Genomic DNA, 57,671 nt, shown 5'->3' on the forward strand with positions numbered 1-57,671 from the left:
AAGAATACTTAGCAAATAAATCATCTTTAAATGAAATGTTTTCTCTTAAGAAGAAGATTCCGTTTTGGATATCATAATCATTTGCTGCTAGCTCTTTGTTTTCGAAATAACCATAGTCTGCATAAACAGGCCCAACTGGTTCAAATTTAAAGACCACTTTCCCTTTTTCATAATCGATTCGATAATTTGTAGCAGGAATTGTATTAGCTGATGTTGCCTTGCCTTTAGTAGTTTTTAGAACTGGCACTGGTTGGATTAACCAATTTTCTTTTGAACCATACATGATTACTTCTTTCGTAACCGGATCGATACGTTTATCTTCCAATAAGTCGTTAGACATTTTTGTATTTTTGTAGATTCGCTTATAAAGGCGGAAGTTACGATGTTCATAAGTAGCGTACACTTTACCAGTTATATTTCTACCTGGGAAGAAAACAGTACCCTCGTCATGATTAATCTCCAATGGATACTCTTCGAAAATCTCCACGATGTTTCCATTGTTTGCAGCATCTATAAAGATGTGAACCTTATCGTTACGAATCCAGTTTTTTTGTTTAGCTCGGAACAATGTTCCTGCAGAATTCGCTAAGCCCTCAACTAAAAGCTGTTCTTTTTCTACAGAGCCTTGGCTTACATACAGATTATTGTGAGGTACTTTTACTGTAGAAGGAGTAATGTACTCCATCTCGTTCTCTACTGTCATAATTCCGATAGAAGGATTAAAAATTTGAGAAGCGTATTCGTTGACTTGATACTTCTCTTTTTTCATAACTCGTTCTTTGTATTGATTCATTACAGCAAGATTATTACTAGCATGCATCTCTGACCACTCTTTATATCCAAGGTCATCCTTAATGAATTGTCCGTTATGAATTCTTAAATACCAGTTCTCTTTAGCATCCTTTGTTTGAGGAAGTTCACTATAGATACGACGGTCATCAATTAACTTCAATCCAAAGTTTCGCTTAGAAGCTCTTATTGTTTCAAATCCAGTTTCAGCATGAAGAACAAAACTTGGTTTGTCTGTTGCCCAAAAAATATCTTTATGGCCAATAACAAGATCTCCACTGTAGAACCATTCCATGCCTGTTTTACGGTCAAACAGTTTTAGGTTAACTAAATTGTTTTCCTCTAAGTTTTCTGAACCAAGTGAAATCTTGTAGAAAATTTTGTTCTTGTCATACCACTCTTTTCCACTTGGCACTGGAGGAAGTAGCGTATGTAAGTAGCCTAGATTCTTTAATCCTTCTGTTTTACGAATTGATTTAGAATAAGCAACTGGTGGTCCATACATTCGCTCATAACGACCAAACTCTAGTCCTGTTCCTGGGTCTACTCCGAAGGAAATCCATTGATGAATAAATGGCATAATCGTATATGTGAATGGAATTTCCGGTGTAGCTCTAGTGATGTCTGCATTTTCAAAGCCTTCTGCTTCAATATCAATCGTTGTAGCATTCGGTTTAATACTGAATGCATAGAGAGTTTTCTCTCCTTCATTCTGTGCAACACCTCTAACTGCTCCGATTGTATCTAATGTAACATCATCAAAGCTTGCTTTACCAAAACCATTTCCATCTACAAAGCCTAAACGAATCTTAATTTTTTGGGGTTTATCGATGTGGAAATTCGTTTCTAACTTAACCCAATCTTTTTTCCCTGTAATAGAAATAGAAGAAGAAATTTTTTCACCCTGTAAGTTATAAATACCGATTTTCACACCATCTGTTGTAATCCCTCGTACTTGATCAATTTTTGCCCATGCATTCACCTTGTAATCATCAATAGATAAATAGATATCTTCACTTTCCCAAAAGACATGAGCTCCTGTTGTTCCGTTTGATGAGTCTAAGGATACCTGACGAACACCGAATAAGCTTTTTGTGGAATCATGTGTGAATGTAACTGTTTGACCAGCTAACTTCTTTGTATTCCATGAAGGGATTGCATTTACTGTATCAGTTGTCCAAGAAGTAATAGGCTGTCCACCTGAATCTACTTGACCACTTTCAAATCCACTGTTGTTAATTGGAATTGATTTATCACCATCTACAGCATGTTCATACACTCCTGTAGCATTATAGAACCAAGGTTTGCAGTAGATTTTCACGTATTCTTTACAGTTCTTATAAAGGATTTTTTTTGCGACAATTTGATTTGCATTGTAATCACTTCTGTCATTAATATAAACATCCGTATTGTTCACTTTGTATTCCTGAGCAAATAAATTATCTCGGTGATATACGAAGTCATTTCTCCAAGGAGTAAACACCCATTGTTCTTCTGAATGATAAAGGATCGAGTTTAAAACAAGGTTTACACTTTCTTTTTGGTTGTGGTAAAATGCTCTGAATATTCCACAGTTAGAAACAAGAACAGTACCTTTATCAAACAGTGTTTTCTTAATAATTGAAGGGCCACCATTTAAGTGTTTTACAATTGTATCCCACTGGTTACTTTCCTCATCTTGTCCAAATAGGATAGCCGGAGAAATGTCCGCATAGCCTAAATCTCCAACGTTTTGAATTGGTAGCAAGCGACTAATGTATGGAGAGTCTTTTTTAATTTCCTTAACTCCAAATTCATTACTACTTGACGAAAACCCGATATCAGAAATAAATGTATTCCCTTTGCTCGTTTTGAAATCAAGAATATTAATTCCACTACCAGCATTATCTATCCAAATCGTACCTCCATTTTTTAAGTAATGCTCAAACTTGTCTTTAAACATAGATAAGTCGGCTTTACCGTAACCAGTTATAACGAGTAAATCATAATCCTCATAATGGTGATCTGGCATATCAAGGTTAACTGCCCAATATCGAACATCTTTTTTCAAAAGATCTACTTCTGTTGGATGCGGATTTTGTAATTCTATATATTTTGGAAGCGACAGGTGCTCATTGATTGTTTTACCAATAGAAGATAAATTTTCAACATTAACTACCGATTGAACAAAACTAAATCCAATGTTCATCTTACCTGGGTTTGTTTCACTTAATTTGGTTTTCAATTTTGCTTCGACGCGATGTTTAAATAGTTGAGGTGTTCGAGTTTGATAGTTTGCAATCATAACATCAGATGTTGCATAGAAAGAAAAATCATTCCCCTTCTCCTCAATTGCATAGACTTTCAAATGTTTGTATTTATCCGGATTTGATTCTATTTCAGAAACAGTATCTTTAAATTTGTCCATTGTTACTTGTTCGAAGAATGGATATGCGTTTAGGACTTCCTCCTTTAATTCGCTCTCTTTACTGTCATTTTTGTAATTAGGATAGATTACTTTGTATGTAACATCTTTGTTGTTACGGAAATTTGTAAATACAACAATACGGTATACAAAGTTGTCTTCACGAATTAATTGAACCTTAAACACATCACCGTCCTGTAAAGGTCCACTGTTTGCTTCTATGCGTATACTATTACCTATATAAATTAAGTCATTTCTTTTGTCTATCACAACTTCTTCTAAGGGGATAGCCTCTTGTTCGGTCTCAGAAGAGAAGCCGCCTAGATAAGGAATAACTTGAGCAGTTCTTGCATCGAAACGTCCTTTCAACTCCATTTGATAGAATACCGGTTTTGGAGTATCTTGACGATTTTTACGAATAGTAAATTCATCCGTTACATAGACTGCATCAGTAGGAAAAATAGCTTGCCCGGATTCAGTTTCTAATAAGAAATTGTGATTTGGATAAACCATGTAATCTCTTTCTATGAAATTAGATAATCCGTTTTCTTGAATTTGAGAAGAAACATCCTCTAATAAGATGTTCTCCTCGGGTGATACAGATTTTGATTGTACATATGCAAGGTTTGCACTATTCTTAGGAACCTTATTACCAATACGAATAGCGTACCCTCGGTTTCTTTGACCACTGCGAACGAGATCTTTATGAGGTTGCATCTGCATGGTTTGTATCCTCCCATTCTTTTAACTTGTTTAAGATAACAATCAATTCATTATCTTTCTGATTCGTTTCTAGGACTAAAATCTCGTCCATTGTAACGCGACCGTCTTGGTTAAAATCTAAAATAGCGAAAAGCTCCTCATCTTCATATTTCTCTACTCCCTCATACATAAGGAGGTAGTTAATGATTTTTGTTTTTGTAGTTAATAAGTTCTTTTCATCTTGAGTTAATTGAACTTTATCTGGCTTTGAAACAGGACTCAACAGCATCTTGTAGCAAACACCGATATTGTTATCTTTGTCTATAATCCAAATATAATCCTCTATAATCTCACCTGTACGCTTCGCTTGGATATATGGAGCATGGTATTGATATAGATACTGTCCCGAACGTTTTTGTGCCTCAACTGCATCCCTTGAGATATGTCTAGAAATAAATCCTTTAGAAGCAATAATTTCTAAATTAGAGTGAGATAAAAAGTTTCCTTCATAATCAAGCGGTTCAATAATAAGTGTTGAGAAACTTGCTCCATCTGCATGTAATCGATCTGGTGTAGCTGTGATTCTAAAGCTATCTGTCTTATTTATTGTGTTCGTAATATATAAGAACCCTTCATGATTTTGATTTTGAATTGGATTCATATCAATCATTGTTGCTAGTTTCCTCGGTTCACCATAACGGTTTCCTTCTTGATACACAATTCTTTTCCCACCATCGTGTTTAGCGAAATCAATTCGATAACCATCAACAGCTTTGATATTGTAATCAACTGTGTAGGTATCGTTTACTTGATACGTTGCATAGAGGGTTTTGTTTTTTAATACTGCCTTTCTATTTGTGTGGAAAGAGAAATAAAACCTCTTACCATCTATTCTGTAAGGCTCACCTATTTTTTCTCCATCCTCTGTATGGATAGCAATATCTCTAAATTTCTCATCAAGGTTATTGTAAGCAACCTCAACGTAATCACTTTTGCCGTCATACTTGAATGGTTCTTGATTCCACGTTTGATATGCTCCTGTTTCATGATTAAAGAATGAAACTTTTTGCAACGTGTCTCCATTTTCTTTTTGAACCAGGATCGGTGAATGGTCAATTGGCGCTACAGGGATTTCAGACCAAGTAACATTCTGGCCACTAATTCCTCCATCAAATAAAGATTGCATAACTGCAAAAGGTAGCTGCGTTTTAATATTAGAAGCATCTGGTAATTTGTTATTGAACAGTGCCCACTCTTCTAAGATAACTTCTTCCTGAATAGGTGTTTCTTCATTTGCAAAAATCAATTCTTGAGGAGTTGTAAGTAAAAGCCCTGTATTTAAAGCTTTCGCATTTTCACCATTAATAGTTAACTCAATACCTTCATCATTCCAACTACAAAGGAATTCATATGACGTACTTCTTTCGAGTGTTTTAGGGATAGTAATTGAACTTGCACCAACAGTATAGGATAAATTAGTTCCACGCACTGCAAGAGATAGTTCATTTGTATCTGAGCGGAAAAGAGTTTGGTCTCTATCGATACGGTTTTTTGTAGTTAATTTTAAATAGATACTCCCTGCTTTTTTATCAAACAAGCTCTTTACTGGGAACTTTAATGATGACCCCTTACGAACTACTGAATCAGTAATACTAGAATTCGGTATATACGGTGTAGAATCAACTCGGTCTTCTAATTGATGTTTTCCTACAATAAGAATTTCGTCTGTTTGGAATACTAAGGTAATTGTTTGCGGGGTTAATAAATTAAAAGATTGCGAGATATAAGACAAATCTCCTTGTGAGATGTCAATCTGTTTTAAAATTGTCTCCCCGGATTTAATTAAGCACTCACCATTTCCTTGAGCATTGAATGAAAGTGTATGGTCTTTTGCAAGTAAAGAAATAGATTGAGAGAACGTTGCTTTCTTAGTAGTAGAGCCTAAGAGCTTTATGTACTCGTGATCTCCTATTTTAATCGTCTTAACCTCTACTCCCCCACTTTCTGCATTACTTTTCCATGCAGTAGATTGGGGTTCTTGTATTTCACAAGAATAAAAGATTTCTCCTACTTCACCACATACACGAACTTGGCCATTTACAAATAAAGCAGATTCAAATTTAAATACCGTTTTATTGTTTAGGTCAACTGTAAAATGAGATCCATTAGAAGAGATTGTTAAAATGTTAGAATTCAAAATATTATCCTTTACATCTACGACTCCATAAATCTTCTCAGAATCTTTTACAATTCCGCCTATATGTAACTTGTTTTCTTTATCTAAAGAAGTAAATAAATAGTTTCCATCACTTAAATATTTAGGGATTAATGCTACCTTTTCCGTCGGCTTGGAAAACGAGAATATTACTTTACTATCTTCATAGAGTTCATTTGAAATAGAAACATACCCTGCACTTTGGAACGTAATCGCGTTTGGAATTGTAGCGTGTTTAATAATTGTTCCCGGATTAGTGAACATTTCTGCACCACCTTTTTATTGATTTCTTTTGACAATCTAACCTTTACTTCTTATTAATGTCCATAAGAAAAGGAGAGGAATCTCTCCTCTCCCTAACTCATTTAGAATGATGTGGCATTAAAGACTTTAGACCTTTGCCAATCATCGTTCACAAATACAGAATCTCTAACTATGTTGCTACTAGCAGGTAATAACATTGTCCCCATTCCAGTTGGCCCCTTAACATACTCGATACCATCAGCTGTCGGCAATTCTTTTTCAGCTAATACTGTTTTTAATGGCTCAGAATATAGATAATGCTCTTGTTCTTTTAGATAGTAGTAACCTTTCTGAATTTCAGGATGCCAATTCTTGCTTGGATCTTTTCCATTCAAGGTACCTACCAAGAACTTCTTACCGTCAATATCTTGGACACTTGTTTCTACCCACAAGTCATTATCCTCTATAATGTAACTAATATTCTTATAAATTCCATCATATCCTTCAAAAGTTTGAGGTGTAGGAAGCTCTAGCTTAAAGTCTTCCGTTGGTGTACAGACCCCATCAAATACTTTCACTTCAGGTGAACGCCATACAATGTCTGTCCCCACCTTTTCAAAATAAGTTGTATCTAGATGAACTTTCACACTATCTACTTCACGACGTTTATAAACAACAACGTACTCTTCCCCTGGTGCAGGCTCTAATACTCCTGCCTGAGATGGAGACCAATCAATATAATTACTCTTTAATTTGAAGTCACCTGTTTTTAAAGTGTCGTTCCAAATGTGATATGTTACACTTCCGTTTTTTTTCTTACAAGAGACAATCTCGATAACCTCACTTAAAGGCAGTGGATCCATTCCATTAGCATCTGAACCTCTTACCATTTCAGCTGTAAAAAGTTCAGATGTTCTGTATGTAACTTCAAGAGGAAGATGTTTTCCATTCCAATCGATAGGAACAAAGGATTCATCAATTCTAACTCCATCCTTCTTATGAACAGAATCTTCAATAATAGAAATCTTATAAGGCATCGCATCTTCAAATTCTGCTTCAGGAGCTAATGCTGGCAGAATAATATTTGGAGGTATAATAATTGTATTACCTACTTTTAATTCCTCAATTGAATTATTAGCTGCCCTCAAATCCTGTACGTATATATCATATTTAGAAGCAATACTTTCCCATGTGTCACCATTTGCTACTACATATTCACGATCAAAATCCGAAAGAGTTGAAAGATTAAATTGTGTACGAACAAACTCCCCGCGGATATCATTGGCATTAATTATACCTGTATAAATCTTTTCTTCTGATGCCCAATCTACATACCCTCTTGGAGGAGTGTTCGGAACCTTGATACTTATTGGTTCACTTGAAAAGTCTGTAACGTTTAAGCCATGATTTTTATCATAAACTGAGTTATGACTAGATTTCTGTGTATAAACTGTACCGTTCTTAAATAATAGAGAAACATCGTCGTTCTTGGATGTGTTCGGAATTGTGATAAGCTGATCCTTTACCAATGTTGTATCTTCATTCAGCAGAATGTCCTTATTGCTTCCTTTAATTGCATTTACCGTCGTGTTATACATTTCAGCTACGTCATTTAATGTTTGTCCATTAATGACTTTGTGTACTTCGTTTGGCCATCCATTTTTAATGTAATAACGGTACTTAAGATTCGGCAATAAAAATGGTGTAAATGTAGAATCTAACTCTCTTTCGTAAGGTCTTAGATATTGAACCTTCCCTGCACCATATTGATAATGCATAAGGACTCCTGTTTTATCTCCAAATTCCAATTTCCTTTGTATAGCTTTTGCGATTACTTCATCAGATGCAGATGTAGATTTACCAGTTCTAGACCCTTTATTCTCCTCTGATTTAAGGTACAGCATAACATCCGAAGGTCTTCTTGTTTGGTCTGTAAGCTCATATTTTTGCTGAGCAGCAGTAATTTGTTGCTGATTAAATGGAATTTGATTTGAGATACTAGGATATTTGAATGGATAGTCACTAATTTTCTGAAGTGATTTTCTACCTGTACTTAAACCATCTACAGCAGATACATCTTTATTAATTATATTGACTACCTCTTTGTATAAAATATTTTGGTAAACATCTATAAGATCAACTATAGGTGTTCCCCTTGCTGAAGAACGTGTCATTTCTACAGTTAAGAAATATGGTTGAGGGGAGAACTTAATCGCTCGATCTTTTACATTCATTGGATTATCAATTACTTGAAGAAGGTTTCGAGGATCCTTCTGATTTGTTCTTGTTTTAGAGAAAATATAAGTTATCTTGGTATTACTTGCATCCTTCGGGGAGAATGCTTGTGTATCCCAACTTAATAGCGCAGTTGTCTTACTAAAATCGAACTTACTTCCTTCATTAATTGGGCCTAACGTTACACTATGGTTTGTGGCCTCACGTTTTAACCGAAGACGCTTTGTGTTTTGACGATAAGGTGCTGTTATTGGACCCCAGAATATGTTGTCTCGACTAGAAGAAGAACGAATATTCATTTCAGTACCAGCTGGTTGCTTCTGAATAAAACGTATCTTATCTACATGCTTGAATGACTTTCCAACACTTGTTGCCACCTGTGTCATATCAATTTTAACAGTGTAATCACCATTTTGGTCATATAATCCACTATCTTCTGAACGTAACTCAACCCTATCAACAATAGGGGAAGTTGCATTATCTGAAGATAATAAAATTATTTTTCCTTGAACGTAACGAACGTTTTTGTAAAGCGTTACGCTCTGTCCTATAGATAAATAATTCTGCCCTTGAATAAGTTTTTTGTTTAAAGTAATTGGCTCCCATTTCGACCATGTAGTTTTATTGGCAGAGGTACGAATCTCAATATTAAAATCACTTGTTCTTAATTTACCTCCCACAATGATTGCATCTGCTGTCGTATCAAGTGCTTTAATAATTACTTTGTAATCACCAAAACCGTAAGAGTCAAAAGCAATTTTATCTACCTTATTAGGGTTTGTTAGAGATAATGTATTGATTGACTTTGTTTGCTTCTCTACCCATTGGTATGCTTCTGCTACCAATTCTTCTTTATATAGCTTTGCTTCGATGTTCTGAGTACCCACATTTTGAAGGCGCACATGCACTTCTAAATTATCACCTGTAGCCACAAATTCTACAGGTGTATTAGCAGTTCTTGTTTTAATATCTTTTCCTGATACCGTCCATTTCGTTGAATCAATCCGTTTAAATTCCCTGCTTGTTGCTGCGTAAAACGTAGAAGGTAATTGTGCTTGGATTTTTGCATCAATATGATAGCTAAAAGGTTCTTGAGCATCAAATTCTTCTGTTAGATAATCTCCATAAAATGCTTTTAGTCGTCCATATAATGAACTAGAATAAAAGTTTCTTTGGTACTGTGCCAATCTGTGTCACCACCTTAAAAAAATAAGGGGGAGATTGCTCTCTCCCTATCGATATTTAACGTAAAATTGGAATGTATAAGCATCAAAACGCATGTAAGAATATGGGCCATACTCTGCCTCAGGGTGATAGAATGCAATTCCTTTAATCCACCCGTCACGTAATCCTTCACCAAACGACTTATTAAGAGAAATCCAGTGAGATTCACCTCGGTTGAAGTCTATTCTTTCAATTTTTTGATGATTAAACAATTGAGGTCCTTGAGATGCTGAAGGTAAATCCCATTTCCCTGCATAGTTGTGAGCCCATACATGAAGAAAACGACCATCATGTGGATATCCATGTTCAGTATTTCTTCTACGTATATAAAACTGAACATCTAGGATTTCTTTTCCCTGTAATTTTTGTCTCCAGTCATTATGATCAAGGAAGAACAAGCATTTATTATTACCCCATCTTGTTCCTTTTTTAACATAAAGACCGTCCTGTTTTTTGTTTTCAAGCTCTATCCATTCCCCATGAAACACTTCTCTATCATCGTACTCGTAACGCCATTCAGATGGATTTCTTACAACTCTACCGCTCTGCATTAAAATGACATAATTTGTACGCCATGTTCTACTTCCTACATTCTTTTGAACCTTCTCTAGAATTGGTCTTGGTTGTGTTTTACCACTAACAGTAGCCCAAGGTGATGCGCCCGCTCGGTTTACAGCTCTTACTTTTTCGACATATGTTGTATCTGGATTTAACCATTCATGAGGTGAGTCTAAGTTGTTCGTTCTTTGTATAGATGGGTTTGACCACCACGTAGGTAAATATTCATAATACTCAGCAGTAGGAACAGCATCCCAAACGAAATTCAGTTCGTGTTGTCCAGACCACGCCATACGAGGTTTTGGAGCTGCGGGAGGTTTTAACGGATCAATCTTTATATAATCTAAGATCCAAAACCAATCACTTACATGTCCATTTTTATCAAATACACGAACAGCATAATGGTAAACACCATCTACATTGCCCGTTACATTATGAACATAAGCTGTATTTGGGCCGTTGTAAATGTCGTAGTAAGACTGGGTAATCCACTGATTTGATAAATCGTATTGTTGAACACGTAGGTTATAACTTGCTACACCAAGGGGAACATTATCCACTTTGTAGGGTTTGTAGTAAGGCACTGATTGCTCTTTTCTTTTATCTACTGCAGAAACTCGTAAAACATAACGTGTTTCTTTTGAAGAAGAAAGATGTACAAAATTGATGTGATCCATTGGGATATTAATTTTTCTTCCAAATGATTCTACATCTTCTACTCGGTAAAATAATGTATGAGTACAAGCCTTATCAGTGAAACCAACCGCTAACTCAACCTTATAATACGAAACATCTTCTGAAAGTTCATTTAAAAAGTTAATCGTACATGTACCTGGTTTAAGATCTGAGGGTTGCCAGCTAACATCAACAGATAAATCCTCTTTACCATTATTATATGCACGTCCACTTTTTACATAAAGCGGTTCAAAACCTCCAAATGTTAGGTACACATTACTTGGTTCTCTTGGTGGAATTCTAATAAGACGGTCAAAGATTGTATATATCTTATGAATGTCTTGAGCCCCTAGACCATCTTCAATAAGTCTTTGAATTTCATCTCGATATGTATCTTCTTTTTTTGCAATTAACCATAGAATACTTTCGAGGTTTTCAAAATCGGTACGACTAGGAACAGTTTCACGAGTAAATAAAGCCAAAGCTTTTTCTAAGGCATCGTTTTCTTCTATAGAATCTACCACGTAATCCTCTAATACTGAGGCAGCATTTTCTCTAATCTCCTCAAAGTATTGACGAGTCCCGATGTATTCATATGCGTCTGGTCCATCTCGCCATACAAGTCCATCCTGTAAAAATACAGGTCCAAATTTAAATCTTTTTCTTCCACTAAAAGCAGTGGAGTCGTTAGCAGCTGTTACTTTTACTTCCCATTCATAAGTCTGCTCTAGGTCAAGAACACCCTGATGAAATGTTATGTCTGCTTGTTGATCTGTTCCTGTAGAGAAGGTAATAAGGGCTGTATTAGATCCCATTTTATATACCTTTACTTCTGCATTTTTCTGATAATCACCAGAGTTTTCTTTAATGAATGTCCATGAAAAAATCAATGAGGAAGGAACGTCTGGAGAAACGATGGAGTTAAAATTAGGAGATAATCCTTCTGGTCGTTTTGCCATTTACATAACATCCTTTCTTAGCGATCAAATACCGCTGGGTGAACTGGTTCAACAATCGCATAATCAAAACGAACTTTTACAGAAGATGTTGTAGCTAGTTTTCTAACACGTAGTTTTGTAGAACCGTCATGATTGAAGATCAAGTAGAATGTTTTATACTGTCCACTTGTATCAAAGTCTGTTCCGTTTAAAGTAGCTTTGTTAATAACTTGGTTTGTCTTTGAGTTAACTGCAGAAATCTCAACAACCGCATTAGAAGGAAGACTACTTGCTGATAATCTTACAATCGCAACATAACGACCGTAATGCATGCCATCTAATGGAGCATTTAACAGATCTGAAGCAGCAGTAGCACCACTTTCAATTGCTTTGTTTAATAATGTTTTTGAGTCAGCAACTGCAGTGTTACCAGTTGAAGATGCATCATTTGAATCAAACTCTCTTGTCCATCGAGTGTTTGTCTTCCCTAATACTTTCAACTCTGCATTTTGTGCAATCGTCCCACCTGTTGTTTCAGAAATCTTGTCATTAATCGCATCAGCTACTTTCGTATTTGAAGTTGATTCTACGTAGATGTCAGAACCGGTGATTCCCGTAGCAGTCTTTGTTAAATCAACGTTTGCCTTTGGAAGTTTACCCTGTACTTCTTGTGTAAGCATAATCTTCTCTGGCATACCAGGAATTCCTGAAGTGCTACCTAAGTGACGGTGTTGCTGAATTGTAGGATTTGTAGGCTTGTCCTTATCAAACTTCCATACTGGTCCACCGTATCGTTTATCGAATTCAGCATACCAATCATGAGTCTCAAGTGCGTCTATACGAGACTTAACGGTAGAAGTTCGTTTAAGGTTTAGTAGCACGTTTGGGTCTGTAATAGGTTTTCCGTTTACATCCTTTGGTGCAGCTGGCATTTGAGCTAATTCTCCTAGCATACGCTGTACTGCCATTACAGCATCTTGTAGAGAGTTTACATGCTCAGCCATATTATAATCTTTAAGGTTTGTCCATCTTTGCAGGTTGGGGTTCGATTTAGAACCACTTCGCTCGTCGAATAATTCTGGGAAACGAGTAAGAACTAAATCTGGGTAAACATTATTCCCAACTGCGTTTTGTACTGAGCCAGTTTCAGCCATATTTTATCCACTCCTTGTTAATTTGGTAGATTAAGAGATAAAGAACCTTCTCGGTTAACTCTTACTGATATACCTTGTGATCCTCTTGAGAATGATCCCTCTGTATCTATAACGGCAGAGAATGAACCTTTACCAAGAGTTACAGAACCGCTGTCTACTTCTACATCAGCTAACGTCGTTTGGGTCATTGTATTATTTAGAGTAAAGTCTTCATCTGTTGTTAATTTGTAAGACTGAGGCGTATCATTCTGATCGGTCCAATCCACTATAAGCTCTTCTAAAACAGGTGTCACTGTTCTATCAGCAGTTTTCATATCTACATGAATTTTAATTTGTGGCTCCTCATTATTATGAAGAGCATCTTCCCCGGTAACGATTTCCATACCAGGGGACGTATTGTCACTAAATGTATAACCATAACGATTGTCCCAAGTGATATGAGTTTGATATAGGAATTCACGTAAAGCTACTAATACGTAATGAAGCGGAATAATTTCAGAAGCCATTACTGTATATTTATAATCCTCTAAATCATACTCATCATTTGGTATTTTTCCTTTAGCAACTATCTTGTATTTGAATTGGATTTCTGGGTGATTCTCTTCAATTTGTTCCTCTGTTCCATGTAGTCCAACATAAGCTTTGAATTCTCGAACAGAAGACTCTTCTTTTGGAGCAGTTACTAATAAATCGTCACCGCTACCAATACCTGATTGTACTTCGTTATCTTTCCATGAAGCAGAGAAACCATCCCAGATATGAGGTAGATAATGAAACCCCATATTGTTTTCTTCAATACTACGCCAATAAGCTTCTCCCCAGTTCATATGATCCCAAGAGAAACCTAGATTGCTATTAATCTGATTTACGTATTGGATATATGTTTGAGAAGGTGTCCCATCTGTATTCATAAGTTTTGTTTGAACATACTTATCATCAGATAGCGAGCCTAATTCAACTTGAGATTTATCAATGCCAAGTTCTCTACTAATACCATTAATAATCCCTTTCTTTGTTGCTCCACCAGGATTCTTAAAGACATCTAAGATACGATTCTTAAAGTCTTCGTTTCTTTCACCTGGTAATCTAGAAATACCTAACAACATACCAAACTCGTCAAATACGTTCCAGATATGATGAAGCATATATTCATAATGAAGAGTATCTCCTACCTCAATTGCATCGAATGGTTTGAAGATATTATCCTTCATATAGTAATCCATTACTTTGATATACACATAACCTTCGATAGTATCAATCATGTAGGAGTTGTCGTCACTTTCAAAAAATATTCGCAAAGTATCAACTGGCATACAATCTCTTTTTACACCATCAATAACTAAACGAACGTGAAGATCTGGTGTTTCAACATCCACAACGTCACGAGTAGCAAGCGGAATCTTATAGCAGTAATCGGCTGTTTGTAAGTTTGCTGTACCGATGTACATGTTGTTCCAAGCTTGCTCTATGTAACGTTCAATCTCTGATAATTCAACACCAAATGCATCTAAAAATAAGGCCCCTATCGATTTCGGATCTTTGGCCATCTTCATCCATTGAGGAAGCATGGACATCATACTCGTTGTATGTTTGTTTAACAATGTGCCACCTACTTTCTATGCTACGTTAATTTTTCTTAAGAAGTATCGTTCTTCTAATGAAGGTTCTACATTCTTAATGAAGTACTCTTTTTCACCGACAACAAGTTTTTTAAATTCCATATCAAGAATTTGTTCGCTTGTTTCCATTACACGTTGAATAATTTCATTGATAATAATTGGAGAACCCATGTTTAATTGTTTCATGTATGCTCCAACATTTTGAACAACTTTATTGCGGATATGTTGTCTTTCAAGAGAAGTTGTTTTGGAGTGGAAAATTAAGTTGAGAGTAATGTCCACGGGATTGTATTCACTTGTTTTTACTTCTACATTCATGCCATAAGCAGCTACTTCAGATATAACGCTTTCTACACGAGTTAATAGATCGTTTTCAATTGGATAAACTTGAGGAGTAACATAACATGTAAACGAGCCTGTTCCTCTTGTAAATCTTTTAAACTGAGCATCAGCAACACCATCAATTCGTAGTGTTTTTAATCGTATAGCAATTAAATTTGCATTCTGTTCAACAGATACTTGATTAGAGATTCTTGCACGATAGTTATCGTCAGATTCGTCTCCATCACGAGTACAGTTTAACAGTTCACCAATAAGGTCTAAGTATCCACCTGTTGATGTTGAAATAAAGCCCATCTGAATAATTAATTCTAATTCATCATAGAAGGGACTAAATTCTTCTATCATTACTTCTGAAAACATTCGAGCAATGGAACCCGGACTTGTTTCAGTTATTCCACCTTCCGTTCGAAGTCGAGTTAAAACCGCTTCGAGCATTTCATCTTTTGATTTTCTCATTAACTGTTCACCTCATATTCTGATAACAAACCATGTTCTAAATTAAATAGAACTGGTATAACTAAATCTGCTATTTTTCTTCTAACAGTAATATAGAAGAGTATTTCGCTCGAATTAACAGGGACGGGTCTAACATTTAGATCACCAGGAAGTAGAAACTTGTCGCCAGTTAAACTTTTTTCAATTAGGGACTTTCCTAAGTCTCCTGTTTCTCTTGTGTTAGGAAGACCGATTAATTCCGATAAATCAGCCCCTATCTCCCGATGTATAAACCAGTCCGGATTGTCTGTTCTTAATCTATTGAGTATTACTTGCTTCTCGCTTAAGTAAGATACTTGCAATGGAATATCCCTTATTAATAATCCTTGTGAGCTATCTGTTGAGATATTTCCTACTGAATCGATATAGAGTAATTCATCAAAGTCATTGTAACTAGGAGAACCAAGCTCTAAATCCCCTTCAGGTGAAAAACGAAAATCGACTTTCATTCTTATCTCCTTCTTTCTAATACTTTTAGTAACTGCTTGCCTGCATCAAGTCGGTGGATAAGATAGTGACAGTTACCGCACAATACCGATAGATTAGTAGATCGATTGTTTTTCGATAGTTGTTTTCCATCCCATTCCTCGTATCCTTGTTCTTTTGCGGCTTCTACTAATTCTGTTATGTCTTGGCCCACCTTTATAGCCTTGCGAATTTGAATCTCCAACGCTTGCTGTTCTTGATAGTCGATATGATGAACTTCTACTAGAGAGTGCCCACAAATTTCACATCGATGACCATATGTTTCAAGGCCGATTAATCGATAGTCCATGACTAGCCTCCTCTCTTTATTCTTGAGGTTTCTATTCCTAGATCCTCAATCATAGATGTAACTTTTTCATCGTAATAGTGCTTTCTCTTTTGCTCTTGGAACAAGGGGACATTAATATTGCTTGGCCCATCTTGCAACATAGAAACCATTGAAGCTTTTGGAATATTTCTCTTTTCTCCTACCTTATCGCCATAATACAGATAAGGATTTAGGTTGTGATTATTCCAAATGAATCCGTATGGTTTTGTATGCATCCTCATTTCCTTTGTAGCAAAATGAATACTGTCACCATAAAAAATGATTCCATTATCTTTAGCATCCAATCGGATACCTGTGTCTTCATTCACAAACATTTCAATTGAACCATCATCGCAGAGTTTAAAGGTTGAACCTGTAACTGGATGTTTAAGTGCAATTTCGTCTTCACTGATAAATTGCCAGTTCTCCAATTCCTTTTCTAAACTCTTAGTTTTGAAGTTAACAAGTTCATTTTGCAGTACTTGTCGCCAATAAGGGTAATGAATGTCCTTATCTCCATCTCCATATGTCTTGTTTACATATGCTTCATTCATCGGAATCCTCCTTTCTAAAAAATACGGGATTGACGAATTGTTCTTCCACCGTATGGGCTTAGATAATTTTCATCACTATGATTTGCCTTGTACACTGTAGATATATAAGGTGACTCTTTTGATTTGTTTTTAAAAGAGATAGAAACCCTGTCACCATTTTTAACAGCTTGTGTAAATACGCCATCCCCATCTTTAGGTAAAGATACGTTTTTCATTGTTCGTAAAGCATGACTGTTTTCATCGGAGTATACTACTTCACATGTTAGTTTCGTATAATCCACTTGAATCACATAGCCTTCAATTGTTCCTTGTAATCTATTTAAAGACGGTACAACTACTTTACTGTAAATAGATTGGTGAATTGGACTGTTGAAATTCATTGAGTCACCCACTTTCCTGGTCCACCATAGATAGGAACTCCATCATATTTAATGTCTTTCCCTTTTGGAGCAATATCTATATGAATGAACCCTTTATTGTTTTCGAAGTCTCCACCAATCGCGATCGATCTCACACCTAATTGCCATGCACAGTCAGCAATTTCTCTTACTTCGTCTATGCTTCTGACAAGAATATCAATTGCACAACCTGCCTCATGAGGTGAAAGTTGACCAGGGTTACTAAAGCGGAAACCACTAATAACCTCAAAATAAGGTTTTTGTGTTTTCAAAAGCAAGCTTTCAAACAACCTTTTTGCGTCTGGAGAATAAAGATTCCCTTCATGACCATCATATTTTTCACTATGAATAAATCTTTCCTTATTTAAGGGAACCATTTTTTCATACTTGGTAGTTCGAGCCCAACCAACACGGTTAAGGAGAAAGTACTCTCTTGTCATGTCACCCTTCTTAAGAGAATCCCCTATGAATTGAACTGGCAGGTATGGGAAAGAGCTTCTGTATGTCTGATCAATTAGTTTTTCTTCTTCTGATAATTCTGCTCCATCCTTCTCATAAAGAGCATGCATTGGTTTTTCATTACCTTCTTCTTTCTCATCCGCTTTTGCTGAGAAGCTAGCCTTAGGTGTAATAGAATTTACTTGAATAGCTGAGGCGCTGCCTCGAATATCAACATAATCTTCGGGGTTCTTTGTAGTTCCTCTTCTGTTATTAACAAAGTCTGTACAAACCTCAAAGTGTAAATGGACACCGAAAGACTGACCTTGTTGCCCCATCATCGCAATATGTTGACCTCTTTTAACCGTATCGCCTGTTTTTACTCGTAATGTATCAGGATGCATATGTCCATAAATCGTATACAAATCATCTTTATGCTTAATAACGATCCAAGTACCAAATCCTCCTACACCGCTTCTGGCTTGCAAAACAACTCCATCACCTGCAGACAGTATCTTGCAGTTTGTATCGCCACGAGTATTAGGAGCTAAATCCACTCCATTATGGTTTGCTCCATCACGAGGTCCCATAACAGAAGTAAATCTATATGATTTTGGTTCTGCAGGAACGCCTAGTTCGCCCGAACCTGTGAAGTTACCAACTCCTCCCTCAGGTTCTTTTACTGCGTTCCCTTGGTCTTCAGGCTTTTTACTACCATCGGATACTTCTACTTCTTCTTCCTCTTCATCATTAGTTTTAGGAAGTTCAAATTTAGCAAGGTACTCTTTTCTTTTTTGATACTCTTCCTTACCCGCTTTAATTTTCTTCTTATATGATTCGAGATTATAGGTTTCTTTGTTTGTAGCCATAACTAAAATCACCCGCCCTTAATGTACCTGGTCCTTGATAAAATGGTAGATTATCATATCCCCAAGCTGATTCAGGACCAATATCAACATGAACAAACTTAGGACCAACCGCAATAGCTCGGAATCCTGTTAACCATGCAGTATCAGCTATATAAATTGCTTCTTCTGTTGAATCAGCATATATGTCCATAGAAATACCAATAGAATGAGAAGACTCTCCATCAGAAGGATCAAACCCTCTAGCTATTCTTAAGATTTTGTATCCAAGTCGATCTTTAAGAAGACGGAAAGCTTGTCTTGCTTCACTTGTGTAGAAATTCTCTTGAGGACCATTTAGATGAATAAACTCATGTGGAGGTAATGGGGAGTAATTTTTCTTCATGTCATAACTGGATGACAGTTTAAAGTCTTCCACATAGTTTGACCTTGGGTACTTTGGAGCAATAATTCTGCTCTCTTTTAATTGTGCAGTAGGGATACTTATCTTCGTTGCAAAATTTCTAGCGTGTTCTAATTCATCTTCTGTTGGTGGTAGCCTGAATGGTGTATCCATGACATCTTCTATTATCGGATCTTGAGAAAGGTCACAGCCTGCTGCATAATTCGCTTCAATATCTGAATCTGATACAGGTACTGATTGAGCAGAGAACTCACTTATTTTTGCCTTTCCTGTAACTAGATTCATGAACCAAGTTTTATCTACTCCACTACCAGGACAACTTTTTGGTTCTTGGCCATTAATTAATCCTTCACGGTGAAACTTTACACCATTTGCTTTCATAGCAAAGTACTTAGCGATAGCAACAGCGGACTCCAACTGTTTACCTTGCAATTTATCTTTACCTATATCAAAGTTACCTATCATTTCATACATCGCGGGATGATTAGAAGCTGTACCGTTATATCCTGTTGCACTACATGGAACAGATGCAATATCACGTCCAAGAATTACTTGTCCATCCACACCAATAGTGAAGTGTTGCGCGATATTATCCCAACCTCGGGTTATTGTATGGAATTTTTTCATGTCATCGTTTAGTTTGGTTAGTGTTTGACCTTTAGCCTTTGTATGGTCTGGATCATAGGTGTGGTGGACATAGATACCATTAATCATACTAGTGTCTACAGTGTTCAAAAACTTAACTACTTCATCACCACTTGCAAATATTTTTCCGTATTCCCATTTTCCGCCTGTTCCTTTACCACCAGCGGATGATGAACTTCCACCACCACTACCGCCACCAGATAAAACATCCAGAGTTAACATTGTATCTGTGTATGCGTCTCTTCCAAAACCTTTATACATTGCAACTACTTGGTTCGCATAAACATATCCACCACGATAAACCTTATTTTTCCCGTCAAAAGGCACACTGAAACCGTTATATAACCAAGCAACCCCATGACCGTTTTGTTTTAACTCAAATCCTTTACTCTTAAATTCTGCATATGGATTTTTACCCCTAGAGATAACGCCTCCAGCATAATTATGCTTATCTTTAAGAATCATGCATCCTACATAGATATTATAGACTGGATCACTGCATGCTCTTCCAAAGTCTAACTTTAGATTTCCAGTAATATCCTTTTCTGTTTGCATCAACCCAACACAGTTAGAAGAGTTTGGGGTCGAATCGTGTACTCCACCGGATTCCGTTGCCATAATTACTTTAACCAATAGAGGATTTACACCAGCTTTTGCTGCTTGTTCTTTAATATGCTGATTCCATTTATCAGTACCAGCTATCTTACCTTTAATTCCATTTTGGTATACTCCTCCGTTTAGAAGTTTGTCGGTGTAAACATCTGGTCCAGTATACTGAGCAACCGTAGGCAATTCTCCATTGAAGTTTACTGAACCGCCACCACCTGATACTGCAACTTCTCCGCCTCCATCTTTTGGCTTGTCTTTTTTCTTTTTAAGTGAGAAACCCTCTAGAAACTTCTTACGTTCCGCATATACTTCTTTCGCTGCTTTTATTTTCTTTATATACAATTCGATATTATATGTTTGTTTGTCTTTTTGTGCCATATAGCTATTCCTCCTTATTTTGATAAACTAACCATTTATTTTGATTTTCGCTATAGTTAACACAGAAAAAGAAGAGGCTATGCCTCTTCTTTCGTTATATTATTGCTGTTTCTTGGCTAACTCATTAAGTTGATGAGCTTTCTCAGTTTTTGCATATACACCTTCTTCCCCCCCTGAATCGGTAAAGAAGTTAGCTATTTCTATAAATGCGTTACCGAAGAACTCTGCATCCTCATCGTCATGGAATAATGTTGCATTGAACATCTTATCATATCGACCTGGTGCATCACCATAAATCATACCTGCATGGTTATTAATACCTGCTGTTAATTCTTTCCCTCTATAAGTTAATGGCATTGCCACAACACATTGAAGGTTTTCCTTAAAACGGCGATAGTGTTCAAACAACATTTCCGTACCAATCCATATTGCTGAATTAACAATGAATCCTAGTGGTGTGAAAGAAGCTGCTCCTCGAAGCGAATTCACTACTCCTTTACCAATCTTTGCTATATCATTAGAGCTTGATAAAATCTTTGCAAAAGCTGTTCCTGATTGCAAAATAGCCTTTTTACTTGTGTTTTGGATAAATCTTATTTTATCTTTTACTTTGCCTGTGACTTTTTGTAAGTTTTTATTTGCTTCTTCAATTTCTGTTGCTAGTTTCTGCTGGAGAGCTTTAACATCACCATCTTCTTTAGAGATGATCTCATCAAGTGTTTTTAGGATTTTATCCATATCCCCATTATTATTTGCCATCCTTACAGTATGTCTGAAACCTTTTGTTGATACCCATTTTCCTACATTAGCAGGGATATTCTTAGACTTTGTGATCCACTTGCTTAGGTTTCTTCCGGCTTTATTTGCTGCAGCACGTATTGCCAGCGTAGCAGCTATTGACTGCCCAAAACCCGCATACCACTTACCCATTTCAATAATTACTTGGTCATCGTTTACTACCAATAAATCTGGTTCGATAGAAGTAATGAATCCTGTTTCCATACTGAAATGATGTGTTACTGATTTAATTAAAGCATTTCCTTGCATGTCACTAATTTCATCATTAATATACATCATGTCATACGGTTTAGCAGTAGGATCTCCTAATACTAATAGATTTCCTTTATACATATCTTTCATACTATCTCTAAGTGTAGAGTGTCCGAAGTATGTGGCCATGACTTCCGAGGTATAAAAGTCTCCAAACTTTGCTACAATGTCTGCTTCTACTACTCTTGTTTTTTGCTTGTCAAAACGAATATCCGCATCTGCATACAGTACAGGCGTTTGTTTTCCGTCATAGTTCACAATAACATTTGTGAAAACATTATCCTCACTAGCTTTAATATTATTTTCAATAATATCATAAGCCGACATGTAAAATTTATTTTGCATATATGGTCGTCTTGCCTCACCTATAAGGTATCTTTTCCATGTTTTATTTGCGGCATCAAATTCATATCGAGAATCATAATCAAATGCACAGCGCCAATATGGTTTTCCAAAGAATAATGTGGAGCGTAATTCAAATGGATGAACAGCGGCCATATAGTCTGGAGTCGAATATGCAATTGTTTGAATAATATCCCAAACTGTATTGTTATAGAATTTAATAACTATGTTATCTTCATCACCAGGGTTAAAAATCTTAAACTTATTTTCCCATAGACGTTTCCAGCTAAAATCTTCGAAAATATTATTTCGCTCGCCGTTAGGATGTAACCATTGTGAGAATGTGGGGGTTCCATTAGAAGAATATATATTTTGAGCAACTTCTCCATACTCATCGTTGAACCATAATAGATTACCCAAGGGTTTTGAATCGGTTGAACTACTTGAGTTTACATCGAATGGTTGACCAAAGTGCATGATTCCTAGTGGATTGTCTTTAAACAACCGTTCATCTACTACGCCATTCATAAAGTCTTTGAACCAACTTCCTTTTGAGCTCATAAAGCTACAAATTAAATCTCTTGGTTCAGTTACTTGGAATAATCCATCATTATTATCATCAGGATCACCAGATACAACGTTTCCTAATTCAATTCCGTCACCTTGAGCAACGATTTCAATTACGTCACCAATCTGAAGTTCTGAAATCGTACCATTGAATACAATTGGTAAAGCACTAGCTGTAGACCCATATCCCATTCTTAAATGGATACGCGCTCCTGTTTCTATGAAGAGATTCTTATTAACTTCATTTTCTTTTTTCTCAATTAAATCTTGAGGTATTTCATTCCAAACATAATTATCCCAAAATTTTAACTCACGATCCACATAGTCCACATCCGTACGTCGAGTTGTTAAGTTAGAATAAACATTAGTCATTGAGATGACTGCTGTATCTGCAGCTATTTTACGAGAACGGTGAACATCAATACTTTTAATAGCATTGAATCCGTACATGTTATCCCAGAATTTATACTTCCCGAAATAAGCACCTTCATGGATAATAAACATCTGGAAACCTGGGAACGCACGAAGCATTCTTCCACGTTGATCATGGTACCTTAAATCATAGAACATTTCTTCATAAAGTACACGCGGATCAACATCATTATACAAACGAGTATCTGTGGCTTGTGTTGAAGCAGTAGCTGTTTCATTAACACCACGAATTGCCTCGTAAAGCTTTGTAGCCTTCTTCATGATTTCTTGAGAATATTTATAACCATTTTTGTCTGCTCTAGGTCCCGATACCTTGTCTGTAAGACCATCAACAAATTCACCAGATTTGCCACCAGTTACCCAGTTCAGTGGATTATATTTCGATCCAGCAACTCCATCTACAACCTTCTCAAACATGCTATCATTCTGTTTTAGTTCGTATAAGAACTTCAGATGTTTTTCATAAGTAGTGTACAATGATTCCTTATCCATTTTTTCAAGGTGTACTTTCATTACCTTCTTAATTTCTTTCTTATTAGAATCAACTTTTAAGTTATTTTCTTTTAATACTGATAAATCATAGTATTCAAGTTCAAGAAGTTTATCAACATAGTCATCTTTGTTTCCATTACCAATTGTAATGAACTCGTCCATACTTAAATTTGCATATGTCTTATACACATCTTTATTGTAACCACTAAATGTATTAAATGGCTTAGTCGCATAATGATTAAATCGGTTCATAACGCCGCTTGCCATAGAGTTATCTTCGATGTCTTTAGCCGTTTTAATTGTTGCATCCGGCTTTTCATATAGAGCAAACATTCCATCCCAAGGGCGACAATAAGCTTCAAAATTCATATAGTCTTTATCTAACTTAATCAACTTCTCGTAATGTTCTGCGAGTTGCTTAACTGCTGTTTGTAAATTGTATCTCCAGTTATACATCAAGCGTTTTACTTCATCAACCTTCATGTCGGCTGAAGAAACATCTACTTGAGCTAATCCTACACGTCCGGATTTACTTACAGAAGGTTTTGTTCCTTTGAAATGCTTCCACTGACTTGTTTTATCAAGGAATGCTTTCATAAGTGTCATGAATCTCTCTTTTGTGATTTTTAAATCTGTTTTGTGGAAATCATTCGACTTAATACGTTCTGATTTTTGCGGTGATTTAATAGTGTCTTTTTGGATTAGCTTAGTAACACTAGTCATATCAGAATTGTGTAGCTTATTACGATTTGCTTCAAAACTTGCAGAATAAAGAGCATCTGCAGGTTCATAAGAAACCAGTTTTTTAGATGAATCTGCATCTTTTAAATCTCCACGACACTCTTCAATGAATTCAGGGGCTGAATAGTACTTCTTGAAATACTTATCAACTAAACTATTAAGCTCTTGGTAGATAAGCGCTTCATCACCACTAGGGTCTTTAGCCAACGTACCATAATCATTTCCACCATCAGGGAAAAGTGTTTTCCATTCTTCCATAGTTGGGAAGGTTTCGTACGCAAATTTATCATCTTTTTTCTCTGTTAAAAACTTTTGAACTTCTGCGTTCTTTACTGCAGCAGTACCACTTTGATCTGCTATAACAGTTCCTGCTGATGTATTTGGTGTATCATATTTCACAGTTTCTAACGCTTTGCCCCAACTAAACTTCCAATCAAGGGGCTCTACACCTTCAGTATCTTGCATTTCCTTAAGTTTTTTCCAGTCTTCTTCGGTAGTATCAAACAGTTTTTCAGACATATTGCTTGTATAAGCAGCTACACCTGTAGCATCAAACATGTTTACCTGATGATTTCCGTTGTATGACTCTTCAATTAACTGTCTTAACGTGCTACCTGTAGAGAAATAGAAGTCTGGGTCAAGATATGTTCCTTTTGTTAGATTTTGATACTCTGTTACCCCTGCATCCATCTCTGGTAATACAGCATTAATTTCAGCGTAAGTTGGGAGTTCCATATCTGGATAAACTTCCAGTTTGTGAAGTCTAGCTTCAATCAAACGGTCATTCATAAATGCCATTTTATTAGCCTTTAGCTTTTCAGAATCCATATGTTTACTGTTACCAGGTAAATCTTTTAGTTCCTCACTTTGACGTTGTGTCTTATTAAACCCAATACCTTGAAGCATAATTTGATATCTTCCAGGATAGTTAGGAACTGTATTTACAGAAATACCTTCAAACATTACATATCGAATACCAAATAATTGTGCAAGATCGTTTTCAATACCAATATATCCGTTTGTAATACCCTGATTATATGTCTTAGCGTAGTAATCAGAAATCGCAATAAGATTATTAAAATCTCTTGCACCACCTTCATCAACTTCTAAGATTAAATCAATATATGGGTCTCCACCTCCCATAAATTGTAAAGTTGCAGATTCACTGGATTGAACATTAGACATGCTAAACTCATTTGAGAAACGAGCATTGATAGAAATGGGGATAAATCCCCCAGATATTGGGTACTCTTTCATTGGAATCACAAGTTCAGTAGCTTCAATAATTTTCATATTTTCATTGAAAGCATCCTCGTACTTGTTTATTTCTTCTTCCATCGCTTTTGTACCATTAGCAATTTTTTTCAATGTCTCTATCACACTAGACTCAGCAGGAATACAGAATTTTCCTTTTGCATAAAACTTCTTGAATTGACTTTCAAGAAGTTTTTGGTTACCTGCATCTTTAAGTTTCTTTAAGATAATAAGACCGCTTTCTTCTTTTCCCTTGTATTGTTCTTCTGAATAATCCACTGGAGGGTCTTCATCATAGTAATTGAGTATTGCGGATACATCCGACCAATCAAATCGAGTCTTAAAGTATACACGAGATTGATATGGGATAAAGATTTCCTGGTCAACAAGATTGACAAACGAACCTTTGTATTTACCATCATAAATTTCAGAAAACATTTCCGCTCCTTTAACTAGAACATTTTCTGCTTTTTCTGTTTTTAATTTGTATTTCTTTTGGAGTTCTTTGACCATGTACCAATAGTTAACATCACCAAAACCTTTTCGAAGGTCATCAATAATCATTTCTTCCTCAAACTTAGAATCTTTATAACGTTTATACTGATCCAAGATTTCGTTAACAACAGATGCATCTGCTTTTTTATTTTTGTAATCCTGATTCTTTGTCTTTAAATCACTTCGTCTTTGCTCTGGAGAATCTGCATTTTTCATATAATCAATAGCGTGCTTTCGTGTAGATAGGATAGTTTCATCAGCAAGAGTGAATTTGATATCACTTTTAATTGGACCTTCTAACCCTTTGAAGAAACGATACTTGTCTCCACGATTCGATAGAGATTGATTATAATACCATCTTAACATTGGATAATTTATAGAGTCTCCCAATGTGCTTTTATCCATTAAGTATGCTTCTGAATTAAATTCAACAAGCGTTAACTTGGCGATTAAGGACTCTGGGAAATTAGGGACTGTTGTTACTTCAATATTCATTAAAGCTACATCACGAATACCTAACACATCATTAATGTAGTAGTTATCAATTGGAAGAAACGGCGCTTTAGAAAATTGTCCAAGTAATGGTCTAAGTCCATCGACATAGAAGTGCTTAGCTTCTTCTCCTTTTGCATATTCTTTCTTCCACGGATATTTCTTACCATTAATTGATTCAATATCGTGGAAATAAAGATCCATACTTAAAGTAGTAAGTGTTTGACCACTGTTAACTAATACAGAGGATTTTGTACGAAGTGCTTTTATTTTTGAGATATTCGAAGTTTTGTTTATCTCAATAGAAGTAGGCGGTATTGTAAGGATAACATCCCCAATCCTAACCTTTGAATGTCTTTTTAAATCATCTATTGTTTTTATTCCATCTGTAAAAACAGGCAATCTATCATCGTAAGGACTAAAGAAATTTAGCGCGTTATCAATTGGGCCTGTTGTACCTTTGATGTTGCTTGTTTCAGGATTGAAGTCTTCATCATACGGTTTGTCACTACTAATATCAGGAGTACTATCTCCATTATTTGAGCCTGCTGAAGGAGTACCAACTCCTATACTATATGCTTTTAAACCTAATTCAGCAATCCAATACCACGGATTAAGAACTGTTAAAGTGTTGGCAGACTCAAACGGATAGAGACCGAGAGGAATATGCGGGAATTGCTCAGATTTGGTTACTAAAAGGGATTTGTTTACATGAACAAATGTTATATCTTTCTTTTCATCTTGCTTAACCTTATCTAGCAAAATATCAGCACTTTTCTCATTTGTTGCATAAATATCAGCTATATAAAAACCAGCTTTTTTATCCATTAAAGGTGCATCTCCACCTTTTTTACGGTCAAAATGAATAAGGACAAGTGGTTTTTGAGCTGCTTCTCCCCCCAAGATTTCCTTGTTGTATTTATACGCTTCTTCTCCAATCGTGTACATATCCTGCATTGTAACCCCATATATTTTTCCTAACTTAGTATTTCTAGGGTTTTTGTAGGACTCTGCTCCCGGTTGAAATATTTCGGGTGTTTCTACACCGTTATATCGAATTGTAATTGTTTGTTCTACTTTCAAATAATCGGATAAAAAATTAGATAATTTTACTAACTTCACATCAATTGTATCACCGTCTATAACTTTTTCTAATCTTCCAACCGCAATGTAGTCTGAAGAAGCAATTTTCTCTTCACGTCTCTCCATTACATTAAAGGATTCACTATTTTCTTCTACCTTTTGCTGAGCTAATTCTAACGGGTTAGAGCGCACTTTTTTTTCGTAGTAAAAACGAGCATTTGATAATAGCCTATGAGAATTGTAACCACAATCCAGATAAACAATTTGGTCACGCATCATTATGACTTCCATCTCTCTATTATTCTCAATTGAATAAAAACTAATGTCTACGGGGTACCGAGATACTTTCTTTTCGACTTCTGAAAGGAACACACTAAATCTTGGGCTTGCAGTTACATTCCCTTTGTCACCTACATTAATAAATGTGTAGTTTTCATTTATGTATATACCAACACGCCAAGGCGCATTTTTTCTAACTCTTGTTAGAGAGGTAATTAATATTTTTTCTTTCAATCTGGTCACCTCTTTTTCTGTATTAAAACAAATGAGAGCTAACAAAATGTTAACTCTCATTTGTCTATTAATATGCATAACCCTTATTCATCGCATTTGCAATAGCGCTCTCTAACCACTTGCTGTCAATTTTTTTCGAATTATCATTTACGTTAACACTCGTGTTCATTTTGACATTCGACATTGCCATGATTTCATTGTTTATCATCGCTGCTAGATTATTATGATTCATTCTCTTACTAGCTGATGCCTTTACAGAGATGTTAATGTACTCACCATTTTGATTAGGTGTTATACGGGCCGTAGGAGACCCTAAAGTTTCAGGTGCTACTGGTGCCATCTCTTGCAGGCCTTCTGGTGTTGGTGTACCTTTCATTAGAGCACTTGTCGCCCATAATTCATCAAATCCTATAGACCCCCTCCCAGCTAAACTTGTAGCACTTCCACTGAATACTTTCTTACCAACAGTCGCAATATCTGATAGTGATTCATACATCCCATTATGCAATGCATGATGAAGTGGCATTGCTTCATTCAAGAAAAATTCTGGCTCAACTGCTCTTCTTTTATCCATCACTTCTTCTACGTTTTGACTTGAACCTTCTGCCTCATCAAATGGTTCTTTTTTTGATTCTTTCATCTTCATAAACTCCGCAGATATTCTCATACTTGTATTATCTATACTGCCAATTGTAGAAGAAATAGCACGAGCTAGAATTGATTTTTCTTGTTCGGCTTTACCAACCCCGGGTTCATCATTCTTAGCTGTTCTCCAGTCATTATATACACTGGTACCTTTAAGTGGTTTACGATTTTTTTCGTATGCTCCAGCACCATATAGATTTCCAAGAGTGAGGTTCTCAGCGCTATTTTCTGAGAAGAATGCTTCAGAAGCATTGATTACATCAACTGCTAATTTGTTATTTTCCTTATCAGAATCACGCAATCTTATGATATCATTCACCACAGTAGTTCTTTGTTTCTCATCATTCATTCCGGAAGGAGTTAAAAACACCGCTAAGTTATCTCCACTAAAATTCCCAGAAATACGCTTAACCATACTCGTTTTTGAAGTTGAATCACTAAAATTTGCAATATGCTGAGAAATTCCTCTATTAATTTCCGTTTCTAGAACTCCACGTCGCGTCACTGTATCGCTTGAGGAAAACTTATCTGTTGTAAACAAGTCATTGTACTCTTCTGTTTTTCTAATAATAGAAGTATAGTAGCCTTTTAATGTATCAAGGAATTCTGTTTTCTCAACTAAATTAACATTACCAGGTAGTTTCATTGAGTTAATATCCAAAAGAGGAATGTATTGATTTGCTGCAAATTCTGGAAGCTTCAAGTATGCCGTTCCTTTTGTTCTAAGTAAGTGTTCTTGGATTTTCTTACCTTTAACACCAGGATCTAAATTAAATTCCATCAATCCAGCGTTAATAACAGTTTTTCTGTAATCCTCAACATTGAAAGGTTGGGTATAATCAAACTTTTGTGGAATTGCTTCAAATGAATCCTTACTTACATGAAGTACACCATCTTTCCTCTTTGCATTTACATCAGTCATTAGCCTCGTACTATTAGGGGTGTAATCAATAACTACATCTCCTGTTTTAGGTTTCCAATTATTTTCATAGTTACCAACAAACTTAAACATTTCATTAAATACTTTTTGTTGTGCTTTAATTTCTGGCTTTACTTTAGAACTATAAATCATATCATGCATAAAGTTAGAATATATAGAGGATTCTCCCGGAACATATAATACCCCAGGCTCTTTAACCGTGTTCTTACTATGATTAATTCCACCCTGACGATCCCAAGCCTCATAGGCCATTGTGATGTCAGCAAATACTTCACGGTTAAGACCTAACTTCCTCATCCACTTAGATGAAAGCTTCTCACGTCCTTTATAGTCTAGCTGTTTTCCATTTAAACCAAAATTAGAATCCACTACATACTGGCCATCTTTATTAGTTGTTTTAATACCAAGCATTTGTTCAACATCCTTATAGAATGAAGATAACGCTCTTTCTTCAGTAGCATAGTCAGTAGTGATTTTCTTATTCATTACAGAACCACTGAATTGTTGACGAATTTGAGTATCGTAACCACGGATTAAGGCCGGTAAATCAGTAGAACCGTCCTTTTCCACTTGATGAGAAATCACCTGTTCTACCCCTTCTACGCCGTATAAATCACCCATAATATCACCAAGCATTGGGGTCATAGTAGCACGGAAACCACCCTCAGTTACCACTTTAAATCCATGTCCTGTTTCACGTTGTCTACCTAATACAAGCGATTTTTTATTGATGTCATCTACGTTGAAGCCAAGGATAGATACTGTATCACCTTTCTTAAAACGTTTTTTATCAATAATTTTATTTTTGATATTGTTAAGTTCATATTTTCCAAGAGTAAGATGATTTCTCTCATTGAACATAGAATTGATATCAATCTCTAATGGTTTATTAAAAGCGATTCCTTTCTCTTTCCATAAACCATTACCAAGACCTTGTTTTTCAGCTTCTTTTTCAATAGCTACCTCAATATAGTTGTTGAACATTACTTTTTCGGCGTTCATATTGATACGAACCTCATCCATTCCATCAAAAGCCTTCATTAACTTGTAATCCATAAATGCGTAACCTTCACTATTAGAAAGCATCCTTATGTCTAAAGACTCCTTCATTTGTCTTGCTTCTACAGGAGAGATTTGTTTTTTTAATTGAGCTGTGTCAATCATACTCTTATATTTCATAATAGTGTTAGCATCTTCCAGCTTTAATGCAATTTCTTCATTCGTCATATAACCAGTTTGCATTGTAATACCACGAACCTCATTTGCATCATCAAGAGCTTTGAATAAAGCTGATGAAATAAAACTATTTTTTGTACGAAACGATTGATTTTTACCCAAGTTACGTAACACTTTTGATGCAACTTCGTGGTCTACCTTTCGGTAATTGATTAGCTTATGTGGACTCTCTATTGTTTTAGCATAGTAGTTACCTAATGCCATGTAAGTACGAGCGTTTACATTTGTAGTCCCAACAAGCTCTTTTGAAGCTGACCGGTTATTAATCCCAACCAAACTTCCTTTTAGTCCAGAAGCGCCTTTTGCAAAATCAAGAAGTTCTCCGGCAATAGCGTAATCTTTTGCCCTCTGTCCCATCGCTTCAAAGAATGTAATTCCTTTTTCAATTGCATTTTGAGCAATAATGTCGGCAGAAGCACTAATTCCTAATCGTTTAGAATTTGCACGATACCATGACTCTGCATATCCTGTGATATCCCATTTGCTTGAAAGGAATTCGTCACTCATAACCGATTTGCTATCAAACATTTCCCTATTATCAAAGTGTAATTTACGACTTGCATCAGTAGGCACTGAATTTATTTGTCTTCCAATACGGTAACGTAGCCCTTGTCTTATTTGAACAAATGCATTATTGCCACCTATACTTTCAGCTCTCTCAGACAGCTCTTTGGCTTTCTTAGAATAATCAAGAATCATATTAAGAGCATCTGTTACCGATGTACTATGATAAGCACCTTTTACACCAATACCAGAACGAATAACAGAAGCTTTTTGGTTTCCACCGTATTTCACCTTCATGTTCTTATCAAAGGATGGAAGCTCAATAGTTGCTAATCTAGGGTTTCGAACCAATTCTTCATATGTCTTTACTTTACTTAAATCCATAATACTCTTCTTACTAGCTAAGATAAGTATAGGATTACCACCGTCCATAAATCGAATTTGAGTGTTGAAGTATTCGCTGTAAGCTGACATGATTTTATCAACAAGTTCTTCGTACTTAGCAGCCATACCGCTTGTCTTACTAATTACGTTTAGATCATTTATTCCATGTGTACCAAATTTTTTCTCAAATAATCTCTTAATACGGTTATCTTGCTCTTTTAAAAATTTCTTTAATGAACTATTACCGTTTAATAATTCGTTAGCATTTTTGTATGAACGAGCATTTTCAATACTTTCACGCATAACATTTGGTAGATGCTTCATCAAACCTTTAATTGCAGTTACACGGCTATTTGTCATCTGATTGGTTACTTCACGAACAAAATTGTCTGTACCCATGTTTTCTATCTTTTCACGAACGAGGTTTGACATCTCATTCAGAGCTATTTCAGTTTTATTTCCCGACATAACTTCCTTCTTCATCTGATTCACAAGATATTTCACATCATTAGAGGCTTTTCTATCTTGTGAAATTTTGAAATTATTAATGATTATTTTTTGCAATTCATCAATACGAGCTAACTTATATGACTTTTCCAGATCCCCAATACAATTCCCTCTTCTGTCGTTAATATAAGAACTGAAAGAAGCTTTAATTGAATTCGTGTCTTTTGCATTAAATATTGTATTGTCTTCTTTATCAAAATTAAAATTAAAAAATTTATTTCCTTTAGCAGTTACTTGAGCTTTATTATCTCCTTTCTCATCTAACTTGTTTTTAATGTGGCGCAGTGCAATTAACTTCTGCTCGTCATTTAATCCTGAATCTTTGAGAGTACTAATAGCTGTTCTCCAGACATCTCTTTCTCCCTCTAATCGTGCGACCATATAAGGGAATTTCATAGCTAATTCTTCTGTCCCACCATTTTTGATAATGTGTAATCTCCAGTCAAAATCTTCTTCAACACTACCCGCTTTATCTAGATAGTGATAGTACTCCTTCATTTTATTCCATCCATTAGTGTTGAACATTCGTTCATATTCACGAAAAGAAGCGTCATATTTTATCTTTAAGTCACGCAAATTTCTAGAAATTGCATCATCCATTGGCATGAAAGAACTATGAATTTGCTGTGCTAATCCCTCCTGCGTTTCGGACATTAATAAAAGGACTTTCCCCTTTATATCTTTAGAATCAAGCCTTACGCCAAAACCTTTTTTATCTGCACCTGTTAACGCTACATCTTTGAGGAATTCTTGAATTACGAAGGTTTCATTTGAAGGGAGTAATGTCTTTAAATTTTCTAACCGAGGTACTATGCTTTCCTTATTTTCACCAATTTCACCCACAAGATTGTATTTGTGTTTATCTTTGTCAAAGTAACCTCTTTGATAAGAAAATAATTCCTTACCTATTTCTAGAGTATTTTTCTTTATTGCTGATGAAGAAAAATCATAAGTAGCAGACTTTTCTGCTCCCTCAATAAATGATTTGATTTTTTTGTGAGTAAACCCAGCAATATCAATATTTGCTTGAATATCATTTTTTGCTAAATGATATAGATATGAAGGGCTTTTCCTTTCAATTGCTACTTTACCCGCTTTAATTTTCCTTTTCGCTAAAATAGCTTGGTAAATATGTTCTTGACGTAAACTAGCACCAGTTAATGAATATGGATTTTCAACTGTTGCAGAGTATCCATGAAAAAAGTCTAGTGAACTTTTCGCTGCATCTGCAAAGAATTTTTTTGTACTTGTGTCCTTTATTATTCCAAGAATGGCTGGTAAATCGTAGTGATGGATATTATATCCTCCTAATTTTGCATTACTAGACATAATATAGCCTTGAAAAATAGATAAGGCATCTTCAAGTTTTGTCCCTTTATGAAACAGGTTATTAAGACCACGTTCAATTACTTCTATTGTATTTCTTGTAAAAGCCGTGTCTGTAGGAAGAACACGTGAATGCCCTAATAGAGACATATAGGATTTCCCATTACTTGTTGCACTCTTAAATTTACTTTCATCAGAATATTTAGTTAGATCCAGTAATATACGATGTATGTCTTGTGAAACTGACATGATCGGATTTTGCTTTAATTTATTAATTTGCTGTTTTAATTGGGAATACGCATCCTTTTCAGGAGCGACTGCCATTGAAAGAATAGCCCCGTTCTTTTTAACAAAGTCTTTTCCATTAAACTTAGTTCCACCAAAAGATAACCCAGTCATAGCAAATAGGTCTAATCCTTTACTACTTCTCATGTGTTCAGGCGTTCCAATTGCTTCTATATCAAAGAATACTACATTGTCTTCATTTTTTAATTTTATAAAAGGGTCTAATGCTTGTTGAGCATTTACATTAAAACTATTTGGAGTACGAGCCAACTCCCAAATACCTAACGAACTTATACGATTATCTTTCGTTAATTCATTATATGTTTGAGCTATTGCACTTTGTCTGTATTTAAACGCTGCACGTTCAGTTTGATTTTCTATTCTAATTTCACCAAAATCTTCTGCTGATTCATAATCGGGTATTAACACCCTGTTTTTAATAGGCACTCTTTTAATATCTTCCATAATACCCTCCTAATAAATAACGGCGCTCGTCTAAAAAGACTGAACGCCGCTTAATGTATTCTAGAATAATGAGGAATGTACTCCCGCATTAAGACCATCTAAAATTTCATTTTTCACATCTTTCATGATGTCGATGGAAGTATTGATTCCACCTGGTCCTTCACCATAAGAAGTAGTTAATTGAACATCTACATCTGATAGTCCCATTCCTAATAACACATCACGCAAGCGACCGATATTAATCAAACTACTTAAAGAGTGTATTGGAATTACTTTTTCTCCTGTTTTTTCCGCTCTAGTTTGATTCTTACTCCAATCACCAGAAGTAATTGGAGTTCCCCCCTTCTTCTGCATAACCTTGATTTTTATACCATCAAGATTTGTGCTTGCGTTCCATCCAGCCCAATTTTCAGTTGGTAGATAATGAGTATTAAAATAATCTTCAATGCCTTCTTGTTTATCTACTTTAAGCCCCCAACTGTCCTGTAAAATTCCTTTTGTGTCTTCAGGAACATATCCTAGAATCTCTTGACCTTCTTTACTGCTATTCGTCTCAAAGAATCGAGGAATATATTTTTGCCCTTTTGGTGTTAAGGCTCCCATTAACGATGTGCTATCAGAGTCTTCAGTCTCACCCATGCTATAAAAAATACCTTTATATTCTTGTCGAGACTTTATAGCCAAGGGTAGGTACTTACCTGCTTGATTAGTTTCTTTTGTAGACGAAATATCTTCTAGTCCATCGAAAAGTTCATTAATTTGTGATTTAACGGCTTCGGTGTCACCATAACCCATTTTTTTAGCCCAGGACAATGTTTTCTTCTTATCTGTTGAGTAGCCTTTTAATCCTTTGTTTTTTCGTTCTTTTCCATCTGTATCATCAAAGAACGCTTCTAAACTTGCACTTCCTTTACTTTGAACAGTTTTACTAGATTTATCCAAAATATCAAAATACTGATTAATTTCTCGTTCGTCTTCACGCACTTGAGGAACAAAAACATTATTTAGTCGAGAAATAATTCTTCGTGCACCCATATTTGTGATTTCCTCGCCAGTAATAACTTGATTTTGAGAAACAACCGTATTACCTTCGTATAGCTGGGGCCAAAGTCTCCAATCTGAATCGTATACTTGGTCTCTCTTATAACTTTCAATGGATGTACGTTTCTGTAAGAACATATCGGCTATTTTTCCGGTGAAAGGTATTTTAGGAAGAATATCATGCGTTACCATTTCAATATATTTCCCATCAGCTACCGAGGCGTATGTATTATTGATTCGAGCAACAAAATCTCTAGTAAAACCAATTTTATCTTTCTCACCGAATTTAAAATACTGTGCCATCCAATCAGTAACACCTTGGTTATCTTCCTGAGTTAATTTAACTGAAGTGTCAAACTCTTGAACCATAAACGTATGTGTATCGATACTTTTAGGAACTGTTCCATTTTTTTCTCGAATTTCAACATTTGAGAACTTCTTATTGTTCCAATGATATGTACCTTGATTATCGTAAATCAGCCTTGTAATCTCATCAGAACCTGTTCCATCCAAATGATACTTATCAGGTGTTTCATGTGCTTTACCAAAAAGTTTTATTTCATCCTTCTGTATTTGATCATTAAGCGATGAGTCTGGTGATTCACCTATACTAGGCAAATCATCAAACATCTTATTTAGGATTCGCGAAGAATAAACTTTGTTAGAACCACGAGAAACATTACGTCGACCAATACCTGATAAGGTACTACCATGATTCCCAACTAAAAAATCTTGATATGGCGAAGTCCTTAATATTGATGATACAAGTGTTTCCCCACGTCCGGAATCTTCGCATCCAACTCCTGTTTTCGTTAAGAAACCAAAGATATCATCTAACTTTGAAGCACTATAAAATTTCTCTTTAAAAAAATCTGATAACTCATCAATTCGACTAATATCGTCAATAACTTGAATTGATTTTTTTCCGTTTGCTAAAGTATCTCTATTAATATGACTTCCCGCTAACCTTTCTTTCGAAACAGCTAGCCCTTGCCCAACTAGGGGTGATACCGCGTCGATAGTATTTATTTTTGTATTAAATGTTAGATCACATTCATCATCAATGGCTCCAGAACTCTTTAAGTCGTTAATATTAATCTCTGATGCAATTGCTTTTCCAACTTTACTTATGCTACTATCTGAAACTAATTTAGTACTAATAAAACTAACTTTATCTTTATCATTATTTATAACATCTTCAAGGAATACCCTTGCTTCACGAAGCCTTGCATCAATAGTATGAATATTGTCACAACCCAGAAACTCGTTTAATGTTTCTAACCCCTTTATATTCTTTATATCTAATTCAGATAAAATCCCCTTATTTTTTGCAAACTTCTTCACGACATTCGGTGTAAAAACTCCAGTTTCATTATCTAATGCTCTTAAATCGAATTGATGGAATGAACGTCTAAGTTTTTCAATTGCAGAGATACGTACTACGTCGTCATCAAATGTCGGAATCATGAATTCCATTAAGGTTGATAAACTTTTATCCACTGCTGGTTCATTTAAAGATATAAATCCCTTAGAGGGATTTATATACTTCCATGTCCCTCTTACTAATTTTCCAACAGAATTATCCTCGTAAAGTTGCGAGGCATCTCTATCCGTTACCTCTTCTTTATACCCAGAACGAGCATAAGACTTATCCATACGCGAGAACGCACCGAATTGTAATGGTGTTTCAATTAAATCTCCTATGCCAGATTCTGTATAACGAAAAACATTTCCACTAGTATAAAAATGGCCATTATTATTTAATGGATTACGAATATCCTCTTCTTGATTCGTTTTAGTTACACTATCAAATCCTTTATCGCCTAAGTTGCTTGCGAATTTATGAACTTGTCCTGAATCTAATACCTGTAATTCTTCTTTAGATAGACTAGAGTAAAAAGCTTGCCAAGATGTTAGATCCGTCGAATTAGTAATAAATGATGGAGCTTCAACACGTTCCTGGAAAGAATCTATTGCACTAATAGCACCAGCTTTTAAATACCTGTTTTCAATCATTTCACCTGTTTTAGCATGCGTGTATAAATTACTATCAAGAATTATATTTTCAAAGTCGAAAGATATTCCCTTTTTATCTAACAATATATTTAAATCGTTATTGTATTTATTGTTATTTAAGAAATTTCGTAACTTTGCAGTAACATCAATAGATTTTTCATTTCCTTTTTCATCAATGTCATTAATGATTAACCCATACCTACGCTTAGTAGCTATATCAAATTTTTCAGCATCTTTTAATGTAGTGTAATTAAAGCCTGTTTTCTTTAAATAAGTCATTAATGTGTTGGTCTGATTAATTGCATCTTTGATAAATTCGTAAGCATACGCGGTTTCAATTGCCTTAGCTTGGGGTAGTATTGTACCTTTATTTTCTTCAAATATTTTTTTAATATCCTTGTACCACCCAAGAGTTTGAAGCATTTGCTTTTGAAATACATTTCGTTGCGTATCACCTAGGAATTTAACTTTATGAGCATATTTTCCATTTTCCAGTTGCTTTATAAAATCATTAATGTAATCGCCAGGACTATTGAAAATATCTTTATTCTGATTGTAGTATTGGATAAGGGCTTTGAGGATCTTGTCCCCACCATTGTTTTTAATAGAAGATAATTTTTGAAGTTTTTCAAGAATTTTATTTTGACGGAATAATTGAGTAGCTTCGTATTCAAATTTGTTAAAACCCCACATATTTCTTTTGTGGAATTCGTTATAATAACGAGTAGTGTATTCCATATTCTTTTGACTTAGACGCTTATTAAGTATCTGCTTCTTTTTAATATTTCTACGGATATAATTTTCTAATTTTTTATACATCTTCTCCTGTATATAACCATCAAAACCACCGCGTAACTTTCTACTAACATAAGCAGTTTTACCAAGACCATTAGATTTCCTCTGCATAAATGCTCCTGCATCGGATACAGTACTGTATTTATAATTATCTTTACTTAACGCAACACTACCTGTAACTGCTACGTTACTAGATAAATGAGATACGGACTTACCTATCATAGAAAAATCGCGATATTCCATTACCCCTTCCCCTATAAAAGAACTTGTTTTGGCTATATTTCTAAGCACATGATTTTTCTCTTTCTCTTCACTCATATAACGTTTATCGACCATACGTCTTCACCACCTTACGGCTACTGTTGTTGAGTTTCTTCTTCACCCAATAATTTTAATCCTCGTATATTTTCTAATAACCATTTAGCTTTTACATAATACTCTGCTGTTTTAGCCATTGTCCATGATTCAATTTCGCTTAATGGGATATCTTGGAATGCTTCTTTTATTACTAATGGAAGTTGATTTTCTACTTCTTCCATATGTTTTTCCCATCTAGCTATCATAATTTTAACTTTTTGAGCTTTTGTGTAACCTGACTCCTCTAAGATAGAAAGACAGAGAATTTCTGGAACACCTGCAAAAATATCTAACGAGTAATCTTCAATAATTGGCTCTATAACGCAAGTTTTACATATATACTCAGTTCTTTCAAAGTCATCATTGTATACTTCCTGTGCAATTTTCAATTCTTCTTTGCTTAATGCACGGAAGAAAAATATGACATCGTTTATTTCTTGCATAAAGATATGCCCATATTTCTCATGCCAAATACGTAATTGCTCCTTGAAACCTACCTCTTCTTCATATGTTTCAAATTCAATAGGTAATTCTTTTACCTTGTCATCTAATAAATTAGGATCGATTAGCATGTTTTTTCCTCCCTACAATAAAAATAGGAGGCGATAATACGCCTCCTCCGCTCTTAGCTTAAGCGCATTGCGCCTGTTTTTGCTGCGAACCCTGACTTCTCTAGTACCAATTCGTGTAATAGTGTCGGGATACCAGCTTTACCATTTGTCATTTGCATGAAACCATAGTTAGCAGGGAAAAGAACTGCTTTTTCGCAGATACGCTCTTCTTTATAGAAATTATCTGCATTTGGAATTTTAGCAATATCTTTGTATTCTTTACGCTTAATTGGTCGCCATACAAAAATGTTTTCCTCATCAAACTCAGTTAAGTATACTTCTCCTGCATACATAGACTTCCATTTTTCAAGTTCGTTATAAGTCGGGCCACCTGGGAAGATTTCTTGTTCTGCTTTTGAAACGTCATCTTCATCGAATTTGTCTCCTACTTTAACAACCGAAGTTTCTTCTTGAGTCCCCTCCATTAAAGCTTCTTCTTTTTTAATATGTTTTGTCATTATACTTCCTCCTCTTTCTCTCGTTAATATAAAAATTTAAAAGTTAAAATCATTTAGTCATATAAATCCCATAATTAAAATTAGTACGCTTTTTGCACATTCCCCGAGATATCTTTTGCTATAAAAGTATATACTTCAGAAATAGGGTTCCCAGACGGATCTACTCTTTGAGAAACACCTGTTAATTGCACTCCAACTATTGTTTGAACGGTCTTGTAGCTTCCAGTCCCTCTAACAGCACAAGGATTATTTCCATAAGTTAGTAAGATATTAAAACCATGTTCTTTCAAATTCCTATTTTTTTCATTTTCATTTGTGCTATAAAAGAATGTATCAGTTCTACGGCTATCTATTAACTTTGAAGAGTTAGAGTTTGTTCCCCATAGTGCATTTTCATAATCATCTGCTAATGCTTGAAAATTACCTATAAGGTCTTCAACCTTTGTATTTTTATGGGCACTTTGACCATTTTCACCATTAAATTCTGCTAGGCTAAACCACTCATTTTCCTCTGTCATTTCAGAACTTAAACTATTAAGTACCGTTTGTAAATAACCAGCTTCTTTGAAGTTAATAGAAAAAGAACCTTGAACCAACCTGTTCCCTCTAGCTACCTTATCCCAGGTATAAGAAGCATATCCGAAGATTGGTGCTAATTGTTCCTGCATTGTCCATTCTATTTCTACAATTTCATCTATCCAGTTATCTCCAAAGTAAATTCGGATATCTGTTCCTGAGTAATAATTTGCATAACCTCTTTTAGATTTACCTGCCGGTGTATAAGCCCCATTACTCATATCTCTTACCACCCTTCATCAAAAACATCTGGTTTCATTGTTTCGATATCTAGAGCAATGAATTCCATTGTATTTTCTGTAATCATGTCTTCAACTGACATTGTTTGACCTTCTGAAATAAGGTTAACTCCATATATCACCAATTTAGAAGATTGCCCATATTCATTCATAAAGTTAATTGTTATATCAAATGGTGGTAGCTCGTCACTTTTATTGATAGGACAACTGTTCCCATTCACATTATGATCTTTCATAATTTCGTATAATACATGGCGGTCAAACACCGTAAAGATTAAGCTTCCTGCTACTGTTCTTGCACCACGGACAACACCTTTAGCTGCAATTTGTCCTAAAGCAAATACTGGAGCTGTCGGTCTATAAACAGAATAAGAGATTGTTTGCAATTGACCTAGCACTACAGATTTACCACCTTCAGGGGTTACAACAGCAACAATATCTGTACCAGCAAAACTCGTATAAGTCTTCTGATATCTACTACTCATGAAGACACCTGCCTTTCTATTTTTCTATAAACAGAACATAACCACTCGATAATATTTTTGCTACCAAATACAAAAAGAGATGCCGAAGCACCTCTTTAAGTTTTATTATTCTACTTCCCAATCATCTTGTGGACGCATCTCAACAATATTACGAGCAATGAAAGTACAAGCTTTTTCTGTAGTGTTGTCATCTACACTTAAGCCCATTCCTTCGTTAAGAATCTCTACACCGTAGATTTCCATTTTACTAGCTTGTCCATATTCGTTAAGGAAGTTGATTGTAATATCAAATGGAGGGATTTCGTCGATGAAGTTGGCTTTACGTTTTGTCTGCCATCCCTGAACTAAGTCATTACGCTGAGTTAAAGCTGCAGCATTTGCATCAGCATCTAATACCTGAGTAGAGCTACTAGCAAGTGCATCCGTTTGATTTAAGCCATGACGGTGAACAGCAGCTTGTTGCTTAAGATTAAATAGTGCATCACGGTCGAAGATAGTAAATACTAAACTTCCTGCAATACCACGTTTCGTTTACACCGTCTCTTTCGAGATATTTTAACTCTGTTTTACAGACGGACTAGACTATATCTTCAAGTTGATAACACACCTCTAAATACTTTTCTTTTTTCCTTTTTAAAAACATTTTTTAAAACACTAAGCCATCATGGTGTTGTAAAAATTTTAATTTTTTGCTTGGGAGTTCTGTTTCAATCGGTTATCCGGACAAAGGATGTCTCTTACATCTGAGGCTTGCATTTCTGCAATATACCAGTACTCTGGTGAATTGATGTTTTTAATAAGGTTCTTTTTGTAGTTATATTTTGGTGTGAATTTGCCCATTAAAGCATTGTCATCTTACATGGACGTTCAACTTGCTCCGCACTAATAAGTCTCATTACCATTTCAGGTAGTACACTCTAGTCGTTGAACCTTCTCCATCCTTTCGGAACAGGGGCTTGGCTGCTGATCGCCCATTATTTTCTACGCCATAAATTTTTCAATTCATAACATGAATATAATTATCTTTTGTTTTTTTAACATTCACGCTTACCATTTCTAGTTACGTTGTAGTAACAAAAGCTTTAGGGGTTTCCAGCAGTTCACGGAGTTTGTCATTCTATGTCACCATAGAAAGGTGGCTACATCTCAACCACGAGAGAAAGATTTTGGGTTTGGATCACCCATTACATACACAGGTCCTTTTTCACGAGTAACTGAGTAAGTAATAGCTTGTAATTGGCCAACTACCTGTCCATTGAATGTACATACGATGTCAGAGCCACCGTAAGTAGTGAAAGTTTTACTATAGCGAGAAGCTGTTGTACTCATAGGTTAATAACCTCCTGTTATTCTTTTATATAAGAGAAGGGCCTTTGATCCCCTCTTCTCATTAATAGTTCTTACTGGCTAAGTCCTTGTAGCATATACTCAGGAGGAGTTAAGTTAACTTGAACTTGTACACGACGTAATTCAAATGCCGGGATAATTTCTAAAGTTACAGTTACCTCATCTAAGTATACTCCAAGGTTTTCAATTGAGAATTTGTATCCTTGAATAGCGCCTGCTTCGCGTATTTTCTCTAATGCAGACTTGATAGCAGTGTTCATTGCGTTGTATTGTGGCATTTCATTTGCTTCACCAATAAATGGTTCTACTGCTTCACGAACAACTTGGATAGCAAGCTGGGTAATACGAAGAGTAGATAAACGAGCAAAGTCACTTTCACGTACTTTTCCAGCCATTACAATAGATGGCGCAGTTGTGATTCCGTCTGTAACAACTAACTGATTTGAATCTTTTAAACGGAATGTAACAATTTTCTTACTAGTTAGTTTAGAAAGTTGGCGAAGAGAGTAATCAAAACGGATAGCTTTAACACCTTTGATAGGTTTATTTGTAGGTGCACTTTCTTTTCGAAGAGTTGAAAGTAGTGCAGCGTAGTGAGTCGCACCATTTACATAGTGGATTGAGTTTGTTGTTGGCATGATTACTCCCACTTCAGATCCCACTACTTGAAGATAAGGTGAGATTTCTGTATCAATCTTAGATAGTTCTTCCACATATTTTCGGATTGTAGAAACCTTTGTATCTACTGGAGATTTAACTCCAATGTATCCAATCGCAGCTGATTTCATTAAAGTTTTCATTGAACAATAATCAGCAACTGTTTGAGCGAATGAACCACGGTGAATTACACCAAAGCTTGTTTTCTTCCATGTTGCTACTTGCTTATCTAATTGAAGACCAGCCGCTGTTGTACCAGCTTGGATAGAAGCAGGAGCATCGAAGTAAAGGACAATTTTACCACTGTCTTCTCTCACATTAACTTTAATACCAGTTGCATCTTCATCGATAACAGCCTTCAAGTCTTTTACCAAGTCAGCTATTGTTAATGAACTACCATTGTAAGTTTTAGCAGGAAGCGTAAACGTTACATCTTTGCCATCAACCTTTACTACTAGCGTATCGTTTGTACCAGTTTTGATTTCTACTGGGTAATTAATAGCGTGAGACTCCATTACATAAGAAGAAGTAACCATTCCACTAATATAAGGGAAATCTTCAGAGTTTGGAACTTCAGGGAAAAACTCACCAACTAAGTTAGTAGCTTCGTCCTCAAGTGTAACCCCTTTAAGAACTACGTGATCCACAGTGAAATCAAGTAGGTCACTCATTAGCATGTCGTAGAAATAGATGAATTTTCGGCGCATACGAACAGCTTCTGTAGAGCCAACTAAAACGTCTTTGAATTTAGCTTGGGCTTCTACTAGTTGGTTTCCTGCAGCCACATAGGCATCAATTGCATATTTCTCAAGTTCAGCAGCACGCTCTAAGCTGATTTCTTTAAGGGCTACTAAGTAAACCATTCTAGCTCCTGCATCAGTAGCAGCTTTCCATTCTGCAGCAATTGGGTTAACTTCTCCTGCAACATAGAAGTCACCGAATCCAGCTTGTACAAGTTCAGTTGAACTACGAATTAATACTGGTTCTTCAGGAGCATCTTTCGCAAGAGATGGAGCAATGATTAGGATTGATTCTGATCCGCCTCGTTCTGGGACAATTAAGCCACCATCTTTTAGTGTGACATTAATGCCAGGAAGATTTTCATAAAGCATAGGTTTGCCTCCTCTTTATTTTGTTATATTTGAAAAGCGACAAGCGCTATTCATCCAGTTGGATTTTTTTGTTTCTTAACGTTTTTGTGGTTTCCTGAAGTTTCTGTTCTACGACATCTATCACACGAAGGATATCTACAGGAACTTCTGTTAATTCTTCAAATTTAGCAAAATAAACAAGTCTACGAACCTTACTAGCATTACTTATATTTGCTTTTGATAAGTCTGTTTCCATCTTTACGAATTGAAGTTCTTTAAGCCCCTTCTCTTTAAGGAATCCCGTGAATGTTGCAAGCGTTTGACGAAACTCCTTTGTGAGCTTGTCTACTCGCGCATTGGTTTCTTCCCAAATCTCAAAAACAACTTCTGCATCAAATACCTGACCATAAACCTTAGTTGCAGGTGGTAGAGTTCCTTTAGGATCTTCATTAAAAGCAAGATAACGTTGACGAGGTTTAATTTCTCTGATACTTTTACCAATTAGTCCTGGTTGCATTAACTTAAGGTAATGAATGATAACTGGATATGCTACAGGCTTGTCAACTGTCACAGTTGGTTCTTCCGGTGTAAAGCTTCCCCACTGAGTTCCCCAAGCAGCATCTAGTAAATGCTTTATTGTCTTTGTCATGTCTTCATAGTCCATAGAACCATTTGCTTGGGTTGGCTTATTGATTTCTACTGCCATGAAACACTCACCTCACTTGACGAAATATAAGTAAAGGAAGTTCTAACCGTTTCAATCTCACCATATAACTCAAATGAAATAGATAGAGTAAGATTTTCTTGATCATAATGTAAGACTTCCATTTTTATATCTCTGTAGATTGGATGATCTTCTGCAAGACTATCAATGAAGGCATCAACTTGCGTAATGATAGATTGAAGTAATACGAAGCTTAATGGTTCCCCAATGTATTGATTAAAGAATCCAGCAATTCGATTAACATCGTAACCTATACTCCGGAGATAATGAGGTTTTGAATAAAATTTGTTTTGAGGGTAAAGATTTCTTGAGGAATAAGGAACAAATCCTTTTTTAATTGATGGTACTATACATATATAACCACTACTTGTTAATTTAGCAACTTCCACCTTTTTGAGTTCTCTATTTTGTAATGTATTTATGTTTAGTAGTTGTTTATTTGTAGCTGAATTATAGAAATTCGGCAGTTTATATCGCATACAAGCATAATTTGCTGCAACTGGCATAGAGGAATATTTAGGGTTCTCAGAGTTTTGTATACCAACTACAACTTCTATGTGCTCTAAATGACGATGTTCTTCTGTATTAATAGAGGCTTTTTCTACAAGTGATTGCACTTGAGTCTCGTATGTATCTTCTCCTGTTACCGTAAAACGACTTTTAGAGAATAGATCAGAGCATAAAACAACTGAGCAGAAAATAGATTGTTCATTTGTCTTAGTCTTGGCAAATTCCCCGAATATAGAGGATAGCTGCCCAGGTGCTTTCTCGTAAGGTATATCTGTAAATAGAAGTGTATCTACTTGAAAACTACTTAATTCTCCTGTAAAGAAAACCTCACTTCCATCTTCAGCAATAAAACTATCTTTTAATAGCTGTAATTGCATTTGAATCTTATCTTCTGAGTCTGGATTGCTATGATTACTTACATAATGGAAGCCATCATCCGCTCCAGTAAATCTAACGTACTTCTCAGAAGTACATAATCCTTTTATTGGAATTTGATTAATAACTTCTACATCAACTTCTCCCGACCCAAAATAAAGATCTTGTTTGATAGCAAAAGCGAGGTCATCTACTCCTTTATAATCAGCGAACAGGTATGAATAATTATTGTTTATGCCTTTAATAATCATATACGTTGGAAATAAGTGAATAGCTATGTTATTTGACTCATCTGTTGCTTCTAATGTTTTAAATCGGAAAGCTGGAGTATTAAGTTCATCATGATTAACAACGCATTCTCCATGAGACCCATTTAACCGAAGGATTAGTGGGGTGATTCCGTATTTTTTTGCCATTCTTACGTTTTCCGTCAGGCGACAATCACCAAGAATATATGATGGCTCGATGTTATCTCGAATAATAAAAGGTGTCCCTACTGGCCCATTTAAAGAAAAGCCCGCTAATACTAAAAAGCGAGTATTCTTTTCCATATGAGAAGGGAAAATAAGTTGATTGTACGTATACATTCTTACCCCTCCATTAAAATATTGTATTTCTAAAATGCGGATAGTACGCACCTTACTTCTTACAGATTCTACCTTAGTATAGTAGATTTTGTAGTTAGTTTATTACTTTCCTAGACCTTGATTATAATTCACATTTGTTATCTTCATATACCTTCATTTTCATAAGAAGGTTTTCCGAATTTATCCCAATCTGCTTCTACATTTAATTTTTTACCCGTTATTACGTTTTATTGGAAAAACACTTTCTACCTACTTTTAGTACATCCCAATAGTATGTTTTTCAGTGATAAAAAAATAATTCAGCTCGAGATAAACTGAACAACTCGGTTTCACCTCTTAGGTCACTTTATTTTCTTTGGCTAATATCACCATATTCAAAAGGAATAGGGCCTTCCAGCTTTTTCTCATCTCCCCTTATATATGGATTAGGATAAAGTAAACCTCTTTTATAGGTACTCTGATACCAAAGAATAACCTGCTCTTGCATTTTCCTTGTTTAATGTTTTATCGATTTTTTCTTTTCTTACTTCGTATTCAGACATATACATTGCATATACATCTTGCAGAAATGAGTCATACTGTTCTTGTACAAGACTTAATCCCCCGGCCATTTGATTTAGGAATGATTCCACACCAGGTGCCTTGCTTGGAGATTCCAAATGTTGCAATGAATCGTACATGTTTAGGTACATCGTATTTCGAAGTTCCAATGCCATTAATAATTCATCATGCGCCCGCTTTTTACGAGAAAGATTGTTAATGTTTTTTAACACGTCTCGATATTGTTTCTTATCTTCAATTTGTTGATTAAGTTGTAACTTCAATGATAGCTGAGTTAATTTGAGCAAATCGGTAAGTTGTTCTTTTGTAGAAGCCTGATTTTCTAATAAATTCATAACCCCTTCACCATCAATCTCGCTACCTATAGCTAATCCAAATTTAATAGATTCAGAACAATCTTGTGAACCTATAAGAAGACCATCTATAAGAGAACTCACCTCATTAAGTGTCTTTTCTTTACGAACCACAACGTCATAAGGGCGCTTTGTTTTTGTATATTCATCACTTATCTTGAAGAATTCAGGTGAACCGTACTGTGTTCTTAGGGCATCATAATATTTACTCTCATTGTTCCTATAGAGGTTTGTAACTTGATCAAACCATTGTTTTTGCTTCTTGACTGCTTTTTCAATTTGCTCAGTAAAACCGTGATTCTTTTCTGGTGTCTTAGGAATATTTCCATCAAGATAATTCTTTAAAATAGTTTCTTTAAATAAGAAATATCCTTCCTCTACTATGGAATGTAACTCTTTTAGATCTTCATAAAATTCTAACTCTAAGCTACCCTCCACATCTTCTGCGTACGAATAAACAATATCTTGAATAAGTGAGTTTGCAGGTGCTTCTGGATTTTCGAAAGTTTTCTGATATGTTTCAAAGTCAATGAAACCTTCGTCCCCTATATCTTGTTCAAAAAATGGTTGTGACTCATATACCTTCTCAAGTTCTTCTATAGAAATAGGAACTTGTAAGTCTTTCATTTTTTTCTCAATATATTCAATAAGTTCATTAATAAGCTCTAGTGTATCTACAAATTTATCATATTGTTTAGCTGGCTTTTCTTCCAGAATAAACGAACCATCTTCATCAAATTCCTTTTGATCTTCCCCTATGATTTCTTCTGTTGGTAAATTAACAGTAAAAGGTTTATTTGGTTCATACTTTACGCGTGGTCTGTATTCAATAATAGAACGCTCTAATTCGGTATCCAGTTCAACTTTTTTTCCTAATACTTCATCCATATTGTTGTCCTCCTTCTTATAAAAAAAGCAACAGGCCCAATGCGGATACCTGTCGCCTTTATTACTATCCTCCGCGGGAAGGCATGTTCATATCGGAACCACGAATACCTCAACCCAAAACTTTGCAAGCTCTTTTTTAAATTTGGGTGGGTTTTCTTTCTCTATTTGTTCTAAATCATTAGAACTAACTGAACGTTCCTGTTGTTTACACGAATTGATAGATATTTTCTTTACCTTCGTTATTTTCATAACGTTTAATTTATTAATAAAAATTATAGTTAATTTAGGGTATTTATTAACGAACACTAATAATCCATTTAAAACATGTTCGTCTAAGCAAGTAAATGTGGGCTTACTTGCTCAATAATCTCCTTAGCTGAATTACCTGATGTAAACTCCGCTTTAGAAATTTTAACACGGCTAATAAGTTGAAATTTCCCAAATGATATATCTGTTTTCTAAAATTCTAGTCTTGCATGATGAAAATCGTAAAAATAGCATTGAGTAACAACAACTTATGTAACTGCTCAATTTTTATTCATTCAATATCTATAGCAACCGACTATTATGAGTTAGTAATGTAGTGTAGTTGTAACCACTGCTTGCTGCTCCGTCAATATATTTTTATTAAATACTTAAAATTCAGCAAGTACCTCATGTTCATAAGCAACCCTAGTAAGGTAGTATGTTCTCAGATCCTAAACGTTTTTTTATTCATTTTTACGTCTTTATACATTTTCATTTGAGTCTATATTTTGAGGAATGTCCCTATTCTGCATATTGGAGTAAACAGGACGATAGATGCTTCTTTGATAATGATAAATATAAATTCAAAATTTTTATCACTCATGTAATCTACTTCTGCTATTTTCATAAAACACGCTACTATTTTATTATTTCCTCATGAACTATTCATACTCTTACATGATGCGTGATTCTATCATCCCCCTAGATATAGAAGAAGATTGTAATACTCTGAATCAATGTGCTTCAACCGCCCGTATGGACTCAATTCATATTGATGCATTTCACATCCAATGGAATAGTCGTTTCACCTTGTTATTGATATTAGGAACGCACTTAATACAGCCTCGGATTAGGTTTTTTTCCTTTTTTTAAAAATTAGAGTTTCCCTACGTTCATCACGTTACCAGCAGGAATGATTTCCTGAAGGGGCATTATAAAGGTGTTATATATCGTAAAGATGTTAGAAATTGTAGTAGCAACAATTACTCTTTTTCCCATTTTTACATTCAATTTCTATCTTTGCAAAACATTTGTACATGGACTAAATACAAGAATATCTTCAACAACTAAGTTATGAGTCTCTGGAACAAAGACATCATAAGTCTGTCTCTTACCATAAGGAATGATTTCTACTACTTCTTCCCATAATACATGAGAATCAATTAAATAATGTAACATTGCAAATTGTAAGTTCTCTGCATATTCACGAGCATTACTTAAAGAAATACCTTTTTCTGTACGATAACGACGATTACCCTTTCCTACCACTTCAGCTTTCGTCATTCCTTTAACAATTCGTTCCTTTTCAATGTATTTCCATACTTCTTTAGGTAGTGTTGGTTCAGAAGGATTCATTTTCAGTGCTCTTTGTTGGACTTCTTCATAATTACGCTCTGGTGTAGCTAAATGTTCGAGGAATAATAAAATAGAGGAACAGTGATAAACCATAAGATGGTAATAAACAGAACCGTTCATTTCTTTCTGAAGTAAATTCGTTTGGATACCAAAACGTAATAGTAAGTGTTTTAAATCTAATGCAAATTGCCGACACTTAGTAGCATACCCGATTTCACTAATACGCCCGGCGCAAAACCACCCACCTGCAGAATACAGACTTCCTAAGAAGAACGCTAAGTGATCCCTATCCAACTCGTAAATAAAAGAAGGGATTTTTTTTTCTTCTATTTCCCTATAAAACTCAAAACTTCTAAAGTCCATTAGATAGACTGTCGCCTTCTTATGATGCTCATGATACGTTGTAATGCCAATTGCCTTACAAGATTTCTGCAACGACTCACCAACACCTTCATAACGTGCTTGGAAGCTAATGCTATTCTTATTTAAACGTCCCGCAGCGAGCATATATGCAAGAATTCGAAGTTTATTCTTTTCTACTTGTTTTGTGCCATACACAGTTAAGAACTTAGGTGTAGCAATTCTTTCTCCGATACGGAGTGCATCTACTTCTTTCCATCCATCGACTGTTAGTACTGGATGATTTCTTGTAAGGGTAACTCGTGCTCCATGTTTTGTTACAACAGCGAACGTATCTTGAACACCGTTATCTTCAATGGAAAAAGCTTTACTATTCTTTAATTGATAGAACTCATTCAATGTTAATAATGGTGTAGCGATACCATCTAATTGGGACTGATAAAGCTCTCCTATCGACTTATATTCTCCCGTGTTAGGATTTATAATTCGTTGGTTTTCTTCTATACATTTGCCGGCACGCTCACCACAACGTAAACCTTCGCGATGATGTGACTGTCGAATAATTTGCTCTTGATACCAACTTGGGCTTACCCCTAGGTTCTGTTCTCCCCATTGAACAGGATCATGAATAATTTCGAGCATTTCACGTTCAAGATTAATAATTTCACTCATATTTCTAATCCTCTTCTCTATTACCTTCTAGACGTGTAGCAACTTAGTAAGGGCTTAATATTTTAGCTTCTCCACCAAGTGCACTTCTTGCATTCATCTTACTTCCTTGGATAGCCTGTACAGCTGCTTGTCTCATTGTTTGAGCCCCTCGCGTATCTAAAAAATTACCCCCAACTCCGTTACTTGTTGCATACTGCGCTTTCCACCATTGCTCACTTTGGTGATTGAATTCTAGTAGCTTCCAGTAACCTTTTTGAGCATAGTATGCACCTGACAATCCTTTATACAACCAAGGGTTGGAAGCTGCAAACATACCCATAACAGATGATTTAGCCACCGATGTACTAAGACTGTCACCGTTGTATAAATTATATGCCACTCTGCTTCCAAAACTAACTGATGGTGAGGTCGCTACATTGTATATATTTTTAATTTTTTCAAATGCCATCTAGACTACCCCTTCCTATTATTGTGAAGATCAAATACAATACTTCCATCAACGTTTAAATTTTTAGAAACGCTTTCTTGTCCTACACCGTCATACATCATAATTTCTGGCGATCCAATATACTGATAGTCATTCATAGTCGCTCGTTTAAGAGGTCCCATTTGATATTCATAGCTCATCTTAGCCTGATTAAAAGCAAGAAAACCTCCTCCAACAACCGCAACGTGTTTTGGGTTTAATCTTTTACCAGTGTAGAGATTAGCCAGTGTCTTTTTCTTATTTTTTGTATCAATAAAAGTACTCTTAATAATATTATTTGGAGTATTCTTAACACTATTTACGGCCCTTTTTGTATTTAGAACACCTATTTTAGCAAAATTTTCAATCGAATTTAAAATAGCCATTTTTTATCCTCCTATTTATTAGATTAAACAATCCCTTTTGTTACTTGAGACACTTGTTTTTGATATAATGCTCATTTTTATTGGGTAGACACGTCACCTCATAGCGGTGTTTCTTTCTTTTGCATAAATTCTACATATTTTCTTAGTAGTAAGACCCATGTCTTTCGAATCACCCATTTGCGTATGTATACGCATTTAATCATTAATTTCAAGCAAACACTAAAGAACTACGTATAACACCCGTTTGTACTAATCGCTACTTGTCTCACTTTACCTGCTGCTTGAAGAGTATCTATATCAGCCCGTTTTATAGCCTCTACCGAAGAAGTGCTTTCTAATTTTTCTTCTCTAAACATTTTCAACTGATGAATTTGTTGAATTATTTATTCTTACTTCTAGATGGATAAATTTCAAGATTTTTTATACCTACTTTTAACTTCTAGGTCAACATTATATTTGATACTCAATTATTGGGATCGGCATATCGAATAGTAGACATACTTGGACAAGTTGTTTTAGAACGAATAAACTTCTCTACATCAATTACTTTTTTTAAGAAGTTTATTCGTATTTTTGAGGGTTCTTAACAAGTTATCTGCAATTGAAACCATACACTGCTCCACCCTAATTAAATTTAGCATTCCCCATCTTATGATGACCTGTTCTGGATTCAAAAAGATTAAATACGACTTCTCCTTGATTTATGTTCCCATATAAATTTCTATTCTTCTCTCTTTGCTTCTTCATTTTTTTCCTAAGTTGAAATTCTTGTTCTCCTTTAATCTCTTCTGTATCATCATATCCTTCAATTTGGTGTCCTACATCTAAAACAGTAGCAGGAGTAACAGCGTAATGTCCCTTACTCATAGCAGTTCCAAACTTATTTCCCGAAAATTGCATTCTACTTCCCTTGTCAACTTTCTTGGAAATTCCTTTTTCTTCATCAAAAATTTCACTTTTTACTAAACCTTGCACAGGTTGAGTTTGTATTAAGTGTTTCGCTCCATAGGCAAAACCACCAACTGCACCTATTGCAACCTTTGACCTGTTCTTTTGTAGAAAACTAGATGTATCGTAAGTTTCAATTACACGATCTTTAGTAGCCATAGATAGTACCTACTTTCTGTGTATGATAAAAATGATTTAACTAAGCATTACTAACCAACGAATAATCTAACGTCTGCAATAATGGATTCTCCTCATCAAGGAAATTTGCCTATGACACAATTAACACTATTCTTAAAGTTTTTTTGCCAAAGCTAAAATTAATACTTTCCGAAATTCAATTTGATTCCTCATGTAGGTGAGTTACTTAAATAAATGTTATTTCAAGGTTTTTAAGTATGGTTTATTTTGAAAAGGTTAAAACACTTAAGAGCATATATTACCCATCACGCGCTTCTCGTCTGACTTAACACCTAAAAGGTACCTTCATGTTCAATGTAAGCTACAATATCAGCGATTCTTTTAAGCGCGTCTTTTGTAGCATAATAGACACCTAGTTCATAGTCGTACTCATCGGGATTCATACAAGCTGATTGTCCAACAACTTCAAATCCATTGTTCATTTGAAGACAAACAACTGTAGTCTTTAGTCCCACCTTTGCTGACTCCTTACGTTTCACCCAATGATCAAGTAAGTTTTGTTCAAATCGTTCATACCTAAGTCCTTCCATGTCCTCGCCCTCCTTTCATGACTTCAGGCATAACCTAACCAATTTGTCATATTTTCTCAATCAAATACTGTTAGCTTTATCACCGAATCTCCTATACCTAACTTGGTACACAGGCGAATTTTTTGTACTTTTTGAATTACAAAATGGTATACGGAATTTGCACTGAACAAGTTCACCACTATGAATTCACAACAAAGAATGCATCCTCAACAGATTGCGTTCTTTTTATTTTCAACTTAATTATATAAAGCAGATATCCCATTAGAGGATAACTCTCGGGTAGAACTTTTAAGGAAGATATTGAAACAATTAAACAAATGTGGACTAAGCTAACGTCTGGTGTGAAACAAAATTAAGATTTAAAGAATAACCACTCTCTTTTTTTAATACATAACTACCAATTCCCATGTCAATATCACATTCTCAACCATATTACAAGTCTATAAATTTTCCAGTGAGAGGGTTAGGTTAAGTCGTCTATTAAATAGAAGGAGATTATCATGAACGAATTCATTACTGTCACTATGAAAAATAACAAATTGTCATACAAACACATAGAAAGATGATTACATGAGAAACTATCCAACGAGAGTATCCATTATCAAAGTGGATGATAGTTCCTATTATATAGGACTGCAATTCTATCACTCTGATACATGGATGACATTAAAATATATATCTCATCACTACTCTTCCTATGAAAAGGCTGCGGCATCTTATAGAAAACTTGAACAACTTGGTTACATGGATCCGGTCCTATATAAACATGAATTATATAGGTAACATTAAGATTGTCAGCATGAACCTGAATTGGATAAACGTATCCGTCGTCACTTCAAACAAATGACTCTTGGAGAATGAAAAAAACATATGTCAAAGTGAAAGTTTAATAGATATATTTGTTTGATATTCTTAATTCGAAAGGAAATACAATTAATTTTCCCCTAAACAACACAACGAATTAAAAGGCTGCAAAGCGATTTTTCAGGAAAGCTTTGCAGCCTTTTCATATTTCAAATCCATAACACATCGTAGAACACGATAATCCCTTTATAAAGAAGTAATTCCGTCTATGTTAGTGTTCAAATATTTTTACACTAAAACTACATCTCTTATGATAATTTTGAGATAACATAAAACGGTTCTTAAAAAATCTAGAAATAAATTTTAAAAACAAAAAAGGAGCCGAAGCCCCCTCTTTTCAACTAATTTTCATTAATTCACAAACATTTACTAGTCCATTACCAAACATATCATCGACACCTTTTTCTCCAAGGTCAACCGAATGCTCACGAATTAGTTGCATGATTTGATCAGGAGTTAACTTTTTGCCAATATCACGATAGTAAGCTAGAATAAGGGCGATTACCCCCGCTACCATTGGTGTAGCCATAGACGTACCAGATAGTTTTGCATAGCGATTGACAGGATATGTACTATAAATATCTACACCCGGAGCAGCTACATCTGTTTCACTGCCAAAGTTAGAGAAGGTGGCTCTATCAAGATTTCTATTAATCGCTCCCACTGCAATTACCTCATCATATGATGCTGGCCACCCAACATGAGTATTTTCATTACCAGTAGCAGCAACAATAATAATACCTGCCTCATGGGCACGTTTAATTGCATCATGTAGGACAGGACCAGGATCATTCGAAGAACCTAGACTCATAGAAATGATATCTACTTGTTCAGAAATAGCCCAATCAATTCCCTTTACAATTGCCTCAACTGAACCAGAACCACCGTCTGCTAATACCTTAGCAATGTAAAGCTCAGCTTTAGGAGCAACCCCAACGATACCAATTGAGTTGTCACACCCAGCAATTATACCTGCACAGTGCGTGCCGTGCCCCTTCCTATCCATTATGTCAGTAAAATTATTTGTAGTAAAATTCATTCCTTTTTTGTAATTGGCAGCAAGATCCGGATGGGTAGCATCAATACCCGTATCTAGTATAGCAACCCTAATCCCCTCACCTTTTGTAATTGACCACATTTGAGGAGCCTGAATTAAATTAACACCCCAATCAATTACTTGTATAGGTGCCACTGATTGAATATCAATTACATCTGATTGGATTTTAAACTTCATTGAAATCCCCCTATAATTATAATAGTTACTAAAGATAACCATTTTTTTTAGAAGGTTCAATAGGAAAGTATTTTATCTCCTAACTACTTCATTACAAGATAAAAGTATAAATAGAAGCACCTTGAAATTGATGGTCTTCTTGTCATTAACATTAAGAAAGTAACATCAAAAGTAAAAATAAAACATAAATAGTTAGCAACTTACAAGTCAACTACTTGGGTAAAAAGATTCAGTTAGCCTTTTTATAACTCGACCATTTAACTTTATTCAATGCTATTAATTGTTCACAAGTGAGGTAGTCATGAGGGAAAATATCCCCACCTTGGTTTGGAAAAAGATCAATACCTGCTTCTTTTAAAATCTCATCCACCAGTTCTGTACAAATAAATTTATTCCTTCTATCTAGTTTATCTATTAGTTTGCTATTTGGAAATTTCGACTTTAAATATAGAGAAATTAATCGGAGCCAATCATATTGAAAACCTTTTCTCTGATATGAAACCGCTGTAGAGATAATAATTTCTTGTTGTTCTTTCGTTAACGCATTTTTATTTCGTAACACCATGCATTCTAAATTACTAATAGAATATGTCTCCCTTACTATAGAGGATTTAGTATTCCAATCTATCTCTATGATATATCCTCCACCAATATACAAAGCTACATGTGTCCACTTAGAACCTGCTACCTTTTGAATCATCTTTGAGATAAGAGACTTTCCACTTACGACAATAATATCGCCTACTATCATATTGCAAACCACCTTTCCAATTTTAGCAAAAAAATAGGGACCTCTAATTAGAGGCCCCCAAGAAAAGAGAGAAGTAAAAAGGAGTAAATAACATAACAAGCACATATGAAGATTAAAATCATATGATGAACGCTACATTATATATAAGCTATTGCTATATAACACTCAATCTTCTAAACCACGAGCTCTCGACTGGATAACGTCGACAATATTATCCCAGTAAAGAAGGGTTCTCTTCCCTTTTCCATCAGCAACTAAACCTATGCAAATTAAAGTGATGATATTTTTCTTCATCATATATTCTTTTTATTTCCTTTTTAGGTCACCCATTTAAAAATTCAAAAACCTTTCAAGTAATGTGCTTATGCACCACTGCGGTATAGAATTACTCTTTGTTTCTTAACAAAGATGCCATTTTTCTTTCTTGGAATCTTGTCAATCCCAATGCATGTATATAAAGATGGCCTGGAAATTCTTTTATCTTGTTATAGTTCCTCTACAGTACTTCTTTGCTTGCCTCACAAATCATCTTTTGTTACATAAATGATTCCATTGTCTTGATATCAGAATTAACATTAAACAATAGATTCAACCAGATCCTACCTCATTTTTCTCTCCATAAGCCAATGGGAGAAGAAACAAAATTATGGCTGCGGTTATACGAAGAAGCACTCCATATTCATCTAGCTCACCAATTTTGTAAAAATAAGCCGTACCTATAACTCCCCCCAATGCCCATCCATAAAAGAAATATCTTAATTTCCATAAAGGTTGCTTGCAGCAGTCAAGAATCTCTTTTATTTCTTTTTTTAATGACTCAATAAATTTCTTCATATTTCATTTCTTCCTCTCTCTCTATTTACCATTTAAGCGTAGTTGCTTATCTCCTGCTCCAGAAACTTCCCTTAAATATGCCATTTTAGGTATGAATTCGAAGAAAAGTCTCTCTCCAAAACTACTTAAATTATTTTTAATAATATGAACCTCATAAACTGATTGTTTATTTTGATGTCAGATCGCAGCTAATAACCTATTGATTGTTGACCACGTAGCAAGACACTTCTTTGTAGCAAAACATTACAAATTTTACTTCATATAGAATCTTTACGGATTCCACTATCTTGAGGTAGATTCACTACATCTAACCCGCACCATTACGTGTAGCCACATTTCACTACACAAATTGAGACTATATCACGCTTTTAAAGAGAAAAATGCCTCCTATTCAGATTTAAGAAACGCTCACCTGCTCACTTGAACCCTACTCATTTTGCCGAATTCCAATATCATTAATAACTTATTATTCATGATTAGAGTCATAGTTGTTTTTTCTGTGAGGATTTTTTAAATTTACAATTTCATCCATAACACCATTAGAGCAAGGACAAGCATTTGATTATTCATTTTGGTCTCACGTCTTGCTTCTCTCACAGGAGCGTTTGTAACATAACCTTTTTTAGAAGAAAGTCAAGAAAAAAAACAAGCCGAAACTCTTATCCGCTTGTTTTCTCATAAATATAGAATTATGCTGACTCAACGTCTTCTTGAACCTTTTCTCC

General features: G+C 35.3%; 35 protein-coding genes and 1 pseudogene (2 of these 36 cut by a window edge). 1 reads left to right on the top strand and 35 read right to left on the bottom strand.

Annotated elements, in window-relative coordinates:
• The 31 genes from C3Y97_RS17530 to C3Y97_RS17675 all read right to left on the bottom strand — a co-directional run.
• Positions 1 to 3,916, bottom strand: the 5' portion of a protein-coding gene (locus C3Y97_RS17530) for a hypothetical protein (protein ID WP_136363576.1). The gene continues 599 nt to the left of window position 1, outside the view; the window shows 3,916 of its 4,515 coding nt (coding positions 1-3,916); the start codon lies at positions 3,914 to 3,916; its stop codon lies beyond the left edge, outside the window.
• On the bottom strand, positions 3,897 to 6,374 hold the full coding sequence (locus tag C3Y97_RS17535; protein WP_086401379.1) for a hypothetical protein: 2,478 nt from the start codon (positions 6,372 to 6,374) through the stop codon (positions 3,897 to 3,899). Before C3Y97_RS17535 ends, C3Y97_RS17530 begins: the two co-directional genes overlap by 20 nt.
• Before the next feature lie 101 nt (positions 6,375 to 6,475).
• Positions 6,476 to 9,775 (bottom strand): LysM peptidoglycan-binding domain-containing protein, encoded by a 3,300-nt coding sequence (locus tag C3Y97_RS17540; protein ID WP_136363577.1) that lies wholly within the window; start codon positions 9,773 to 9,775, stop codon positions 6,476 to 6,478.
• A gap of 45 nt (positions 9,776 to 9,820) precedes the next feature.
• On the bottom strand, positions 9,821 to 12,004 hold the full coding sequence (locus C3Y97_RS17545; protein ID WP_136363578.1) for a glycoside hydrolase family 78 protein: 2,184 nt from the start codon (positions 12,002 to 12,004) through the stop codon (positions 9,821 to 9,823).
• 17 nt (positions 12,005 to 12,021) lie between these two features.
• Positions 12,022 to 13,137: a hypothetical protein gene (locus tag C3Y97_RS17550; protein WP_000852185.1), complete on the bottom strand. Its 1,116-nt coding sequence runs from the start codon at positions 13,135 to 13,137 to the stop codon at positions 12,022 to 12,024.
• 17 nt (positions 13,138 to 13,154) lie between these two features.
• Complete coding sequence (locus C3Y97_RS17555) at positions 13,155 to 14,738, bottom strand: hypothetical protein (protein ID WP_000932581.1); 1,584 nt, start codon at positions 14,736 to 14,738, stop codon at positions 13,155 to 13,157.
• Positions 14,739 to 14,753: 15 nt separating this feature from the next.
• Positions 14,754 to 15,554 (bottom strand): baseplate J/gp47 family protein, encoded by an 801-nt coding sequence (locus C3Y97_RS17560; RefSeq protein ID WP_001232165.1) that lies wholly within the window; start codon positions 15,552 to 15,554, stop codon positions 14,754 to 14,756.
• Positions 15,554 to 16,042 carry a hypothetical protein gene (locus C3Y97_RS17565; protein ID WP_065845290.1) on the bottom strand — a complete coding sequence of 163 codons (489 nt, stop codon included), beginning with the start codon at positions 16,040 to 16,042 and terminating at the stop codon, positions 15,554 to 15,556. Before C3Y97_RS17565 ends, C3Y97_RS17560 begins: the two co-directional genes overlap by 1 nt.
• Before the next feature lie 2 nt (positions 16,043 to 16,044).
• Positions 16,045 to 16,368 (bottom strand): hypothetical protein, encoded by a 324-nt coding sequence (locus C3Y97_RS17570; protein ID WP_000386570.1) that lies wholly within the window; start codon positions 16,366 to 16,368, stop codon positions 16,045 to 16,047.
• A 2-nt stretch (positions 16,369 to 16,370) separates the two neighbouring features.
• Positions 16,371 to 16,940, bottom strand: coding sequence for a hypothetical protein (locus C3Y97_RS17575; RefSeq protein ID WP_001001213.1), 570 nt, complete (start codon positions 16,938 to 16,940; stop codon positions 16,371 to 16,373).
• Between the two features lie 14 nt (positions 16,941 to 16,954).
• Positions 16,955 to 17,320: a hypothetical protein gene (locus C3Y97_RS17580; RefSeq protein ID WP_001010564.1), complete on the bottom strand. Its 366-nt coding sequence runs from the start codon at positions 17,318 to 17,320 to the stop codon at positions 16,955 to 16,957.
• Positions 17,317 to 18,645, bottom strand: coding sequence for a M23 family metallopeptidase (locus tag C3Y97_RS17585; RefSeq protein WP_065845289.1), 1,329 nt, complete (start codon positions 18,643 to 18,645; stop codon positions 17,317 to 17,319). Before C3Y97_RS17585 ends, C3Y97_RS17580 begins: the two co-directional genes overlap by 4 nt.
• The gene (locus C3Y97_RS17590) at positions 18,620 to 20,677 is read right to left on the bottom strand and encodes a transglycosylase SLT domain-containing protein (RefSeq protein ID WP_136363579.1); all 2,058 of its coding nucleotides are present in this window, start codon (positions 20,675 to 20,677) and stop codon (positions 18,620 to 18,622) included. The genes C3Y97_RS17585 and C3Y97_RS17590 overlap by 26 nt, the downstream gene beginning before the upstream one ends.
• A 99-nt stretch (positions 20,678 to 20,776) precedes the next feature.
• Entirely contained in the window at positions 20,777 to 28,138 is a 7,362-nt protein-coding gene (locus C3Y97_RS17595; protein WP_136363580.1) for a nuclease, read from the bottom strand.
• A gap of 67 nt (positions 28,139 to 28,205) precedes the next feature.
• A complete protein-coding gene (locus C3Y97_RS17600; protein WP_136363581.1) occupies positions 28,206 to 34,430 on the bottom strand; it encodes a hypothetical protein in 6,225 nt (2,074 codons plus the stop codon).
• A 60-nt stretch (positions 34,431 to 34,490) separates the two neighbouring features.
• Entirely contained in the window at positions 34,491 to 38,618 is a 4,128-nt protein-coding gene (locus C3Y97_RS17605) for a hypothetical protein (protein ID WP_136363582.1), read from the bottom strand.
• Positions 38,619 to 38,638: 20 nt separating this feature from the next.
• The gene (locus C3Y97_RS17610) at positions 38,639 to 39,211 is read right to left on the bottom strand and encodes a hypothetical protein (protein ID WP_000904181.1); all 573 of its coding nucleotides are present in this window, start codon (positions 39,209 to 39,211) and stop codon (positions 38,639 to 38,641) included.
• A 53-nt stretch (positions 39,212 to 39,264) separates the two neighbouring features.
• On the bottom strand, positions 39,265 to 39,708 hold the full coding sequence (locus C3Y97_RS17615; RefSeq protein WP_000160472.1) for a hypothetical protein: 444 nt from the start codon (positions 39,706 to 39,708) through the stop codon (positions 39,265 to 39,267).
• Between the two features lie 80 nt (positions 39,709 to 39,788).
• On the bottom strand, positions 39,789 to 40,505 hold the full coding sequence (locus tag C3Y97_RS17620; protein ID WP_000064652.1) for a hypothetical protein: 717 nt from the start codon (positions 40,503 to 40,505) through the stop codon (positions 39,789 to 39,791).
• Between the two features lie 5 nt (positions 40,506 to 40,510).
• Positions 40,511 to 41,008, bottom strand: coding sequence for a hypothetical protein (locus tag C3Y97_RS17625; protein ID WP_000098836.1), 498 nt, complete (start codon positions 41,006 to 41,008; stop codon positions 40,511 to 40,513).
• Positions 41,009 to 41,113: 105 nt separating this feature from the next.
• Positions 41,114 to 41,251, bottom strand: coding sequence for a hypothetical protein (locus C3Y97_RS27890; protein WP_000409223.1), 138 nt, complete (start codon positions 41,249 to 41,251; stop codon positions 41,114 to 41,116).
• 903 nt (positions 41,252 to 42,154) lie between these two features.
• The gene (locus C3Y97_RS17630) at positions 42,155 to 42,337 is read right to left on the bottom strand and encodes a hypothetical protein (protein WP_000108095.1); all 183 of its coding nucleotides are present in this window, start codon (positions 42,335 to 42,337) and stop codon (positions 42,155 to 42,157) included.
• Positions 42,338 to 42,408: 71 nt separating this feature from the next.
• On the bottom strand, positions 42,409 to 44,124 hold the full coding sequence (locus tag C3Y97_RS17635) for a phage tail sheath protein (RefSeq protein ID WP_136363583.1): 1,716 nt from the start codon (positions 44,122 to 44,124) through the stop codon (positions 42,409 to 42,411).
• A gap of 46 nt (positions 44,125 to 44,170) precedes the next feature.
• Positions 44,171 to 44,809, bottom strand: coding sequence for a hypothetical protein (locus tag C3Y97_RS17640; RefSeq protein WP_086692481.1), 639 nt, complete (start codon positions 44,807 to 44,809; stop codon positions 44,171 to 44,173).
• Positions 44,800 to 46,299, bottom strand: a complete 1,500-nt coding sequence (locus C3Y97_RS17645) for a hypothetical protein (protein ID WP_086692483.1) — start codon at positions 46,297 to 46,299, stop codon at positions 44,800 to 44,802. The genes C3Y97_RS17640 and C3Y97_RS17645 overlap by 10 nt, the downstream gene beginning before the upstream one ends.
• 446 nt (positions 46,300 to 46,745) lie before the next feature.
• Positions 46,746 to 48,101: a hypothetical protein gene (locus tag C3Y97_RS17650; RefSeq protein WP_136363584.1), complete on the bottom strand. Its 1,356-nt coding sequence runs from the start codon at positions 48,099 to 48,101 to the stop codon at positions 46,746 to 46,748.
• 1,260 nt (positions 48,102 to 49,361) lie between these two features.
• Positions 49,362 to 50,735, bottom strand: coding sequence for an LAGLIDADG family homing endonuclease (locus C3Y97_RS17655; protein ID WP_136363585.1), 1,374 nt, complete (start codon positions 50,733 to 50,735; stop codon positions 49,362 to 49,364).
• Positions 50,736 to 50,778: 43 nt separating this feature from the next.
• Positions 50,779 to 51,183 carry a hypothetical protein gene (locus C3Y97_RS17660; protein WP_136363586.1) on the bottom strand — a complete coding sequence of 135 codons (405 nt, stop codon included), beginning with the start codon at positions 51,181 to 51,183 and terminating at the stop codon, positions 50,779 to 50,781.
• A 5-nt stretch (positions 51,184 to 51,188) separates the two neighbouring features.
• Entirely contained in the window at positions 51,189 to 51,587 is a 399-nt protein-coding gene (locus C3Y97_RS17665) for a hypothetical protein (protein WP_136363587.1), read from the bottom strand.
• 624 nt (positions 51,588 to 52,211) lie between these two features.
• Entirely contained in the window at positions 52,212 to 52,694 is a 483-nt protein-coding gene (locus tag C3Y97_RS17670; protein ID WP_025966533.1) for a hypothetical protein, read from the bottom strand.
• A 311-nt stretch (positions 52,695 to 53,005) separates the two neighbouring features.
• Entirely contained in the window at positions 53,006 to 53,263 is a 258-nt protein-coding gene (locus C3Y97_RS17675; RefSeq protein WP_000398755.1) for a Gp49 family protein, read from the bottom strand.
• A gap of 795 nt (positions 53,264 to 54,058) precedes the next feature.
• Between C3Y97_RS17675 and C3Y97_RS28375 the strand changes: the two are divergent.
• Positions 54,059 to 54,225 (top strand): annotated as a pseudogene (locus C3Y97_RS28375) (IS6 family transposase); the annotation flags it as partial.
• A gap of 239 nt (positions 54,226 to 54,464) precedes the next feature.
• On the opposite strand, the gene C3Y97_RS17680 reads toward C3Y97_RS28375, so the two are convergent.
• From C3Y97_RS17680 to C3Y97_RS17695, 4 genes are all read right to left on the bottom strand, one after another.
• Complete coding sequence (locus C3Y97_RS17680; protein WP_136363588.1) at positions 54,465 to 55,361, bottom strand: S8 family peptidase; 897 nt, start codon at positions 55,359 to 55,361, stop codon at positions 54,465 to 54,467.
• Between the two features lie 229 nt (positions 55,362 to 55,590).
• On the bottom strand, positions 55,591 to 56,112 hold the full coding sequence (locus C3Y97_RS17685) for a C40 family peptidase (protein ID WP_000634973.1): 522 nt from the start codon (positions 56,110 to 56,112) through the stop codon (positions 55,591 to 55,593).
• Positions 56,113 to 56,700: 588 nt separating this feature from the next.
• The gene (locus tag C3Y97_RS17690; protein WP_025966536.1) at positions 56,701 to 56,946 is read right to left on the bottom strand and encodes a hypothetical protein; all 246 of its coding nucleotides are present in this window, start codon (positions 56,944 to 56,946) and stop codon (positions 56,701 to 56,703) included.
• Between the two features lie 689 nt (positions 56,947 to 57,635).
• Positions 57,636 to 57,671, bottom strand: the 3' end of a protein-coding gene (locus tag C3Y97_RS17695) for a hypothetical protein (RefSeq protein ID WP_001108693.1). Its footprint extends 423 nt past the window's final position; only the last 36 of its 459 coding nucleotides appear in the window; its start codon lies beyond the right edge, outside the window; the stop codon is at positions 57,636 to 57,638.

The organism is Bacillus sp. DU-106 (assembly GCF_004799705.1).
GTDB classification, from domain to species: Bacteria; Bacillota; Bacilli; order Bacillales; family Bacillaceae_G; genus Bacillus_A; species Bacillus_A cereus.

Excerpts from the sequence above, each read along its gene's own strand:
- C3Y97_RS17640 (WP_086692481.1), bottom strand. The coding sequence starts at position 44,809 with ATGGCAGTAGAAATCAATAAGCCAACCCAAGCAAATGGTTCTATGGAC.
- C3Y97_RS17655 (WP_136363585.1), bottom strand. The coding sequence starts at position 50,735 with ATGAGTGAAATTATTAATCTTGAACGTGAAATGCTCGAAATTATTCAT.
- C3Y97_RS17585 (WP_065845289.1), bottom strand. The coding sequence starts at position 18,645 with ATGGCTACAAACAAAGAAACCTATAATCTCGAATCATATAAGAAGAAA.
- C3Y97_RS17670 (WP_025966533.1), bottom strand. The coding sequence starts at position 52,694 with ATGGCTACTAAAGATCGTGTAATTGAAACTTACGATACATCTAGTTTT.
- C3Y97_RS17685 (WP_000634973.1), bottom strand. The coding sequence starts at position 56,112 with ATGATAGTAGGCGATATTATTGTCGTAAGTGGAAAGTCTCTTATCTCA.
- C3Y97_RS17580 (WP_001010564.1), bottom strand. The coding sequence starts at position 17,320 with ATGAATTTCAACAGTCCAATTCACCAATCTATTTACAGTAAAGTAGTT.
- C3Y97_RS17680 (WP_136363588.1), bottom strand. The coding sequence starts at position 55,361 with ATGAAGTTTAAAATCCAATCAGATGTAATTGATATTCAATCAGTGGCA.
- C3Y97_RS17690 (WP_025966536.1), bottom strand. The coding sequence starts at position 56,946 with ATGAAGAAATTTATTGAGTCATTAAAAAAAGAAATAAAAGAGATTCTT.
- C3Y97_RS17665 (WP_136363587.1), bottom strand. The coding sequence starts at position 51,587 with ATGGCTATTTTAAATTCGATTGAAAATTTTGCTAAAATAGGTGTTCTA.
- C3Y97_RS17600 (WP_136363581.1), bottom strand. The coding sequence starts at position 34,430 with ATGGAAGATATTAAAAGAGTGCCTATTAAAAACAGGGTGTTAATACCC.
- C3Y97_RS17590 (WP_136363579.1), bottom strand. The coding sequence starts at position 20,677 with ATGGCACAAAAAGACAAACAAACATATAATATCGAATTGTATATAAAG.
- C3Y97_RS17605 (WP_136363582.1), bottom strand. The coding sequence starts at position 38,618 with ATGGTCGATAAACGTTATATGAGTGAAGAGAAAGAGAAAAATCATGTG.
- C3Y97_RS17545 (WP_136363578.1), bottom strand. The coding sequence starts at position 12,004 with ATGGCAAAACGACCAGAAGGATTATCTCCTAATTTTAACTCCATCGTT.
- C3Y97_RS17660 (WP_136363586.1), bottom strand. The coding sequence starts at position 51,183 with ATGGCATTTGAAAAAATTAAAAATATATACAATGTAGCGACCTCACCA.
- C3Y97_RS17560 (WP_001232165.1), bottom strand. The coding sequence starts at position 15,554 with ATGAGAAAATCAAAAGATGAAATGCTCGAAGCGGTTTTAACTCGACTT.
- C3Y97_RS17565 (WP_065845290.1), bottom strand. The coding sequence starts at position 16,042 with ATGAAAGTCGATTTTCGTTTTTCACCTGAAGGGGATTTAGAGCTTGGT.
- C3Y97_RS17635 (WP_136363583.1), bottom strand. The coding sequence starts at position 44,124 with ATGCTTTATGAAAATCTTCCTGGCATTAATGTCACACTAAAAGATGGT.
- C3Y97_RS17650 (WP_136363584.1), bottom strand. The coding sequence starts at position 48,101 with ATGGATGAAGTATTAGGAAAAAAAGTTGAACTGGATACCGAATTAGAG.
- C3Y97_RS27890 (WP_000409223.1), bottom strand. The coding sequence starts at position 41,251 with ATGGAAATCTACGGTGTAGAGATTCTTAACGAAGGAATGGGCTTAAGT.
- C3Y97_RS17615 (WP_000160472.1), bottom strand. The coding sequence starts at position 39,708 with ATGACAAAACATATTAAAAAAGAAGAAGCTTTAATGGAGGGGACTCAA.
- C3Y97_RS17675 (WP_000398755.1), bottom strand. The coding sequence starts at position 53,263 with ATGGAAGGACTTAGGTATGAACGATTTGAACAAAACTTACTTGATCAT.
- C3Y97_RS17625 (WP_000098836.1), bottom strand. The coding sequence starts at position 41,008 with ATGAGTAGTAGATATCAGAAGACTTATACGAGTTTTGCTGGTACAGAT.
- C3Y97_RS17645 (WP_086692483.1), bottom strand. The coding sequence starts at position 46,299 with ATGTATACGTACAATCAACTTATTTTCCCTTCTCATATGGAAAAGAAT.
- C3Y97_RS17570 (WP_000386570.1), bottom strand. The coding sequence starts at position 16,368 with ATGGACTATCGATTAATCGGCCTTGAAACATATGGTCATCGATGTGAA.
- C3Y97_RS17610 (WP_000904181.1), bottom strand. The coding sequence starts at position 39,211 with ATGCTAATCGATCCTAATTTATTAGATGACAAGGTAAAAGAATTACCT.
- C3Y97_RS17620 (WP_000064652.1), bottom strand. The coding sequence starts at position 40,505 with ATGAGTAATGGGGCTTATACACCGGCAGGTAAATCTAAAAGAGGTTAT.
- C3Y97_RS17630 (WP_000108095.1), bottom strand. The coding sequence starts at position 42,337 with ATGAGTACAACAGCTTCTCGCTATAGTAAAACTTTCACTACTTACGGT.
- C3Y97_RS17550 (WP_000852185.1), bottom strand. The coding sequence starts at position 13,137 with ATGGCTGAAACTGGCTCAGTACAAAACGCAGTTGGGAATAATGTTTAC.
- C3Y97_RS17535 (WP_086401379.1), bottom strand. The coding sequence starts at position 6,374 with ATGTTCACTAATCCGGGAACAATTATTAAACACGCTACAATTCCAAAC.
- C3Y97_RS17575 (WP_001001213.1), bottom strand. The coding sequence starts at position 16,940 with ATGAATGAAGCATATGTAAACAAGACATATGGAGATGGAGATAAGGAC.